Raw genomic sequence first — 56,714 nt, 5'->3', positions numbered from 1 at the left:
GCACCGCTGGTGGTCGAATTCCCCTTCACCCGCTCGCTCGGCCCCGTGCAGAGCGCCTTCCTCACCGGACTGCGCGAGCAGACCGTGCTCGGCGTGCGGACCGGCGAGGGAAAGGTCCTCGTACCGCCCGTCGAGTACGACCCCGCCACCGCCGAGGAGCTCCGCGAGCTCGTCGAGGTCGCCGCGACCGGCACCGTCACCACCTGGGCCTGGAACCCCGACCCGCGCCGCTACCAGCCCCTGGACACCCCGTTCGCCTGGGTCCTGGTCCGGCTCGACGGCGCCGACACCTCGCTGCTCCACGTCCTGGACGCCCCGGGCCCCGAGGCCGTTCGCACCGGGATGCGGGTCCGCGTCCGCTGGGCGGGGGCCCGCACCGGCGCGATCACCGACATCGCCTGCTTCGAACCGTACGAGGGGGACGCGGACACCGGCCGGCCCGTCCGGCACAGCGGCGAGTTCAGCGACCCGGTCACCACCATCGTCACCCCCGCCCGGCTCGACTACACCTACACCCCCGGCCGGGCCCAGAGCGCGTACATCAACGCCCTCGCCGAGCGGCGCACCGTCGGCGAGCGCTGTCCGTCCTGCCGCAAGGTGTACGTGCCGCCCCGCGGTGCCTGCCCCACCTGCGGCGTCGCCACCGCGGAGCCGGTCGAGGTCGGTCCGCGCGGCACCGTGACCACGTACTGCGTCGTCAACATCAAGGCCGCCCACACGGCGAACCTCGGCATCGAGGTGCCGTACGTCTACGCCCATATCGCCCTGGACGGCGCCGACCTCGCGCTGCACGGCCGGATCGCCGGCATCCCCTACGACCAGGTGCGGATGGGGCTGCGCGTCGAACCGGTCTGGACCGAGGGCGGCCGCTACCCCGACCACTACCGGCCCACCGGAGAGCCCGACGCCGACTACGACACGTACAAGGAGCTGCTGTAGATGCGAGACGTGGCGATCGTGGCCTTCGCGCAGAGTGCGCACCGGCGGCGTACCGACGAACTCTCCGAAGTCGACATGCTGATGCCCGTCCTGCACGAGGTCCTCGGGGCGACCGGCCTGAAGGCGAGCGACATCGGCTTCACCTGCTCCGGTTCCAGCGACTACCTGGCGGGCCGGGCCTTCTCCTTCACCATGGCGCTCGACGGTGTCGGCGCGTACCCGCCGATCTCCGAGTCGCACGTGGAGATGGACGGGGCCTGGGCGCTGTACGAGGCCTGGGTGAAACTCCAGACCGGCGAGGCGGACACCGCCCTGGTCTACGCGTACGGCAAGTCCTCGCCGGGCGAGGTCCGCGATGTCCTGACCCGGCAGCTCGACCCGTACTACGTGGCCCCGCTCTGGCCGGATTCCGTGGCGCTCGCCGCCCTCCAGGCGCAGGCGCTCATCGACGCGGGTGCCACCGACGAACAGGGCCTGGCCGCGATCGCCGCCCGCAGCCGCACGGCCGCCTCGGCCAACCCGTACGCCCAGCTCACCGGGGACGTCCCGGCGGGCGGCCAGGTGGTGGCGCCGCTGCGGACCGGCGACTGCCCGCCCGTGGGCGACGGTGCCGCGGCCGTGGTCCTCGCCGTCGGGGACACCGCCCGCGCCCTGTGCGCGCGACCCGCCTGGATCCGGGGCATCGACCACCGGATCGAGGCCCACGGCCTCGGCGTCCGCGACCTGACCGACTCGCCCTCCACCCGGCTGGCCGCCGAACGCGCCGGTGCCTTCGACCGGCCGGTCGACACCGCCGAGCTGCACGCCCCCTTCACCTCCCAGGAAGTCGTGCTCCGTGCGGCGCTGGGGCTGGGGGACGAGGTCAGTGTGAACCCCTCGGGCGGTGCGCTCGCCGCCAACCCGGTGATGGCCGCGGGTCTCGTGCGGCTCGGTGAGGCCGCCGCCCGGATCCACCGCGGCGAGTCCGACCGGGCCCTCGCCCACGCCACCTCCGGACCCTGCCTGCAACAGAATCTGGTCGCCGTCCTGGAAGGGGAGAGCGCTCATGTCTAAGGAGCCCGTGGCCGTCGTCGGCATCGGCCAGACCAAGCACGTCTCCGCCCGGCACGATGTCTCCCTCGCCGGGCTCGTCCGCGAGGCCGCCGTGGCCGCCCTCGCCGACGCCGGGCTGACCTGGGCGGACATCGACGCCGTGGTCATCGGCAAGGCCCCCGACTTCTTCGAGGGGGTGATGATGCCGGAGCTCTATCTCGCGGACGCGCTCGGCGCCGTCGGCAAACCGATGCTCCGCGTCCACACCGCCGGATCGGTCGGCGGATCCACCGCACTGGTCGCCGCCAACCTGGTGGCAGGCCGTGTCCACCGGACCGTACTGACTCTCGCGTTCGAGAAGCAGTCCGAGTCCAACGCCATGTGGGGCCTCTCGCTGCCGATCCCGTTCCAGCAGCCCCTGCTGGCCGGTGCGGGCGGCTTCTTCGCCCCGCACGTGCGCGCGTACATGCGCCGCAGCGGCGCCCCCGACACGGTCGGCTCCCTCGTCGCGTACAAGGACCGGCGCAACGCGCTGAAGAACCCCTACGCGCACATCCACGACCCCGGCATCACCCTGGAGAAGGTCCAGGCCGCGCCGATGCTCTGGGACCCCATCCGCTACTCCGAGACCTGCCCGTCCTCCGACGGCGCCTGCGCCATGGTCCTCACCGACCGCGACGGCGCGGCCCGCTCCCCGCACCCGCCCGCCTGGGTGCACGGCGGTGCCATGCGCAGCGAGCCGACACTCTTCGCGGGCAAGGACTTCGTCTCGCCGCGGGCCGGGAAGGACTGCGCCGCCGATGTGTACCGGCAGGCCGGGATCACCGACCCGCGCCGGGAGATCGACGCCGTCGAGATGTACGTGCCGTTCTCCTGGTACGAACCGATGTGGCTGGAGAACCTCGGCTTCGCCTCCGAGGGCGAGGGCTGGAAGCTCACCGAGTCCGGCGTCACCGAACTCGACGGCGATCTTCCGGTGAACCCGTCGGGCGGAGTTCTCTCCACCAACCCGATCGGGGCATCCGGCATGATCCGGTTCGCCGAGGCGGCCCTCCAGGTACGCGGGCGGGCGGGCGAACACCAGGTGGAGGGGGCCAGGAGGGCGCTGGGCCACGCCTACGGCGGCGGGGCACAGTTCTTCTCGATGTGGCTCGTCGGAGCTCAGCCGCCACCCGGCTGAGACAGCGACGCGTCCCGCGGCCGGCGGGGGCACCCGGTGTCCGCCGCCGCCCGCCGTGCGCGCGGGCCCGGCTCGGCGACGTGAGCCGGGACACGTAACATGTCCGCATGTCCTTCCTCCGTCGCCGTAGCGCCGCCACACCCGCGGGCCCGGACTTCGATGTCCTGGCCATGGATCCGGGGGACTGGCCCGGAAACCTCGGCGCGGGTCTGCTTCCCGCTCCCGACGGGAGCTGCCAGGGCGTCTTCCTCCGCTACGACCTGTACGGCGGACGCGGCCCGGCCATGATCATCGGCAATCTCCCGGCGGGCTCGCCCGCCCGTGAGACGGAGGAGGGCCAGGTCCCCTTCGAGGTGGCGCAGCTGCTGCTCGCCCTGGAGAACGACGAGCCGATCGAGGTGACGAGCACCGAGGACGTCCCGGTGATGCAGGGGGACAACCTGCTGATCGTCCGCCGGATCAAGCTCTCCGAGAGCCGGATCGCCTGTGTCCAGTTCGACCGCAGTGACGGTGTGCTCGTCACGATCGCCAGCTGGGACCGGCCCATCACCGACGATCTGTACGCGCTGCTGAAGCCGCTGCCGGCGGAGCTCTTCCAGCAGGGCTGAAACGTCCCTGCGCACGGCCGCCCGCACCGCGACGGGCGGCTTTCGGCTTTCCGGCCCCGGCCGCCTTCCGCTCCGGTGCTCCCGGCCCATTCCGCCCAAGGGCGGGGAGCTTCCGTCCAAGAGGTCATCTCGTCCGGTGTCTTGTGGGGCCGGTCATCGGACCTTTACGGTGCGGTGCCATGACATCCGGGATGACGCGACGCACCACAGTGAAGGCGGCGGTCGGCGCAACCGGCGCCCTGGCGCTCAGTGTTCCGGCGCTCGCCGGAGCGGCGCAAGCAGTCGTTACCTCCGATGAATCGAGCGATCCGATCGCTGGTCAAGCGCCGTCGGAAGTGCCCGCACCCCAGCTCTGGTACAGCACCCCCGCCGCGGGATGGGAGCGCGAGTCGCTGCCCATCGGCGGGGGCGCCCTCGGTGCGAGCGTCTTCGGGACACTCGCCACCGAACGTCTCACCCCCAACGAGAAGACCCTGTGGACCGGCGGTCCGGGATCGGTCCAGGGATACGACTTCGGCAACTGGACCACCGCCGGACCGGATGCCCTCACCGGAGTCCGGGAAGACCTCGACCGTGCGGGCGTGCTCGGCCCGGACGAGGTCGCGGCCGCGCTCGGCCAGGCCCGCCGCGGCTACGGCGCCTATCAGGTCCTCGGTGATCTGCTCATCCGTCTGCCGGACGCCCCGGCCGCGCCGGACGGCTCCTGCCGGCGCGCTCTCGACCTCTCCACCGCCCTGGCCACCGTCGCCCACACCCATCGGAAGGCACACCACAATTCTGGCTGGCCAACCTGCGCACCGACCCGCGTGACGGCACGCTCGTCGTCCCCGCGGGCTGGCCCGAGGGGTCGGTGCGGGGGCTGCGGGCCAGGGGCGGCTTCACCGTCGACATCGAATGGGCCGCGGGTGCGTCCCGCCGTGTCGTCATCACGGCGGGACGCACCCGCCGGGTGACGGTCCGCAGCACGCTGTTCGCGAGCGGCCGGAAGACCTTCCGGGCGCGCGCCGGCAGCCGCTACACGCTGCTGCCCGACAGCTGAGCCATCAGCCGCGTCACGCGTGCGGCGGACGTGCCGAGCCCCGTGGGACCGCCCAGGTGCCACGGGGCGCCGGTGCCGTGCCGCAGATCCTCCTCGCGGTAGCGCCGGCAGCCCCGGTGCCAGATCAGGATGCCCGCCATCCAGTTCCGGAGCTCCAGCACATAGCCCGCCAGGATCTCCCGCACCTCGGCGTCCAGGCCGAAGTCGTCGTACAGCACGGGCAGTTCCTCCGAGGCCACGTGCTGGAACTGGCGCAGCCGCGAGTTCATCAGGTCGTGCACGATCGCCACGCCGGTCGGATAGTCGACCCCGAAGAAGTTCTGCACGACCAGGACGCCGTTGTGCACCTCACCCTCGTACTCGATCTCCTTCTGGTACGAGAACAGATCGTTCATCAGCGCGGCGTAGTCCGCGGCGGCGTTCTCCAGGGACCTGAGCGGGCCGCTCCGGTAGATCTCGGCAGGAACCTTTCGTCCGTGGCTTACCCGGCACAGGCTCATCGTCAGGTCCGAGCCGAAGGTCATACGGCGCATCTCGACGTAGTCGACCGGGTCGGGGATACGGTTCTGCGCCTGGTTCGCCAGTTCCCACAGCCAGCTCGCCGTCATCGACTCGACCCCGTCCCGGAAAGCGCGCCGCTGCTCCCCGTCCATCGGGACCACGGTCCGCCGCCACAGATCGGCGAGCCCCCGCTCCAGCGCGTTGGCCGGCTCGGGCGTCCCGGTGCCTTCCAGCGGCATGAAGTGCGAGAGCCGCTCGTTGGCCAGCCGCGCCCCGGCCAGATCGCGGCTCCGCCCGTGCACGACGGGAAACCAGTCGTCGCCGTACGTACCCCAGGCCAGCCACCCCGAGGAGAGGTCCAGCTCCTCCGGCGTCGCGTCCGGATGGATTCCCGCCGCGCACAGCGGCAGGTCGATGTCGAGCAGCCGCTTCTCGTCCCAGATGTGCGAACCCGGCACCCCGGGCTGCGCCTCCAGAATGCCCATCCGCCGTGCCCAGTCGACCATCCGTACCCGCGCGCCCTCCAGATGCGGGCTCAGCGTCGTCCGGAACGGGAGGTCGAAGTCGGGCAGCAGGGAGGGGCCGACATGCCGGTACGGCACATGGCTCCGGCCGCGCAGCCGCGAGGACTCCGAGCGCGGGGTGAACCTGATCGAGGCGGCGGACATCCAGGGGGCGGGGGCCGACTGCCCGGTGGCGCCGTCGTTCATGTAGCGGCTGGAGCGCAGGTGCCACTCATGGCCGCCGGACTGCCAGTCCTGAAGCCCCTTGACGTAGGCGAGGACGGCGGTGGTCTCCGCCGGGTCCAGGCCCTTCTCCGCGCAGAGCGGCCCCAGTTCGGTCAGCGCGGTGTTCTCGAACTGCTGGAGCCGTGAGGTCAGCAGATCGTTGACGGCCTCGGCGGCCTCCTGGGTGGAGCAGCCGAGGAAGGTCTCCAGGACCAGTACCCCGTTGCTGTTCTCGCCCTCGTCCTCGACCTCGCGCTGGTACGAGAACAGGTCGTTGCGCAGGTGCACCCCGTCGGAGAAGGCGTCCCGCAGCACGCGCAGCGGACGCGAGCCGGCCACCGCGTCGGGCACCTCGGCGCCGGTGGCGTACTCCACGAGCCCCGCCGACCAGGGGGCGCCGCCCACCTTGCGGCGCATCTCGATGTACTCCACGGGGTTCGCGATGCGCCCCTCGTTGATATTGGCGAGCTCCCACAGCGACTCGTTCAGCAGATTCTCGGTCGACTCCGCGAACCGGGCCCGCCAGGCGTCCGACATCGCGGGCACCGTCCGCGCCCACAGATCGGCCAGCCCCGCCTCGACGGGGTTGGCGGGCTCGGGCATCGGCGTGCCGGGCTCCATGGGCATGAAGGCCGGAAGCCGGTCCAGATACCGCTTCCCGCCCGGCCGGTCCGGGGTGCGTTTGAACAGCTCGAGGAAGTGGTCGTCGAAGAAGAAGACCCACACGTACCAGTCGGTCACCAGGGACAACGCCTCGGCGGAGCAGTCGGGGTGGGTGTACGCGCACAGCAGCGCGTAGTCATGTGCTTCCAGGTCCTTCTCCTCCCAGATGCCCGAACCCTCCAGCATCCCCATTCCGCGCGCCCACTCACGGGTGTGCCGTCGTGCCTCCTCTACATGAGGATTGAGCCGTGCCGGATACGGAACATAGAAGTCCGGCAGTGAGAAGGGCTGTGCCATCTGCGTCAGGCCTTTCCGGGAGCTGCCGCGCGACATCCGCGCGGACCAGTGGTGTTTCCGCGCAGCACTACCCTTCGGCCGTCCGGGGCACGCACACTGTCAATTAGTCAGATGAACGCCAATGACGTCGTGCGAGCCGCTTCGCAGGTCAGAGCATTCGTCACTGGTCTGGTCCAGTGGCTCAATGACGTATCCGCCCGGCACTCTTGACGTGTCATCACCACACGCCACAGAGTTTCCGCCCAGAACGGAGATCACCCCAGGCACGCATCGGGTACGCCCAGCTCCCAGAAGGGTTGTCATGACGTCCAAGCGGAGGACCAGACTCGCGCTCGCACTGACCGCGGCCGGTGCGCTGAGCGCCGCCCTGCTCGCCCCGGCGGCCCAGGCGGGTGCCGACGGGGTGCGCCCCGAGTGCCCGCGCGCCCTCGGCTGCGACTGGGTCCCGGCGGCGTATCAGCAGACCGGCGACCCGGCCGACAAGGAGACGTACGGCAACTACGACACCGCGGACCGGCCGCACAGCAACAGGATCAAGTTCATCGTCCTGCATGACACCGAAGTGGACTTCGACACCACCCTGAAGATCTTCCAGAACCCGCTGAACCAGACCTCCGCCCACTACGTGGTGCGCTCGTCCGACGGCCATGTCACGCAGATGGTCAAGAACAAGGACGTCGCCTGGCAGGCCGGCAACTGGTATCTCAACACCCACTCCATCGGCATCGAGCAGGAGGGCTTCGCCGCCGAGGGCGCCAAGTGGTACACCCCCGAGATGTACCGCTCGACAGCCGGGCTCGTACGCCATCTGGCGGCCCAGTACGGCATTCCGCTGGACCGGCAGCACATCATCGGCCACGACGGAGTCCCGCCCACCAGTGCCTCCGGGACCAGGAACATGCACTGGGACCCGGGCCCGTACTGGGACTGGAACCGCTTCATGGCGCTGCTCGGCAGGCCCACCGTGCCGACCGCCCCCAGGGGTGCCGAACTCATCACGGTCAGCCCGGACTTCAAGCGGAACAAGCAGGTCTTCCGCGACTGCGAGAAGGGTGTCGATCTGCCCCTCCAGGGGAGCAGCGCCGTCCCCCTGTACACCGAACCGTCCACCGGCTCACCGCTGTTCGCCGACCCGGGCCTGCACCCCGACGGCTCCCCGGGCACCAACTGCGCCGCCGACTGGGGCAGCAAGATCAGTGCCACCCAGCAGGCCGTCGTCGCGGGCAGGGCCCCGGGGTGGACCGCGATCTGGTGGTACGGGAAGAAGGCCTGGCTCCGGACCCCGGACGGGGCCCGGGTCATCACACCGACGGCCGGTCATGTGGTGAAGCCCAGGGCCGGGAAGGCGGAGGTCCCGGTGTACGGGGTGGCGTACCCGGAGAAGTCCGAGTACCCGCAGGACCACACGTCACCGGTCGTCGGCAGCCCGCTGGTCTACACGATCAAGGCGGGCCAGGCGTTCCCGGGCGGCGGCGAGGCGCCCACCGGATACTTCTACGCGCCGACGATCGACTCCTCCAAGCCCTACGACCACACGTACTTCACGGGCGGACAGAAGTACGTGACGGTCCAGATCGGACACCGGATCGGCTTCGTGAGGGCGTCGGACGTGGATGTGGTCCGCGTACGGTGACGCGCGGCGCGGCGGGGAGGGCGTGGCCTTCCCCTGCTGCGCGCCGGGCGGGGCTCAGTAGGCCGAGTCGACGTTGTCGATCGAGCCGTAGCGGTCCGCGGCGTAGTTGGCCGCCGCGGTGATGTTGGCGACGGGGTCGGTGAGCTTCTTCGGCGTACCGCTGACGTGGTACGCGTCGAAGGTGGGCTGGATCACCTGGAGCAGCCCCTTGGAGGGCACGCCGTTGCGGGCGTTGATGTCCCAGTCGTTGACCGCGTGCGGGTTGCCGCTGGACTCGCGCATGATGTTGCGGTGCAGCCCCTCGTAGGAGCCGGGGATGCCCTTGGCCTTCATGATGTCGAGCGACTCGCGGATCCAGCCGTCCAGGTTGTTCGTGTACTGCTTGGGTGCGGCGGCCTTGCGGTCGGTGGAGCGGTTGGCGGCCTGCTCGGACGTGTGCGCCTTGAGGACGGCGGCCTTCTTGGCCTCCGTCTTCGCGGCCGTGGTCTTCTTGGCGGCCGCGTCCTTGATCACCGCGTCCTTGATCACCGCGTCCTTGGCCGCCTGGATGCCGGTCGCCGGTATTCCGGCGGCCGCGATCGGCTTGACGTCGATGGAGGAGTGCGCTGCCGCGGGCCGCTCGTCACCGGACGCGCCGGTGGCGGCGAGAGCGGTGACGGAGCCTGTCGCGACGAGCACGGCGGCGGCGATCTTCTGCGAACGGCTGATGCGGATGGTGCGGATGGTGCTGAGGCGAGGCATGCGGGAGCTCTTCCGGTGGGGGACGGGCGTGGCGGCCTTCGGCGGCGCGGGGGTGCAGGTACCGAATGGCCCGGCCGCGTTCGCCGGGGGGCGTGGGCCGCGGGCTCGTTCTCGGTGCTTGCCGGGATCCATGGTTAGCGGGCAGAACGAGGGGAGGCAATGAGCCCCTTTACTACCCTTCATCGTGAGATCCGGCGGAATAGCCGTTTTGGCCGTTTGATTGCACCGTGAAAGCGGCGCCACGGCTACTACCCGCAGTCGTACGTGACGAAGGTCCTGTGGCGGGCTTCACCTGCCGGGGCAGGGGAGGCGGCACCGGTGCGCCGCTGGGTCACGGCGACTTCACCGAGCGTGGAGGGAGCCGTGGGGGAACCCGTGGGGGAGTGCGCGAGCGGCTGGACGTGCGCGCCCGGAGCGGCGGGACGGATGCCGCGAACAGCGGCGGAAGGGCTGTGGGGCGGGCCCGGCGGACGTCAGCGCTCCGCCCGCCCACCTTCCGGTGGTCGGCGGGCGCGGGCGCTCCGCCCGCCGACCACCCGGGTCCCGCCCGGCGCGCCCGCCCGGCCCCGGACCTCAGCGGACGCCGGCGCCCCGCCCGCTGACCACCCGGTCCACCTGCTCCACCGACAGGGCGTGCTCGATCGCCAGGATCCCCGCCCCCACCGCTGCCGCGTTCTCGCCCGTCCGGCTCGGCTCGATCCGCAGCACGTGCGTCGCCAGCGGGTGCGAGCGCCGGTAGACCGCCTCCCGGACCCCCGCGAGCAGCTGGTCGTGGACGGCGGCCAGCGCGCCGCCCAGCACGACCGTGTCCGGGTTGAAGAAGTTCACCAGACCGGCCAGCACCTCGCCCACCGCCCTGCCCGCCTCACGGACCATCCGTACCGCGTCGCGGTTGCCGGACTTCACCAGCCGCACCACATCGCTGCCCGATGTCGCCTCCAGACCGAGGCCGGACAGCTTCGCCGCCAGTGACGCACCGCCCGCGACCGCTTCCAGACAGCCCGCATTGCCGCACCGGCACGGGTCGTCCAGCTCCGCGACCCGGATATGGCCGATGTCACCGGCGCAGCCCTGCGCCCCCCGGTGCAGCAGCCCGTCGGCGACGATCCCGCAGCCGATTCCCGTACCGGCCTTGATGTACAGCAGATAGCGGCAGTCGGGGAAGGCGCGCCGCTGCTCGGCCAGCGCCATCACGTTCACATCGTTGTCGACCAGCGCCCGCACCCCGAACCGGGCGGCGAAGAACTCCGGGATCGGGTACTGGTGCCACCCGGGCATGATCGGCGGATCGACCGGCCGCCCGGTGGAGAACTCCACCGGCCCCGGCACCCCCACGCCGATCGACCGCAGCGTGTCCGGCTCGCGCCCTGCCGCTTCCAGCAGTGTGCGCAGCGTGCGCTCCACATGGCGCAGGACGGAGTCGGGTCCGTCGCCGATCGACAGCGGATCCTCCTGGGCGGCGAGCATCGTGCCGCCGATGTCCATCAGCGCCACCCGGCAGTGCGAGGCCCCCAGGTCCACTCCGGCCACGGCGTGCTCGGCCGTCCGCAGCGCCAGCCGGCGCGGTGGCCGGCCGCCGGTGGAACCGCCGTCCGCGTCCTCGTCCACGAAGCCGTGCCCGATCAGCGCGTCCACCCGCTGGGAGACCGTCGAGCGGGCCAGTCCGGTGATCCGGGCGATGTCCGCGCGGGTCGCGGCCGCCCCCGAACTGATCAGGGCGAGCACCTCGCCGGGGGAGTTCGGGGCGGTCGAGGAGAGGCGAACCGACGGCGAAGGCATGGCAGTCACCATAGGGACGACTTTCGCTGCTCACAAGGCGTCAGCTGTTCGTTCATCGGCCTAAGTGCGACTCAACTCTCGTACGGATAAAGCTGCTTGAGCCCTTGACAGGTCAAAGGTGCATCACGAATCTGCTCTGCAGACCGCTTACCGAGGAGCCAGTCGATGCTGACGATGCAGGGCGTGTCCAAGAGCTTTCTCGGGGTCCGTGTGCTCCACGATGTGGGGCTCGACCTCGAAGCCGGAGAAGTGCATGCCCTCGTGGGCGAGAACGGCGCGGGCAAGTCCACCCTGATGAAGATCCTCGCGGGTGAGCACACCCCCGACACCGGCACCATCACCCTCGACGGCACCACGCACTCCTTCGGCCACCCCGCGCAGGCGCAGGCCGCCGGGATCGGCATCATCCACCAGGAGTTCGCGCTGCTGCCGCACCGCACGGTCGCCGAGAACGTCTTCCTCGGCCGTGAACCCACCCGCCGCGGTCTCGTCGACCGCCGCGCCATGGAACGCCGTACGGCCGGACTGCTGTCCCGGATCGACGAAACCGGCATCACTCCGCGCACCCCCGTCCAGGAACTCTCCGTCGCCCGCAGGCAGACCGTCGAGATCGTCAAGGCGCTCGCCTCCGACGTGCGGGTCCTCGTCATGGACGAACCCACCGCGCCGCTCGCCGGTCACGAGGTCGCGCGCCTGTCCGCGCTGGTGCGCAGGCTGGCCGCGAGCGGGATCGGCATCCTGTACATCTCCCACCGGCTACCCGAGGTCTTCGACCTCTCCCACCGCGTCACCGTCCTCAAGGACGGCCGCCACGTCACCACCCTCACCACCCGTGACACCGACCCCGGCACCGTCGTACGGGCCATGGTCGGCCGCGAACTCGGCGCGTACTACCCGCCCCGGGCCCGCCCCGAGGAGCTGGGGGAGACCGTCCTCACCGTCAGCGGCGGCGCCAACTCCCGTATATCCGGGATCGATCTGACCCTGCGGGCCGGCGAGGTCGTCGGCATCGCCGGACTCCAGGGCTCCGGGCGCACCGCGCTGGCCCGCGCGCTGTTCGGCGCCGCCCCCTTCACCGCCGGCAGCATGACCGTCGCTGGGGAACCACTGCGCCCGGCCCGCCCCCGCGAGGCCATCAGGGCCGGGATCGCCCTGGTCACCGAGGACCGCAAGGGCGAAGGGCTCGCCCTGCGCCAGTCCGTCCGCGACAACGCCCTGCTCGTCACCCGTGCCGGAGCCACCCGAGCCACCCGTGCCGGAGCCACCCGCGGCGGACCGCCCGCGGGCCGCGCCGTCACCGCACTGCTCGAACGCGTACGGCTGCACGCCCGCGGCGAGGACCAGGAGGTCCAGTACCTCTCCGGAGGCAACCAGCAGAAGGTCGTCATCGCCAAATGGCTCGCCGCCCGCCCACGGGTGCTGCTCTTCGACGAACCGACCCGGGGCGTCGACGTCGGCGCCAAGGCGGCGATCCACACCCTCGTCCGGGAACTGGCGCGCGAGGGACTCGCCGTACTGATCATCTCCTCCGAACTGCCGGAGCTGATCGGGATGAGCGACCGCGTCATCGTCATGGCCGACGGGCGCCCGGCCGGTGAACTGCCCGCCGGGGCGACGGAAGAGGCCATCATGCGTGCCGCCACCGGCGGCGGCCGTCCGAAGGAGGACGCCGCGTGACCGCGGTCCGGACCGGTCCCACACCCCGGAAGACGCGCGGCCGGCCGCGGACACCCGCCGGGCTGCGCCTCACCGGTTCCGTCACCGGGATCTGGCTCGCCGCGCTCGCCGTCACCGTACTGGGCTGGATCGTCGTCGCCGCCCGGGGCGGGGACTTCTTCACCGTCACCAACACGGTGGCCATCCTGCAGAACTGCGTCGCCCTGGGCCTCGTCGCCGTCGGCCAGTCCGTCGTCATCCTCACCGGATCGCTCGACCTCTCGGTCGCCTACCTCATCAGCCTCGGCACCCTGGTCGCCGCCGAGACCATGCGGAGCGGCAGCGTCCTGGTCGCGGTCCTCGCCGTCCTCGCCCTGTCCGCCGCCGTCGGACTCGCCAACGGCCTCATCGTCACCGGTCTGAAGGTCAACGCCTTCATCGCCACCCTCGGCACCGCCTTCATCCTGCGCGGCTGGATCGAGGACACCTACACCGGGCCCGCGGGCGAGGTCCCCGCCTCCTTCCAGCGCCTGGGCTACGACCGCCTGGGACCCGTCCCGGTCTCCGTCTTCCTGCTCCTGGCCGTCGCCGTCGTCATCTGGACCATCACCCGCCGCACCCGGCTCGGTCACCACATGTACGCCACCGGCGGCGACGAGCACGCCGCCCGGCTCTCCGGGGTCCGCACCCGCCGCACCGTCGTCGCCGCCCACATCCTGTGCTCGCTCTGCGTCGGCGCCGCCGCGCTCTTCCTCGCCGCCCGCCTGGGCGCCGGAGCCCCCTGGGCGGGCACCGAGGCGCGCTACGACCTGGAGTCCATCGCCGCCGTCGTCCTCGGCGGCACCGCGCTCGCCGGCGGACGCGGGGGAGTGGCGGGCACCCTCGGCGGCGTCCTCGTCCTCGCCGTCCTCGACAGCGTCTTCAACCAGCTCGCCGTCGACCCGTTCTTCAAGAACGTCGTCCGCGGCGTCGTCATCATCGCGGCGGTCGCCCTGTACGCCGGGCGCCGCCGCGCCCCGCAGGGGAGGACCGCATGACCGCCGCCACCGGGGCCGCGCCCGCCGGACGCCGCCTCCTGCGCGCCCTGGGCACCGGCGCCCCCGTCTGTCTGCTGCTCGCCGTGCTGCTGGCAGCCCTCGCCCTCACCGACCCCGGATTCTACGAACCCGACCGCTTCCTCGCCTTCGTCAAGCGCGCGGCTCCCCTCGTCATCCTCGCGGCGGGCCAGTACATGGTCATCGTGTGCGGCGAGTTCGACCTCTCGGTGGGGGCGATCGTGACCGCCGGGGTGGTGGTCGCGGCCGAACTGTACGGTTCCTTCCCCGGCGCGCCCTGGCCGCTGGTCACCGCCGCCCTGCTGCTCGCCGGGGCGCTGGCCGGACTGGTCAGCGGACTGATCACCACCCTGCTCGGGGTGCCCTCCTTCATCACCACGCTCGGCATGATGCTGATCCTCGAAGGAGCCGTCTTCTTCTGGACGGGCGGCTCCCCGCACGGCGCCCTGCCCGCGGCGTTCCGGCAGCTCGGCCGGGGCACCGCGCTGGGCTTGCTGCCCTGGGCCGTGCTCGTCTGCCTCGCCGCCGGGCTGCTCGCCGCGGTGCTGATGCGCTCCGACTTCGGCCGCACCCTGCTCGCCACCGGAGACAGCGAACGGACCGCCGAACTCTCCGGCGTCCGGGTCGTCCGCGTGCGCACCATCGCCTTCGTCCTCTCCGGCGTCGCGGCCGCCCTCGCCGCCGTACTCGTCGGCGGCTTCTCCGGGGTCTCCGCACAGGCGGGCCGGGGCTACGAGTTCGAGGCGATCACCGCCGTCGTGCTGGGCGGGGTCCTGCTCGGCGGCGGCCGGGGCTCCGTCGTCGGGGCGATGGCGGGGGCCTTCTCCCTCCAGGCCCTGTTCACGCTGCTCAACCTCCAGGGGGTCTCCGGCGCCCTGGAATCGACCGTGCAAGGCGTCATCGTCATCGCCGCCGTCGGACTCGGCGCGGCCGACCGGTCCCGGCCGCGCCGCCGGCGTACCGAACCCTCGGGAGTGAACCCCACATGAGTACGCGACTGACCCGGCACGCCCTCCTCCCCGTGACCGCCGTGCTCGGCGCGGCCCTCCTCGCCGGCTGTACGAGCGACGTGCCGTCGGGCCCCCCGTCGGCCGCGGCCGACGGCTCCGGGACCGGCGCACAGTCCACGTTCTTCGACCGGACCGAGTACGAACGGCAGCTCGCCCTCGCCAAGGAGAGCGCCCAGGGCCCGGCGGACAGGCCATGGGAGCAGATGCTCCGGCCCGAGTTCACCGACACCGCGCAGTACCGGCGCAAGGGATCCGGCGGCCTGCACCTGTGCTTCTCCAACGCCGGGGTGTTCAACCCCTGGCGTCAGGTCGGTCTCAAGAACATGCGGGCCGAGGTCGCGCTCCACAAGGAGATCGACGAGTTCACCGTCCTGGACGCCCAGGGCAAGGACGACAAACAGATCTCCGACATCCAGGAACTGACCGGCAAGGGCTGCGACGCCCTGATCGTCTCCCCGAACACCACCGCCACCCTCACCCCCGCGGTGAAACAGGCCTGCGCGAAACTGCCCGTCATCGTCTTCGACCGGGGAGTGGACAGCGACTGCGCGGTCACCTTCATCAACCCCGTCGGCGGGTACGGGTACGGGGCGGCCGCCGCCGACTTCCTGGTCGGGAAGGTCAAGCCCGGGGGCAAGGTCCTCGCCCTGCGGATCTCGCCGGGCGTCGATGTGCTGGAGACCCGCTGGTCGGCGGCGAAGCTCGCGTTCGACCGGAGCGGACTGGACGTCGTGGACGTGAAGTTCACCGACGGCGACCCCGCCAGGACCAAGTCGATCGTCTCCGACGCGCTCACCCGCCACGGCGGAATCGACGGCGTCTGGATGGACTCCGGCGCGACCGCCGTCGCGGCCGTCGAGGCGTTCGAGGACGCGGGCAGGGACGTACCGCCGATCACCGGCGAGGACCAGCAGGACTTCCTCCAGGCGTGGAAGGACAGGAAACTCACCGCCGTCGCCCCCTCGTACCCGACGTTCCAGTGGCGTACGCCCGTCATCGCCGCGCTGAGGATCCTCCGGGGCGAGCGGGTCCCCAAGGAGTGGAAGCTGCCGCAGCCCACCGTCACCGAGGAGACCCTCGACCAGTACCTGAAGCCCGGCATGCCCCCGCTGCACTACGCGATGTGCGGCTGCGAGGACCTGCCCGGCTTCCCGGAGAAGTGGGGAGGGAAGAAGTGAGCGCCGCACGCCTCCCTCTCGGCGCGAACCCGTGGATCTGGCATTCCCCGGTGACGTACGAAGCACTCGGTGACGTTCTGCCGCGCCTGTCCGTGTGGGGTTTCGACTGTGTCGAGATTCCGCTGGAGAACGAACGCGACTGGTCACCCGCGTCGGTGGGCAGACTCCTCGACGTCTCCGGGCTCGCGCCCGCCGCGGTGATCGCCGTCATGCCGCCCGACCGCGATCTGGTCCACACCGACCCGCGTACCGTCCAGGTCACCCAGGACTATCTGCGCCGCTGTGTCGACGCCGCCCACGGGCTGAATGCCCCCACCGTCGCCGGGCCCCTCTACGCGGCCGTCGGCCGCACCTGGCGGCTGGACCGGCGCGAACGCGAAGCGGCCTACGCGGAGTTGCGGGAGAACCTCGCCCCGGTCGTCGACCATGCCGCGGCCGCGGGCGTACGGATCGGGGTGGAACCCCTCAACCGGTACGAGAGCAGTCTGCTCAACACCGTGGAGCAGACCCTCGACGCCCTCACCGGGCTTCCCGAGGACACCATCGGCCTGGCGTTGGACACGTACCACCAGAACATCGAGGAACGCTCCCTGGCCGGCGCCGTCCACCGCGCCGCGGGCCGCATCGTCCATGTCCAGGTGTGCGCCAACGACCGGGGCACACCCGGCGCCGATTCCCTCGACTGGCCCGGCTTCCTCGCCGCGCTCCTGGCGAGCGGGTACCGGGGGCCGCTGTGCATCGAGTCGTTCACCGCGCACAACGACGCCATCGCGGTAGCCGCCTCGGTGTGGCGGCCGCTCGCCCCCGCCCAGGACACCATCGCCACGGAGGGCCTGGCCTTTCTGCGCACCGCTCTGGCCGCCCTCGAACAGCCTCCGGCCGCCGCCCCCTGACCCCGGGGCCGCCGCCGTCCCCCGACCCTGCTCGTCCACCCGTCGAGAGAGGACCCATGTGAGCCGCCAACGATGGAAATGTCATGCTCGTGACATACGGAGAGCGCTGATCGCCACGGCCGGCGCCCTGCTCCTCACCCTGACCGCGCTGCCGGCCGGCGCGGCGACCACCGGCAAGGCACCCGCCTTCGACGTCCTGCTCTTCACCCGTGCCGCGGGCTACGTCCACGCCTCCATCCCCGCCGGCATCCAGATGTTCAAGGAGGAGGCGGCGGAGAACAACTTCTCCCTCGTCGAGACCGCCGACCCCGCGGTCTTCGACGACGAGAAGCTCAAGAAGTTCGACGCCGTCGTCATGCTGCAGAACTCCGGCATGGTGTGGGACACCGAAGCCCAGCGCGAAGCGATGCGTACCTACGTACAGGGCGGCGGCGGAATCGTCGCCCTCCACAACACCCTCGACATGGGAGTCGAGCAGGAGTTTCCCTGGTGGGACGAGGTCATCAACGGCGGCGCGCACATGCCCGCCCACTCGCCCGGCGTCCTGAAGGGCACCGCCAAGGTGGCCGACCGCGTCCACCCCTCCACCGCCGGTCTCCCCGAACGCTGGGAGCGCCCCGAGGAGTGGTACAACTTCGACGCCAACCCGCGCGGCGACGTCCATGTCCTGGTCACCGCCGACGAGACCACCTATGACCCGGGCGGCTCCGCCATGGGCGCCGACCACCCCATCTCCTGGTGCCGCAACACCGAGGGCGGCCGGGTCTGGGCCACCGCCATGGGCCACGACAGCCCCGCGTACACCGAAGCCGCCTTCCGTGACCACGTCGTCGGCGGACTCAAGTGGGCCGCGGGGAACAAGCCCGGCGACTGTGGCGGCACCGTGTGGAACGGCTACGAGAAGGTCACCCTCGACGACAACACCGCCGATCCGATGGAACTGGACGTCGCCAAGGACGGCCGGGTCTTCTACATCCAGCGCAGCGGTGAGGTGAAGGTCTTCGACCCCGCCACCCACGCCACCACCACCGCCGGAAAGCTCGACGTCTACGGCGGCGGCGAGGACGGCCTCGTCGGGATGGAACTCGACCCGGACTTCACGAAGAACCACTGGATCTACCTCTACTACGCCCCCGCGGGCGCCGCACAGGACGTCAACCGGCTCTCCCGCTTCACGGTCAAGGGCAACACCCTCGACCTCACCAGCGAGAAGAAACTCATCGACGTCCCCGCCTACCGCGACCGCACCTTCCCCGAACCGGGCCACACCGGCGGCGCCGTCGAGTTCGGCCCCGGCCGCACCCTCTACCTGGGCGTCGGCGACGACACCCCGCCCAACCTCGATCCGGACTGGCAGGGTTACGCCCCGCTCGACTGGCGCGAGGGCAAGGAGATGCTCGACGCCGCCCGTACCGCCGGCAACACCGACGACCTGCGCGGCAAGATCCTGCGCATCCGGCCTACCGACGCGGGCGGCTACACCATCCCCAAGGGCAACCTCTTCGCCGAGGGAACCGCGGACACCCGCCCCGAGATCTACGCCATGGGCTTCCGCAACCCGTTCCGCTTCACCGTCGACCCGAAGACCGGGTACGTCCACGCCTCCGACTACGGCCCCGACCGCGGACTGCCCACCACCGACCGCGGACCCGAGGGCCTCGTCGAGTACAACGTCATCAAGAAGGCCGGGAACTTCGGCTGGCCGTTCTGCCACGGCAACAACCAGGCGTACGCCCCCTACAATCCGGACACGGAGGAGGTCGGCCCCAAGTTCGACTGCGTCAAGCCCGTCAACGCCTCACCGAACAACACCGGGCTGCGCGAACTCCCCGCGGTCCAGCAGCCGGAGATCTGGTATGGATACGGCGCCTCCCCGGAGTTTCCCGAGGTCGGCAGCGGCGGCTCGGCCCCGATGAGCGGACCGGTCTACCACTACGACAGCAAGAACCCCTCCACCACCAAGTTCCCCGCCTACTTCGAGGGCGCGAGCTTCTTCTACGAGTGGGCGCGCGACTACGTCAAGGAAGTCCGCTTCGACAAGAACCACAAGGTCCTGAAGATCAACGACTTCCTGTCCTCGCAGAAGTTCAACAAGCCGATGGACATGACGTTCGGCCCCGACGGCTCGCTGTACGTCCTCGAATGGGGCTCCTCCTTCGGCGGCGGCAACAACGACTCGGGGCTCTACCGCGTCGACTACGCCCAGGGGCAGCGCGTCCCGGTCGCCAAGGCCACCGCCTCCGCGACCGACGGCCCCGTGCCGCTGAAGGTCGACTTCTCCGCCGAGGGCAGCAGCGACCCCGACGGCGACGCGCTCGGCTACGCCTGGGACTTCGACGGCGACGGCACCTACGACTCCACCGAGCCCGCGCCCAGCCACACCTACACCGTCAAGGGCGACTACACGGCCCAGCTGAAGGTCACCGACTCCAGCGGCAAGTCCGGCTACGCCAACATCCCTGTCACGGCGGGCAACACCGCCCCCGAGGTCACCATCGACTTCCCCGTCAGCGGCAGACTCATCGAGTTCGGCGACAGGATCCCGTACAGGATCACCGTCACCGACCCCGAGGACGGCCCGGTCGACTGCGCCAAGGTCACCGTCAACCCGGCCCTCGGCCACGACGACCACGAGCACCCCACCACCGACATCCCCGGCTGCGAGGGCACCGTGGACACCGGTGACCTGGGCGGCCACCCCGAGGGCGCCGACCTCACCTACGTACTCAACGCCAAGTACACCGACAAGGGCGGCGACGGTGTCCCGGCCCTGACCGGCTACGGGCGATCGGTGCTCCAGCCCCGGCACAAGCAGGCCGAGTACTACGACGCCCAGTCCGGCACCCGGATCGTCACCCAGGAAGGCGCCGAGAACGGCAAACGGATCGGGGACATCTCCGACGGTGACTGGGTCGCCTTCGACCCGATGAGCGTCGAGGGCATCGCCACCGTCAGCTACACCCTCTCCTCGCCCAACGGCGTGGGCGCGGTCGAACTCCGCGCGGACGCCCCGGACGGCACCCTGCTCGCCACCACCCCTGTTCCCGACACCGGAGGCTGGGACACCTACCGGGCCACGCCACCCGTTCCCGTCCAGGCACTGACCGGAACCCACAAGCTCTATCTGGTCTTCACCTCGCCGCAGGACAATTCCTTCGACGTGGACGCGGTGGACTTCGCGACCGGCTGACACCTGACACGAGCTGCCAGGAAGCTGCCAACTTCCGGGCGACATCAGGGCCTGGCTGTCAGGTCCGGGCTTTTTCGCCAGGCCTGATGCAGGGTACTGACAGCGGCTCTGACATCGGCCTGGCAGCCGGCGCCGGGCAACGAACAGCGCGCTGCGGGACCGGTGTGTCGGCACCGGCCCCGCAGCGCGCTTCCCCGCCGCTCCGGTCCTGCTCCCGCGGTCCTGTTTCCCGCTCCGCGTCCCCCCGCGGGAAACAGGACCGCGCAACTGCCGCGGTCCGCTCAGCGGGTGCCGACCGCCGCCCGCACGGCCCGCCGCGCCATGGCGCAGTCGTCGTGCAGCCTGCGCAGCAGCAGCCGCTGCTCCTCGCCCGAGAAGTGCGGACCCGGCCGGTCCTGGGCGGCACCCGCCGGCGCCGCCTCGCGCATGGTGCGCTGCACGGCCGTCTCGTACTGCCGGATCTCCCGGGTCAGCACGAGCATCAGGTTCACCAGGAACGCGTCGCGCGCCGCCGGTCCCGCGGCCTGCGCCAGCTGACTGATCTGCCGCCGCGCCACCGGTGCGTCACCGAGCACTGCCCACAGCGTCGCCAGGTCGTAGCCCGGCAGATACCAGCCCGCGTGTTCCCAGTCCACCAGCACCGGGCCGGTGGGCGACAGCAGGATGTTGGAGAGCAGCGCGTCGCCGTGGCAGAACTGCCCCATGCCCTGCCGTCCGCCCGCGTGCGCCAGACCGTGCAGCAGCTTCTGCAGATCCCCCAGATCGCGGTCGGTGAACAGACCGAGCTCGTGATAGCGGGCGATCCGCGAGGCGTAGTCCAGCGGTGCCTCGAACAGACCGGGCGGCGGACGCCAGGCGTTGACCCGGCTGATCGCGCCGAGCGCGGCCCGCACATCCGCCCGGGGCGGGGCCTCGGAGGGGTGCCTCGTCAGGGCGGCGACCCGGCCGGGCATCCGCTCGATGACCAGGGTGCAGTTCTCCGGGTCCGCCGCGATCAGCCTGGGCACCCGAACCGGTGGGCGGTGCCGGACGAACGCGCGGTACGCAGCTATTTCGTGCCGGAACCGTTCCGTCCATGCCGGGGAGTGGTCCAGTAAGCACTTGGCCACGGCCGTGGCCCGGCCGGTGGTGCCGACGATCAGGACCGAACGGCCGCTGCGGCGCAGCACCTGGACCGGGTTGAACTCGGGGCAGATGCGCTGCACCGAGACGATGGCCATGCGCACCTGCGCGCCCTGTGGCCCGGACAGGTCGATCCTTCCGCTGAGCGGCCCGGCGCCCGGTCCCCCCGCCCGCCGCGGCCGGCCCAGCACCGGCGTCGGCGCACCGGAGTGGGGAGCGAGATACGGACCGCCCCCCGCTCCCATGGGTCGGATCGGCCGGGGCGGGGCGGACACGGAGGACGATGCTGTGTACATGGGCGAAACAGATCCCTTCGCGCGCCGACAGATTGCGTGCGCCGCCCCGGCCGGCGGCCGTTCGGCACCCTGGGGAGTACCGAGGGCTGCCGGGCGGGGTGGCGCGTTCCTACCTGACACCGGGCTGCGGGTGGCAGACCATCTGGCGTGCCCTGGCGAACCCTGGCGAATAGTCGACCCGCATCTGACAGGGGGTTAGTGTCAAGTCAGCCGAGAACCTGGGGGCTTGATGTGACCGGAGTACCCAACACCCGTCTTTCCGACCTGTTCGGCCTGGCCGGCTGGTCCAAGGGCGAACTCGCGAGAATGGTGAACCGGCAGGCGGCGGCCATGGGCCACCCCCAGCTGGCGACCGACACCTCGCGGGTCAGGCGCTGGATCGACATGGGGGAATCCCCGCGTGATCCCGTGCCCGAAGTGCTGGCGGCCCTGTTCACCGAGCGGCTCGGCCGTGTCGTGACCATCGAGGACCTCGGGTTCGGCCGACGCGGGCGTGTGGGGAAACGGCGCGACTCCGGGACGGACAAGAATCCCGACGGATTGCCGTGGGCGCCCGAACGGACGGCAGCGGTCCTCACCGAATTCACGGGAATGGACCTCATGCTCAACCGACGCGGCTTGGTGGGGGCGGGCGCCGCGCTCGCCGCCGGATCAGCCATCACCGGCGCCATGCACGACTGGCTGCACAGCGACCCCGCTCCGGCGGCCGATGTGCCACGCACCGACGACCCCCCGCACGCGGAGCCGGCCGGTTTCGACCGGTACGAGGCGGCACCCGTCGGGTCCCAGGAGATCGAGGCCCTGGAGCACTCGGTCCAGGTGTTCCGCGCCTGGGACGCCGCCCGGGGCGGCGGACTGCAGCGCAAGGCGGTCGTGGGCCAGCTCAACGAGGTGGGGGGCATGCTCTCCTACCGCCACCCCGACCATCTCCAGCGGCGGCTGTGGGGTGTCGCCGCCGATCTCGCCGTGCTCGCGGGCTGGATGTCCCACGACGTCGGTCTCGAACCCACGGCCCAGAAGTACTTCGTCATCGCCGCCCACGCGGCCCGTGAGGGCGGCGACCGGCCGCGCGCCGGGGAAGCACTCTCCCGGGCAGCCCGTCAGATGGTGCACCTGGGCCGGCCCGACGAGGCACTCAACCTGATGAAGCTCGCGAAGTCGGGATCCGGCGATGAGGTGCTGCCCCGCACCCAGGCGATGCTGCACACCATCGAGGCCTGGGCACAGGCCGCCCTGGGGCGTGGCCAGGCCATGCGGCGGACACTGGGCGAGGCCGAGGAGTTCTTCGTCTCGGACAAGGGTGATGTGCCGCCCCCCAGTTGGATGCAGATGTTCGACGAGGCCGATATGCACGGCATGCAGGCGCTCGCCTTCCGCACGCTGGCCGAGCACGATCCGGCGGTCGCCGCCCTGGCCCAGCGCCATGCGAAGGAAGCCCTGGAGCTGCGGATCGACGGACGCCAGCGGTCCAAGATCTTCGACTACATCTCGCTCGCCTCGGCCTGCTTCATCGCCGACGATCCGGAGCAGGCCGACCGGTACGCCCGGCACGCCCTGCAGTCGATGGGGGAGACCTCCTCGCACCGCACCTGGGACCGGCTCCACGAGATGTACCGGCTCACCGACCGGTTCACGGGTGACGCGCGCATTCAGCACCTGCGTGAGGAGATCGAACAACTGATGCCGCAGACCGCCACCAGGAAGGTCAGGAGTTCCCGGATCTGATCCGGCGCGTCCGATCCCGGGACGCCGTCCGAACCCGTTGCGCCGTCACCGGCCGCGCACCCTGCTGCCCGTACTCGCTCCGACCTCCCGTTTCCCTCCACTCATCGCTCGTACACCCACCGGCGTCCGGCACCGGACTCCGGCATCGGCGGGCCTCACACCGATCCTCGCTCCGTCATGCCCCGATGCGGGCAATCAGCACACACGCGTCGTCCAGGCGCTCGGTCCCGCCGAACTCCTCGACGACGGTCCGTACGCACTCCTGTGCCGTGCGGGTCCGTGCGAACCGGGGCGCGAGGCCGAGCAGGGCTTCCGGACCCGCACTCCGGTCGCTGCGCCGGGTCAGTCCGTCGGTGTGCAGAACGAGCACGTCACCGGGCAGCAGGCGCACGTCCTCCTGCTCGTAGGTGACCCCGGACGCCGCTCCGAGCAGCACCCCGTCCGGCGGGGGCAGCGGGCGCCCCGTTCCGCCGCGGAACAGCAGCGGTGCGGGGTGGCCCGCCTGTGCCCAGCTGAGGATGCCGGTCGCGCGGTCGAACCGGCAGCACAACGCGCTGCCCAGCGCGGGCTGTATCGACGATTCGAGCAGCTGGTTGAGGTGGCCCATCAGGGCTCCCGGATCAATACCGGCCACCGCCATGCCCCGCAGTGCGCCGAGCATCATCGCCATGGCGGAGGTGGCGGGGATGCCGTGGCCGGTCAGATCGCCGACGGTGAGCAGGGTCCTGCCGTCGGGCAGCTCCATCGCGTCGTACCAGTCGCCGCCGATGAGGCTGCTCGATTCCGACGGCAGATAGTGGGCCGCGACGTCCAGTGCGCCCGGTCCCTGCTGGGGGAGGCGTAAGGATCCGGGCCACGGGGGCAGCACCGCCTCCTGCAGTTCGACCGCCATCCGGTGTTCGGTGCGGACGATGTGCTCGCGGCGGCGGACCGAGTCTCGGGTCCGGCCGACCGTCCGCTCACCGCGGCGCAGCTCGCTCACGTCGCGCAGTACGGCCCACATGGAGGCCGTGCAGCCCTCGGAGTCGAGGACGGGTTCGCCCATCATGTGCAGCGTCCGTGTCCGGCCGTCCGGCCGCAGTACGTGGAACTCTCCGTCTATCGGCTTTCCGTCGACGAGGCAGTCCGTCACCATCGCGGTCAGCAGCGGCTGGTCCTCGGGGGGGAGCACGGAGGGCAGCTCGTCGAGCGAGAGCGGCCCCGCTCCGGGCTCCCTGCCGAAGATGCGGTACAGCTCCTCGGACCAGCTGACCTCGTCGGTGAGGAGGTTCCACTCGGCGCTGCCCACCCTGCCCACGAGCGACCCCGGCCGTGGTGCGGCAGGCGCCCCGGGTCCGGGGAGGTCCGGCTCGGGCGCGGCGCCGTCGGCGCTTCTCGCCGGCGGGCCCGCTCTCAGCTGCCCCAGATGCTCGTCGAGATCGTCGAGGTGGATGACCGCCAGATCGCACAGGGCGCGCTGCCAGCGCAGCTGGGGATCGTCCTCGCCGATCACCGCGGAGCCCCGCCGCACGGCGTCCACGTCTCCGCGCAGCCGCCGGGTCCGGTCGATCAGCGCGTCGACGGCATCGTGTTCGGGAAACCGCGGGGCGGGGCGGTCCGCGAAGAGAGGGGACGGCATCTCGAACTCCGATACAGGCGCGGCGCGGCCAGTTCTGAAGGGTGGACCGAAGACGACTGTTGCACAGGCGACGGGAGGCCGTAAGGGATTTGGCAACACTCGATACGTTGTTGCGCCTGGCATATGCCATGGGCTCTGTGGAGCGGTGGCTCGCCGAACACCCTTGCCTCCGTAGGGAGGTTGACGCAAGTCGCCCGGCGTGCACCACCTCGTCGCACGCCCGCGCAGGCGGTCCCCACGCGGTGTGCGACCGGGAGCCCGGGGCATATGCGATTGGTGGGGCCCGCCGTACGGGTGGGCGGCCGGGGTGTCGGGTGCCGTGCGCGGGAATGCGGACGTGGGTGCTCGCGTTACCTCACCAGAACGAAAACGACACCCATTCCTGATACGGGGTGGGGTCGCCGTACATGTCGGGAGGTGCCCATGGCACGCAGTGAAGCCAGGCCCGTAGTCACTCTCCGCTCGACCGCCGGAACCGGTCACAGCTATGTGACGCGCAAGAGCCGCCGCAATGACCCGGACCGCCTGGAGCTGCGCAAGTTCGACCCGGTCGCGGGGCGGCATGTCCTGTTCCGTGAGGCTCGCTGAGCGTCCGCGAGGCCGCACGCCCCTATGTACGCCACCGCCTCCCGCAGTGAGGAAGGAATCCCATGAAGTCCCGTATTCACCCCGTCTCCCGTCCCGTGGTCTTCCGCGACCGCGCTGCCGGAGTGGCCTTCCTGACCCGTTCGACCGCCGACGCCGAGCGGCGGGTGGAGTGGGAGGACGGCAACGTCTACCCGGTCATCGATGTGGAGACCTCGTCCGCGAGCCATCCGTTCTACACCGGCGCACGTCAGGTGCTGGACACGGCCGGCCGGATCGAGCAGTTCCACCGTCGCTACGGCACGGCCGCGCGGACCGGTGGCTGACGGCTCCGGGACGTCCGTGCTCCGGATCACACCGGGGGTGCGGGTTCCCGGGAACGCCGCCAGATGGTTTATCGTTCATCTATAAGTGGGAGTGAGGGGCACAGCGCCCCCAGGCCGCATCCGTGGCCCTCGGGGAAGACCGTCCGTGAAGCCCCGGGGAGCCCTCCGCCGAGAGGCGGCCGGCCGTCACCCCCGCGCACAAGCCGCCCCGGCTGGATTCCCCCGATCCGGCCGGGGCTTCCCCATGCCGTCGGACGTGCGCGGTCTCGCGGTCACACGGTCTCGTGGAGATCCTTCGCGTATGCCCCGATGGCCCGCCGGTAGCGGCGTACGGACTCGTCGTCGCTGGTCGCGGCGACCAGCTCCAGCAGGATCCGCATCGCCTCGTGGTGCTCATCGGTGTTGAACAGGGCCATCGAGAGGAACGTCCTGAGCGCGCCGTCGTCCGGAAACTCCGACACGCCCCGGCGCAGCGTCTCCACCGCCTGCCCGTATCTGCCCAGCACCCGGTAGGTGCTGCCGAGACCGAGCAGTGCGCCGCGACGGTCCTCCGCGGAGAGGTCCGTGCCGCGCAGGCACCGCTCGTAGTACGGCACCGCCTCGGCCTCCAGACCGAGCGTGTCGTGGACCCACGCGGTCTGGTAGGCCACCTCGGCGTCGTCCGGGAATTCGGCCGTGAGGGAGAGGAGGCGTGTCCGGGCCTCCTCGGGCCGCCCCTCCGTGCGCAGCCGCACGGCTTCGGCCAGGAGGTCTTCCTTGTTCTGTGAGTTCATCCGGCAATCGTCGCAGGCGTGATCCGGCCAACCGGGCGCAGGCTGTGTCACCGGATGAGAAGGGGGCGCGAGCCGGGTGGAGCCGGGCGGCGCTCGCCCGGCGGCCGGGGTCCGACAGCTCCGGCCCCTCCGGCGGTATCCGCCCCGTGCGCCTCGCTTCGGGGCGGACACCGCCGGTCGACGGCGCTGTGTTCGGACGGCTCCTAGAGCGCCGGGTGGGCGTTCTTCATGAGCTCCTGGAACTGGGCGGAGAACCACCGCCCGGAGATCGGGGCGTCCGGCAGCGCGCCGGACATGTTGTTGCCGTTGCGGACGTTGCCCGGATATGTGGGGTCGCACATCCGGTCGAAGCCCTTGCCCTCCTCGTTCGGGATCTCCTTGCTGGAGCCGTCGGACTCGCCCGGCGGCTTCATCCAGACGTAGGCGTCGATTCCCGCTTCGGGTGCCGCCTGGGGCCGCTCACCGAGGCCCGCCCCGGACTGGTTGCACCAGTTGCCCATGTGGATGCGCCGGTCGTAGCGGCCGCCGTCGACGTATGTGTCCACGCTGGTGGTCGCGCCCGGTCCGGTGGGGCGTGCCGTGCCGCCCCAGCCGTTGCGGGAGGTGTCGATCAGCATCCCGATGCCCGGGGCGAAGCCGACCGAGACGAGCTTGGTGCGGAAGGCCTGGGCGAAGGACAGTTCGTCGGTGTAGCGGTTCCAGTCGACCCACTTCGACTGGCGTACGGAGGTTCCGTTGACGGAGTCGCCGATGGTGAAGTTCTCCTCCTTGAGTGCGCTGTAGTTGGCCGTGTTGGTGATGAAGCCGTGCACGTCGCCGACCGTGGCACCCTCGGCGGTCGCCGCCTGCTTGAAGGTGTCGGCCGACGGGGAGAAGTTGTCGTCCCAGCCGATCCAGCCGTGGTGCCCGGCGTCGATGTAGTTGTAGACGTTGGGCGCGTCACCGAGCTTGTTCAGGGCGTAGCCGACGCCCTTCACGTAGTTCCCGTTGGCCTTCATCGTGTCGCAGGCGGGGGTGGCGGTCGGGCGGCTGCCGGTGTTGGTGACCAGGTTCGGCAGGGAATCGATCTCGACCGTGGTGACGATGCGCAGCCCCGCGTACTTCGCGTCGCCGAGGATCGCCGCTATCGGATCGATGTACTCCGTCTTGTACCGGCCCAGATCGTTCGGTCCGAGCTCGCCGTTGGAGGCCGGCGCCGCGCAGTCCCGGCCGGGCAGGTTGTAGATGACGAGCTGGACGACGAGTTCGCCGTCACCCTTCTGCGCCAGGGCCTCGTCCAGGTGGTCGCGCAGTCCCATCCCGCCGTTGACGCCCTCGATGGCGGCGGTCCGGTCGAGCCAGACCCCGGTGGGCTCGTCGGCGATACGGCCGCCGCCGGGCTCTGCGGCAGCCTTCGCCGCCCACTCCGGGTTCACATAGACCCGGGCGCCCGCGTACGGGTTGTCGGCGCGGGAGGTGGGATCGGTGGGATCGACCGGGCCCGTGGGGTCGGCGTTACACGTCACACCGTTCAGCTTGAACGCCGCGGGGACGGCGCTGGTGCGGCCGGCCGTCGCGTTGAACCCGAAGGTGGCGGAGGCGCCGGAGGCGAGGGCGCCGTTGTACGAGACGTTCTTCGCGGTGACGGCCGTGCCGCTCTGCGAGACGGCGGCGTTCCAGCCCTGGGTGACCTGCTCGCCACCGGCGAACGTCCACTCCAACTGCCAGCCGGAGAGCGCCTCGCCGGTGTTGGTGACGCTGACGGCGCTGGTGAACCCGCCGTTCCACTGGTTCTGGATCGTGTAGTCGACGGTGCATCCGGACGCCGCGGCGGAGGCCCCGTAGGGAGTGGCGGCGGCGGTGCCCGCTGCCGCGGCGACGAGCGCCGCCGCGGCGACGAGGGACGTACGTGATCGGCGCAGTGTGGTGCGGCTCGTGCGGCTCATACGCATTCCGTTTCCTCAGCTGTCGAGGGCGCGCAGATGATCACGCGGCCCGATTCCGTACGGGATGGGGGTTCCTTCGCGGTAACTGATCAAGGACGGGCCCGAGGCGTGGTCCCAGGTGTTCCGCGGCCGTCCGGGCGGGGGAGGGCCCGCAGTCGCCGAACCACCGCATGACCCGTTCGGCGAAGCCGTGGGAGCGGGTGCTCCCGCCGGACCCGCCCGCGACGGCAGGGCCGTCGAGGAGGGCGCGGCCTGTGCGCACATGAAGCCGGCGGAGGTGCGGTCCACCGTGCGGGCAGGGAGCGAACCGGAGGCGGAGACCGTGGGCGCGGCGGTGGGACCGGCCGTGCTGAGCACTGCCCTCGGGGCAGCGCGAAGAGGCGCCGTACATGCGGTTGGGTGCGGGGGATGTCGCATGAGCGACTCCTCGCAGTTCGGACGTGTCCCCTACGACACATCGACTGATGGAACCGCTCCCACTGGTGGGGCATGACGTTAGGGCGTCATGAGGTGTCGGTCAATACACACGTTCTGATCTGTCGCTATCGAATTTATTCGACTCTTCAACTCTCTTGACGCCCTTTCCCCCTGTCCCCATGATGGGAGCGCTCCCACTGGTTCAAGGCTTGTGCTCAGCCCCGCACGCCCCTCATGTTGCCGAGCCGCGAGGAGACATCCGCGCATGCCTTCGGAAAACGCACGAAGACCATGGTTGCCGAGGAGATCCGGCACAACCGGAACGAGAACCCGCCGGCCGGGGCCCTCCCGGTGCACGCGCCCCTCAGCCGTGAGCCACGTCCCCGTGTCCGCGGCCGGGCCGACCGGGTGGAGCGGGGGCACCCGTTCGGCCCGTGGCCGATTGCGCGCCCGTCCCCCCGGCCGGAGCGTGGGGTGATGTCGTACGCGTGGATGCCGTACGGATCACCTGCCGAGGAGACGCGACATGGCCGAAGGCCAGTGGAGCCCGGGGCGTGCCTCGGGGGACGCGGGCGAGTTCCAGCCCGTCCTGGACATCATCGAACCGACGCGCCAGCGCCGGCTGACCGTGCTCCTGCGACTGCTGCTGCTCATCCCGCACTTCATCGTGCTGGTCTTCCTGTACATCGCGGCCATGGTCACCGTCGTCGTGGGCTGGTTCGCCGCCCTGGTGCTGGGGCGGCTGCCGCAGCCCGTGTTCCGCTTCCTCTCCGGATACCTCGGCTACCACGTACGCGTCTTTGCGAGCGAGATGCTGCTCATCGACCGCTACCCGCCGTTCGCGCTGACACCGCCGCCGGACTATCCGGCGCGGATCGAGGTGCGGCCCACCGACCTCAACCGGCTCGCTGTCCTGTTCCGGGTGTTCCTGATGATCCCGGCGGCGGTCGTGCAGGGTCTGGCCGTGGCCGGCTGGTTCGCGGTGTCCTTCGTGTGGTGGCTGGTCACGCTGATCCTCGGCCGGATGCCCCGGCCGCTGTTCGAGGCGACGGCGGCCGTGCTGCGCTACCAGACGAGGTTCCACGCCTACGCGATGATGCTCACCCCGGCCTACCCGAAGGGCTTCTTCGGCGACGACGACCTCTCCGTGCTGACCGGGCACACGCGCTCCGCCACCCGGCCGCTGGTCATGAGCGGGGCGGGCAAGGCGCTGCTGGTGTTTTTCCTGGTGGTCGGACTCGCCGGCAGCATCAGCTCGTCCGTGAGCGGGACCTGGTCCGACGGGAGCGACGACTACCGCATGAGCCGCCCGTGAGGCTCGCGCGAGCGGCCGCCCGCAGGGCATGATCACGTGATGACATGGACCGCACCCGAAACATTCAGTACGCCCGGCACCCGCGCGGCGGGTGAGCGCAAGGCACTCGCCGATCTGCTCACCGACGGCTCCCTCGTGGCGGGGGAGCGCGAGACGCTGGCCGGCTTCCTCGACAACTTCCGCGGATCGCTGCTGAAGAAGTGCGCGGGTCTCACGGGGGAGCAGCTCGCCGAACGGACCGTGGAGCCGTCCAACCTCACCCTGCTCGGCCTGGTCCGGCACATGGCGAAGGTCGAACGCACCTGGTTCCGCGAGCGGTTCGCCGGGCAGACGCTCCCTCCGATGTACGACGCGGCCAAGGGCAAGGACGCGGACTTCGAGGACCTGGACCCCGGCCGGGCCGGTGAGGACTACGACCGCCTGCTGGAGGAGATACACCTGGCCGACGAGGCGATCGCCGACGCGTCCCTGGACGACACCTTCGTCCACCTCGGCACCGAATACTCGCTGCGCCTGGTCCACGTCCATATGATCTCGGAGTACGCCCGTCACGTCGGCCACGCCGATCTGATCAGGGAGAGCCTGGACGGTGTCACGGGCAGCTGACCCGTCCGGACCCGGCCCGGACCGGCATGCGGCCGTCGCCGCCATCGCGAGCGCGTCGCACCGGTCCACCCCGAACCACCGGCCCCGGCCGCCACGGGCGAGCCCCCGACGCGTGGCCGGAATTCCACCGCCCCGCCCCACGGCGCCCTTGACGCGCAGACGGCCGTCAGTATGGTCTAGTCCAAGTGCAAGGCCTTTTCGGACAGTTGAGATCCGGAACCGTCCTTAGTGGTTCTTGCCGTGCCCTTCGCGCCCTCTTGGCCCCACACTCGCGAGGCCGCACCGCCGAAGCCGGGTCACCCCACGGCCCACCACCGCTCGGCGCGGTCTCATGTGAAGGAGAAGCATGCACGCGAAAAGGAAGACCGCCCTCGCCGTCGGTGCCGTACTCGCGCCGGTACTCGCCCTGAGCCTCCCGACGAGTTCCGCCAGTGCCCACGGCTACATCTCCTCGCCCCCCAGCAGGCAGGCGCAGTGCGCGGCCGGAACCATCAGCTGCGGTGAGATCAAGTACGAGCCGCAGAGCGTGGAGGGCCCCAAGGGGCTCACCAGCTGCAGCGGCGGCAACGGCAGGTTCGCCGAACTCAACGACGACTCCAAGGGCTGGAAGGTCAGCCCGGTGAGCCGTAGCCAGTCCTTCCAGTGGACGCTCACCGCCCGGCACTCCACGAGCACCTGGCAGTACTACGCGAACGGTCAGAAGATCGCCGAGTTCAACGACAACGGTGCCCAGCCGGGCGCGACCGTCACGCATCAGGTCAACTTCGGCAGCCACACCGGCAGGCAGAAGGTCCTCGCGGTCTGGAACATCGCCGACACCGCGAACGCCTTCTACGCGTGCATCGACGTGAACGTCAGCTGAGGCCGGTCCGGACCGCTGCCCGGCCGGAAGTCCCGGCCGGGCAGCGGTGCTGTGCGGCATGGCCGAAAAGCGGCATGGCGCCACTGCGTCAAGTGATTGAACGGTTACCCTTCGTCAGCTGTCTGATTGATCATCAGTGCCCGAGGGGACTTCTGAATGAACCGCATGCGTACCGTACTTGCCGCGCTCGGCATCACCGCCGGCATGATCACGGCACCTGCCGCCGGCGCCGCGCCGCAGCCCGAGAACAGGGCACCGGCAGTCTCGGCCCGGCACGAACCCTGCACCGGAGAGTTCCAGGGTGACGCCCGGCTCGGCCCCAAGTGGCTGCCCAACAAGAACCTGGCCCCTGTCGGACCGCTCCTGAAGGGGTACAAGCGCACCGGCACGCTGTCATCCCAGGCCTTCCTGAAGAAGTACTGGGAAGGGCCCGCGGACACCGGAAGCTGGAAGTACCCGCCCAACGACGGCTTCGGCGAGGTCAACGGCGCGATCGACAAGGAGCCCGCCAAGCTGCGCCCCGGCCAGCGTCTGGACCGCTTCGGATCCGAGTACGGCGGCTACCTGGCGCCGGCCGGGGACGCCTACGCCGAGCGGGCACTGCCGCCGCAGAACCTCAACACCCGTGACGCGGCGGTGCCCTGCGACTACCGCGTCTACAAGGTCGCCAAGCCGTTCTGGGTGTGGCAGGGCAGCATCGCGCCCTGGTTCGAGCAGCCCGGTGGCGGCCAGCAGATCAAGCTCGACGCCGTCTTCCTGGACCCGGGGGAGGGGCAGCGGCTGAATGTGAAGTGGCTGCTGGACCACGACTACCTCAAGCCCGCGGGCGTCTGACGCCCCGTGGACCGAAGGGAACTGGGGGCGGTGCTCGCCGCGGCAGGTGTGCCCGACGGTTACTACCGCATCGAGGGTGTGCACGAGCCGGTGCCCACACCCCCGGACTTCCTGTTCCTCCGGCGGACGGACGGCGGGGCGTGGGAGACCGGGGCGTACGAACGCGGTGTGTACGACGTCATCGCCCGCCACCCTGACGAAGCGGCGGCCTGCGCGCATCTGCACCTCCTGCTCGTCTGAACCCGCTGCTCGTCTGAACCCGCTGCCCGCTGCCCGCTGCCAGGTCGCTGGCCGGGTGCGGGTGGTGGTCCGGCATCGGATTTGCCGGACCGGCAAGAATCCTTGCTCCGGCCGTCCCCGCCCCGAATGATCGGGGCGGCGCGGCGCGGCGCGGCACACCGGGCCGGGCGCCCCGTTCACCGCCACCGTCCCGGGGCCGGGACACCCGAGGAGGACGTATGCCGAACCCCACCCCCTCGACCCCGCTGCCGAAGATGGACCGGGTGTGGCCCTCCACGGCGGTCCCCGGGGCCGTCCATCGCCTGCTGGAGGGCCCCGGAGGCCGCGTCCACCTGGTCGAGCAGGGCACCGGTCCGCTCGTTCTGCTCGTCCACGGCTTCCCCGAATCCTGGTACTCCTGGCGCCACCAGCTCCCCGCGGTCGCCGCCGCGGGGTTCCGGGCGGTGGCCATCGACGTACGCGGCTACGGCCGCTCGTCCAAGCCCGCGGCCGTGGAGGCCTACCGGATGCTCGATCTGGTGGCCGACAACGCCGGGACCGTACGTGCCCTGGGCGAGGAGACCGCCGTCGTCATCGGCCACGACTGGGGCTCCGCCGTCGCGGCCAACAGCGCACTGCTGAGGCCGGACATCTTCACAGCCGTGGGAATGCTCAGCGTCCCGTACGCACCCCGCGACGGCCACCGCCCCACCGACGGCTTCGCGCGGATCGGCGGCGACGAGGAGTTCTACGTCAGCTACTTCCAGACACCCGGCCGGGCCGAGGCCGAGATCGAGGCGGACGTACGCGGCTGGCTCACCGGCTTCTACACCGGGCTCTCCGGCGAGGCCCATGTGCCGCAGGACCACACCGGCCTCTTCTTCGTCCCCCCGGGCGGTAAGCTCTCCGACCGGTTCCCCGGCGGGCCGCCGCCCTCCTGGCTCACCGAGGCCGACCTCGACGTCTACAGCGGCGAGTTCGAACGCACCGGCCTGAGCGGTGCACTCAACCGCTACCGCAACGTCGACCGGGACTGGTCGGATCTCGCCCCCTGGGACGGGGCGCCCATCACCCGGCCCGCGCTCTTCATCGGGGGCGGGCTCGACGCTTCCACCACCTGGATGGCCGACGCGATCAGCGCCTTCCCCACCACCGTGCCCGCCCTGAGCGCCGCGCACATCCTCGAAGGCTGCGGACACTGGATCCAGCAGGAACGGGCCGACGACGTCAACCGCCTGCTGACCGACTGGCTGCGCGGCCTGTAGCCCCGGGGTCCCGGGCCCCGGCCCCACCGTCCGTCCGCGCCGCCCGGTGTCCATGGCCGGCCATGCCCAGGGCTGCGCCCGCCGTGCCCACGGGGCATGGTGAGCGTATGAACATCGCAGGCTTGCTGGACGACGCCTTCGACCGCATCCGGGAAGCGGTGCATGGGGCGGTCGAAGGGCTCTCGCCCGACGACCTCAACGCGCGGCTCGACGACGGCGCGAACTCGATCGCGTGGCTGATCTGGCACCTCGCGCGGGTCCAGGACGACCACATCGCCGAGGCGGCCGGGACCGAGCAGGTCTGGCTCGCCCAGGAGTGGTCCGCCCGGTTCGCCCTGCCCTTCGAGGAAAGGGCGACCGGATACGGCCACAGCGACGGAGAGGTCGCAGCCGTGCGTGTGCCGTCGGCGGAACTGCTCCTCGGGTACTACGACGCCGTGCACGAACAGACCCTCGCCTTCATCCGCGGGCTGAACGGCCATGCGCTCGACCGGGTCGTCGACGAGGGCTGGTCACCCCCGGTGACCCTGGGTGTGCGGCTGGTCAGCGTGCTCGCCGAGGGGCTCCAGCACGCCGGTCAGGCCGCGTTCGTGCGGGGTTCGCTGCAACGCTCGTAGCCCTGCGTACAAAGGCGCATCGGATCGCACAGAAGCCCCGGTCCGCACATCCATGCGAGTTCGGTGGTCCGGTGTCATACTGGGAAACCAGTCTGCTGGAACGACTGTCCTTGGCCGAAAGGCGACACGTCATGAGCTGGGCATCGTGGACGACCAGCGGTGTCTTCGCGGGAACCGGCGGAGTCCGCACCGAAGAGGTAGGCATTCTGAGCGGCGATCTGACCGTCCACACCACATGGTCCGACGGACAGGCGGCGGTGGCGGTGCAGTACAGCGGCTCCTCGGACTGGTTCACCCTGGCGGGCAGCCCCGTGCCGTGCTCCTCCGAGGAGGAGAGCCGTACGTTCCACCAGAGCGTGGTGGAGGCGGTACGCGCCGGAGCGGGCGCCACCGTCCCGGGGACCGGGACCACGGCCGAGCCGCCCCCGCCGCCGGCCGACTGATCACTGTCCCCTCCGATTCGCCCGTCCCCGGCCGGTTCGCCCGTTCCCGGGCCTCTGTCCCGGCCGTCCCCGGCGTGCGCTGCCGCGGCGATCACGCCATAGAGTGACCCCCGGGCCGCTTCCGGTACGGGGCAGGCGGTGGACACGGGGCGGGGAGCGGCGACATGGTGCTGGCGGGGGCACGGCGGACGGGGACGAAGAAGCAGCGGCCGTTCTGGGTGGAGCTCCCGCTGCTCATCGGGATCGCGCTGGTACTCGCCCTGCTCATCAAGACGTTTCTGCTGCAGGCGTTCTCGATCCCTTCGGAATCCATGCAGAACACCCTGCAGAAGGGCGACCGAGTACTGGTCGACAAGCTGACGCCGTGGTTCGGATCGGAACCCGGGCGTGGCGAGGTCGTCGTCTTCCGGGACCCGGCCAACTGGCTCGACGGTGTGCCCGTCGACAAGCCCAACACGGTGCAGAAGGTGCTGGGTTTCGTCGGTGTGATGCCGTCGGCCGAGGAGAAGAACCTCATCAAGCGCGTGATCGGTGTCGGCGGGGACACCGTGGAATGCGCGGGCGACGGTCCTGTGAAGGTCAATGGCAGGCCGCTGGACGAACCGTATGTGTTCCCGGGCAACTCCGCGTGCAGCAACGACGACGGCGGCCGGTTCAAGGTCACCGTGCCGGCCGGCCGGCTCTGGGTCATGGGGGACCACCGGCAGGCTTCGGAGGACTCCCGCTATCACCAGGACGACCCCCACGGCGGAATGGTCCCGGTCGACGACGTGGTGGGCCGCGCCGTCCTGGTCGCCTGGCCGGTCGACCGCTGGAGCACGCTTCCGGTGCCCGGCACGTTCGAGCAGGCGGGTGCGGCGGCCGCCGCGTACCCGGGCGGGCCGGCCCTCGCCGGCGCTCTGTCGCTCGTACTGATCCGCAGGCGCCGCGTGAACCGCTGACCGCACCACTGACTGCCGGGGCCAGGTTTCGGCTACTGGTCGACGGTGAAGATCGCCGCCCGCCGCGCCCGTGCCGCCTCCTGGTAGAAGTCCCGCAGATCGGGCAGGAAGGCGAGTGCGTACTCGATGTCGTCCTCGCCGCCGCTTCCCTGGTAATCGGGGAACGTGAGGGCGGCGAAACGCTCTCGGAGCCACTCCTCGTCGAGGGGCGCCAGAGCTCGGGCGATGTCATGGACCTGATCGGCGTCGACGTACGAGATGATGTAGTCGTCGCCTTGGTGGAGCAGGATGCCTCCGAGGACGGCGTGCGAGAGCGGGTACTCGCCCCCCTCGAAGGTCAGGCTGCCGTCCGTCAGACAGCGGTGCAGGACGTCCCAGGACTTGTCCAGTTCCATCAGCCACGCCACGTCCCAGCCCTCTTCGACCGTTTCGACGCATTCCCTCGCCGCCGCATCGCCCCCGGCCGCCAACAGCCTTTCGGCGTCCGAGGTTTCCAGTGCGAAGAGGACTCCACGACAAGCCATGTGTTTGCTCCCGGCAGACGGTATTCGGTTCCCGCTGCGGATCCAACCACACGGTGGCGGGTGCTACTCCGCCTGCCCGAAGCGCCGTACGTATCGGCGCTGCCACGGGGTCTCCACCGCGCGCGGGTGGTAGTGGTCACGGACGAAGGCCACGGCCCGGTCCGAGGGAACACCGTCCAGGACCGCCAGACAGGCCAGTGCGGTTCCCGTGCGCCCCATGCCGCCTTCGCACGCGACCTCGACCCGCTCGTGGTCCGCCCGGCGCCACACCTCTTCGAGGAGCTCCCGCGCCTGCCGGCGGTCGGCGGGGAGCCGGAAGTCCGGCCAGCGGAGCCAGCGGGACTCCCAGGGAACGGGCGGCGGCAGGCGGCCCAGGAGATAGACGCCGAACTCCGGTTCCGGCCCGTCAGGACGGGGGCGGCGCAGGCCGCGTCCCCGTACGAGCCGTCCGGAGGGAAGGCGGACAACGGCACGGTCGGTTGTGCTCCAGGTCTCGGTCACGCGGCCAATCTAGAGGCTGTCAGCCGGCGAAAGCACCGCGGGCGGCGCGGCCGGTCCGTCCCCGTACGGCTTCCAGCGGGGACCCCGCTTCGGCCGTTGTGCTCTCGGGACCGGCCGCGTCGGCCATGGTGAGGTGCCGCCGAGACCGCGCGGGAGACATGGACGCCCCCTGCCGCGGGCACCGGCACACTCTGCGTTGGCCCGCCCCCACGCGCGCACCACCTCCATGCCCCGGCTCTCGACGGGGCGGGCGTCCTGGGCCCGAGACCCGTATCGGCGGTGATGAGCAGGTCGACTTCGCCCGGTTCTCCGAAGCGGGCGAAGTGCTCCCGCCGGCGTTCGCCGTCAGTGTGCGGGAGGGCTCCCCTGACTCAGCGGCCGGGCCAGCAACGGAACACCGGGAACCTGATGCCCGCCGCTCGCCAGCATGCGCACCTCACCGCGGTCACTGATCTCCGCGCGGACGATTCCGGTCTCGTCCTCGTAGACCGGGTACCCGCCGGCCCCGTCCCGGGCGGTCAGCCGCACGATGACCACATCGTCCTCGGCACCGAACGACTGGAAGATCAGTTCGTAACTCTCCGGATATTCCATGACCGCCTCCCGACCGGGCCGCGGCGACAGGAGCCGGCGCCCGTCCCGTCCATTGTTTCCCACCTGCGCGCGCCCCGCCCGGGGAAGGCCGTCCCGGTACGGGGTGCCGCACCGCTCAGGGCGTGTACGGGCGCCGGGAGGACGGCCAACGGGCGGAGAGGGCCGGTCGATCGGGTGACTCCGGCAGGTCGGTCAACATGACTGATCGCCGGGAGGGCTAGGCATGCGCGTATGAGACTTGAGCCCCGACGAATGAACCGTGTTTCCCCACGTGCCCGAAACCTCCGCGTCGCAGGAGTCCTCTGCGTGGTCGCCGCCGCCGTGCTGGTGACCGGATGCGGGGCCGACGGCGACGAGACGACGGCCACGGCCACGTCCGAGGCCGCGAAGGTCGTTCCGCAGCGGACGGCCACACCGTCGAGCAGCCCGTCGAGCACGGCACAGCTGACCGAGGTCCAGAAAGAGCGGAAGCGGGTGATCGAGGCGACCAAGGTCACCTACAACAAGGCGGCCACCACAGCGGTCGGCGAGGTGGCCGGCAGCACTCTGGTCGATCTCGAACTGGACGGCCTGAACGACGACAACGATGCCAGCGCGAGCCCCAGCGGGACGGCGAGCCCGAGCGGCATGACCAGCGCCAGTCCCAGCGGCACCGCGAGCCCGAGCGGCATGACCAGCGCGAGCCCCGGCTCCGAGAAGCTGGAATGGGTCGCGGAGGTCGCCGAGAAGGACGGCACCGCGCACACCGTCCGCATCGACGCGGTCTCCGGCGAGGTGATCGAGGCCAAGGCGGACACGGATCAGGACGCCGAGGACAAGCAGCAACTGGCCACGTGGATCGCCGAGGCGACGCAGACGCCTCAGCAGGCAGCCAAGGTGGCCACGGACAAGAAGAAGGGAACGGTCACCTCGGTCGATCTGGACGACAACGACGGCAAGGGTGTCATCTGGTCGGTCGACGTGGTCGACACCGACTGGAAGATGACCACCTTCGCCGTGGACGCGAAGAACGACACCATCCTCCGTGAGGAGACCGACAAGAACTGACCCGTCGACGAGGCGACATCACGTCGGTGGTGTGCCGCGACGCCACGCCACCGACGTCCGCGGGAGCGGGCGGCATGCCGTCGCGGCACGGACGGATCAGTGGGACGGGGCGCTCAGGCCCAGCGTGTACAGGCGTCCGGGGCGGCCGTCGAACGTGGCCTCTCCCGTGGGTTCGAAGCCCGTACGGATCAGCACGGCGTGCGAGGCCGGATTGTCCAGGGTCGTGGCCGCCCGCAGGCTGGTCAGTCCGTACTCGGAGGCGGCCAGCGCGCAGACCTGCCGGACGGCGTACGTCGCCAGCCCCCGGCCGGCCGCCTCCTCGGCGATCCGGTATCCGAGCTCCGCGGACCCCTCCGCGACATCGAGCAGGTTGACCCGGCCCAGCACCGCGCCGTCGCCGTCCTCCACGAGGTGGAAGTGATGCAGCCCGGCACTCTGATCGGCGAGCAGTTCATCGTGCCGTATCCCGAAGCGCGCGAAGTAGTCGTCGCCCCGGTCCGGGATCGAAGCGGCGAAGTACGCCCGGTTGCGCTCTTCGAAGGCGAGCAGGGCGGGGCCGTGGTCGCGGCGGAGCCGGCTGATGACGATCACGCGGTGACCATACCGGCCCGGAGTGGCCGCGGGACCGGGCGGGAGCACGGCACAGCCCTCACGGGCTGTGCCGTTCCAGTGCGTGGGCCAGGCCGCGCTCGGCGTCGTCCGCCGAGGCGCGGTGGTAGGCACGCTCGTAGGCCGTGTCACCCGCGGCCTCCCGTGCCTGGCGCTCCCACCGTGCGCGGATCGCGCCGAGCTCGGGGGTGCCGCGGTGGGGGTGGCCGATCATGCGCCAGTACGTGTGTCCCGTGCCGGAGGTGCGGGCCGCCTCGACCCCGTCCCCCTGGGCGGCGATGGCCCCGGCGAGCAGATCGAGCCCGAGGGCGATGCCGAGGCTGTCGTGGAGGTCGTTCTTGCTCGCGAGCATGGAGCGCGCGTGGGCCTCGGCATGCCGGGGGCGTCCTTGGAGCATGTGTATCAGGGCGAGCTGATGGTCCGCGTACGCGCGCGCCCAGCGTTCGCCGTGGTGCAGGCTGATCCGCTGGAGCCGGGTGGCCTCCTCGTACGCCTCGTCCAGCCGGCCGAGCGCGGAGAGCGCGAACAGCCTTATCACCCGGCAGCGCAGTTGTGAGGGAGCGTTGTCCGCACCGTCCGGCAGATGGCGCAGAGCGTGGTCGCTGACGGAGTGGGCCGTCTGCGGGCGGCCCATCATCAGGTACGTGAAGCTGATGCTGTGGGCGGCGGAGAGTATCGACTCGGCGTCCTGATCGCGGCGCGCGGCGCGATTGCACTCCTCGCCGACCCGGCGGGCGGCCTTGTGGTCGCCCCGGAGCGTGAGCGTGATGCCGAGGGCCCAGAGGGCGCGGGTGTGGTGCGGTCCGGGTGAGGGGGGCAGGGCGAGGGCCCGTTCGAGATAGGCGCGGGCCTGGTGCAGATGGCCGCAGCAACTCCAGAACAGCCCGGTGCAACCGGCCATCTCGACGGCCTTCTCCGGGTCCTCGGTGAGCAGGTGCTCCAGGGCGGCACACAGATCCGCGTGAGTGTCGGCGATCCTGCGGTACCAGGCGACCTGGGACGGGCCGAGCCAGCCCGCGTGGGCCTGCGCGGCGACGGTGGCGAAGTGCCGGGCGTGGCGGTCGGCGAGCGGACGGTCCTCCGCCAGTTCCGCGAGCCACATGGCACCGTACTCGCGCAGGGTGTCGAGCATCCGGTAGCCGTCCCCGACCCGCTGGAGAACGGACTGGGAGGCGAGCCGTTCCATCGTGGGAGCGATGGCGTCGGCGGTGAGCGGCCCGCCGGAGCACACCGCCTCGGCGTCGGCCGTCTCCACGACCCCCCGGAAGACGGAGAGCCTGGCCCACAGCAGGCGTTCGAGCGGTGCGCAGAGCTCATGGCTCCAGCCGATGGTGGTGCGCAGCGCGCGGTGGCGCCGGGGCCACAGTGCTTCGTCGGTGAGGGCGTCGAGCCGGGAGGCGAGACGGCCGGTGATCTCCCGCGCGCTGCTCTCACGGAGCCGGGCACAGGCCAGCTCGATGGCCAGCGGGACTCCTTCGAGGCGGCGGCAGATCTCCACCGCCGCCGATGCCGTGTCCGGGTCGTCGAGCATCAGATGGGGAGCCGCGGTGGCGGCGCGGTCGAGGAACAGCCGCACCGCTTCGTCCCGCGGCCGGTCCCCTTCCTCCGCCCCGCCCGTCGACAGCGGTGGCACTTCGACGCGGTGCTCCCACTCGACGCCGAGGGGCTCCCTGCTCGTGATGAGCACGGTCAGTCCCGGTGCCGTGCCGAGCAGTTCCTCCACGAGCCGCCGGCAGGCGGCGACGACGCGCTCGCAGCAGTCGAGGACGAGCAGCAGCTGCCTGTCGGCCAGCCATTCGCTCAGCGCCTCCTCGGGGAGACGCGAGCTGTGATCGAGCAGTCCGACACCGTCGCACACCGTCGTGAGGAGCAACTGGTCGTCGTAGAGCGGAGACAGATCGGTCCACCACACACCGTCGGGGAAGCGGTCCCCGACGAGGTCCGCTGCGCGGAGCGCCAGCCGGCTCTTGCCGACGCCACCGCTGCCCGTGAGCGTGACCAGCCGGTGTTCTTCGAGTGCCTGTTCAATGCGGGCCAGTTCGCTGCTGCGGCCGACGAAACTGGTCCTCACGACAGGAAGGTTGCCCATCACGGAGGACATCCTGCCTCGCACGCATCCAGGCTCTGCGTTCATGACGGACAACAGTCAGAAACGGCCGACAATGAAGCCTGAACGGTCGTCATTTGGCGCGATCTGACGCCGAGTGAGCAACCGGGGTGCGTATGCGTGGCGGGGAGCCGTAGTCGTCCTGGTAGCGCGTCTACTCCCCGGTCTCGCCGTCGACGGCCTCACGCAGAAGGTCGGCGTGGCCGTTGTGGCGCGCGTACTCCTCGATCATGTGGGTGAGGACATGGCGGAGGCTGAAGACTTCCTCGCGCCACCGCACGGTGCTGTCCAGGGAATCGGCGGACGCGACGATCGCGCGGGAGCGTTCGCAGGCGGCGTGCCAGAACGCGAACGCCTCGTCGGGATCGGCCGACTCGACATCGAACTCGGCGAAGGTGCCATCGGTGTTCCTCGGCCAGTGGGGGCCCGTTTCCTCCCCGTTCCAGACGTACTGGAACCAGCTCCGTTCGACCTCGGCCGCGTGGCGGACCAGTCCGAGCAGGGACAGTCCGGACGGCGGGCACGCCTTCCGCCTCAGCCCGTCGGCGGTCACCCCGGCGCACTTCATCGCGAGCGTGTCCCGCTGGTACTGGAGGAATCCGGTCAATGACGTGCGTTCGTCGGCCGTCCGTGACGGCGCTGTCCGCTGGTGATCGTTCATCGGGGAATCATCCCGGAGGACGGTGGCCGCCGATGGCGGCGCGGGACGTTCACCCGTCGATGCCCAGGCGCTCGGCGGTGGCCGCGGGCGCCGGGCATACGCGCTCCGCGGGGAGCAGCCGCCGGGCCTGCGAGGCGTGCCCGCTCTGTACGAGCCCGGCGATCCTGCGGGCCTGCGCGGTGACGTCGGTGAGGTCGACGGTCCAGTCCTCGGCGAACGTCCGGATCAGTCCGCGCCCCACACCCACTTGGATGCTGTAGTGGTTGAGCGCCGCTCCCCGCAGCGAGCGTTCCGGGTCCCACTGGACGTGAACGGGGGCTCGGGCGACACGCGCCGGGTCGGCTGTCGTCAGTACGGCCCGCGAGAGCGCCTCCTCCCACCCCTCCCGGGTGATCCGTACCGCGAGGATGCGCTCCTGGCCGGACTTCTGCGCCCAGTTGCTGCGATGCATGAGCCACAGGAACGAGGGTTTGATCCATGTCATGCGGTTGAACGAGAACGGCGCCACGAAACGGTTGGCCCGCAGGGCGGGGACCGCGACCGCGAGCGAGTACGCCTGATACACGACGATCGTCCGGGCGTCGTACTGGGCGCGTATCTGGCGCAGAGGAGGCATGCGGTCACAGTGGCAGGGCGTGAATTCCCCGGGCAAACGTTTTTCCGGGCGCGCTCCGGGTGCTCTCCGCGCGCTTTCCGGGTGGAGCACGGGCTCCCGGACGGGATCTCGGCGGATGACTGAAAGTGATCTCCCGTCCACGCGCTGTCAGTGGCTGCTGCTTTGATGGGGTTGCCGCGCGGGGAGCCGCGGCGGACCGGGAGGGGAAACGTCGTGCCCTGGGTGCATCCGTACAGACGCCGGGACGGCCGGGACGGGACGAAGACGCGGGAACGCCCCTGGAGCGGCCGGTGAACGCCCGCCGCCCTTCCCGCCGTCCTGTACGGCGTTCCGTACGCCGCCCCGCCCGCTGCACGTCCAGGCGGCCCGGACCGGCCCGCTCGCGGAAGCGTCAGCAGGTACGGGCGGGAGAGGTGCTGGTGGTGGCCGCCGTGGGCCTGTGGGCTCTCGGCGGAATCCTGAACTGGCTCGCGGACCACTTCTGGGCCGTTCCGTCGGTCCTGGCCGTTCTGGTGGCCGGTGGTGCCCTGTGGCAGCGGCATCGGATCCGGCGGAACCGGCGGCGGCGGACGAGGGAGAGCGCCCTGCGCTACCCGCTGGCCCGGCTCGACCAACTGCACCACCGGGACTTCGAGTACGCGATACGGGACCTGATGATCCGTGACGGCTGCCGGGACGCGGTCCAGGTCGGGGGCGCGGGGACAACGGAGCCGATGTGAAGGCCACCGATCCCTACGGCCGGCGTTGGGTGATGCAGTGCAAACACCGCCGGGACGGTCTGGCCGGGGCAGCCGTGGGCACCCCGGACCTACAGGTTCTCAACGGCACGGGGCGGCCCGTGCACCAGGGGGACGTCATCGTCCTGGTGACGAACGGGCGGTTCACCGCACCGGCCGTGGAGTTCGCGAAGACGCAGCGACTGCATCTGGTGGACCGCGGGACTCTCGGCGCATGGGCCGGCGGTTCGCGTCCTCTGTGGGAACTGCTGGGTGCGGTGCCGCCGCCGCGCCGGCCGAGTTCGCTGTCCTGAGGCAGCCGCGCCCCGGCCGGCCGGCGGGACGGCCCTCAGCCTTGCCGGCGCGCGAGTCCGGCGAAGGCGCGAGCGGCCCGGGGAGCGACGACCGCGGCCAGGAGCAGGGCCGCGGGGACGACCGCTTCGGCCCATGGGGGCCGGATCGGCCGGTAGACCGCGGCACCCTTCCTGATCTCGATGAACCCGAGCGGGCGTGCTGTCGCGGCGCCGCCCCCTCCACCGCCCTCGCTGTTCTTCCTGTCACCGCTCTCCTGTGCGGCGCCGCCGCCGAATCCGATTCTGGCCGACGCCACAGGGATGACGGTGATGTCCTCGCGGACGACCGGCTCCCCGAAGACGGCCGACACCGATGCCCTGCCGCCGAGGCGTTCGGCCACCCGGTCCAGCAGCCGGCCCGCGGCCTCCGCGCTCGCGCCCTGCGTCGTACCGGCTTCCTGTGGCGTCCTGGGTGGCGTTGCCATGGTGGTGCCTCCGGGGCTCGTGTGCTGATGGGCGGGCGGTACCGAGTATTGCCGCCGGGGACCGGCCGGGGAATGCCGGAGTACGAGGCGGAGGGCCCGTCGGCGGGGCGGCCCCGCGGCCTCCGTGCCGCGTACCGCGCGTGTGCCGGGCGTCGCGGAGCGGGCGGCGGACGGGGAGCGGCATCCGATGGAGGAGTTCGTGGCGCGTGCGGAGCGCTGTCAGGTCCTCATGGCCGAGGCCGCTCGTCGGAGCGCGGCAGGCGGTGCGGCGGCCGTCGGCCCGGTGCCGGACGGGCAGGTGCCGGGTCGCGTACGGATGCGGCCGGTGTCGCGGGCGGCATCGTCCGTGCAGGGCGATGCCGCCCGCGGCACCGGCCGGGAACGGGTGGGTCAGGGGGTGGGTCAGTCCTTCAGCGTCTGCTTGAGCCAGTCGACGATGACGGGCAGCACCTCGGGCAGCTTGGAGATGGCGCAGTGGCCGGTGTCGGGAACGAGTTCGACCCGGGTGTCCCGGCGGTTGTTGAAGACGAGCGTGTCCTGCTGGGGGATGTGCACGTCGTCGGCCCCGTTGATCACGAGCATGGGCACCTGGCTGTCCTGGTCGAGCAGCGGGCGCAGGTCGAACCGGGAGAACGCGTCGCTCAGCTCGTCGGGGGTCGGAGGACGGCTGAAGCCGAGCGCGTTGCCGACGATTCCCTCCATGCCGTAGGCGAATCCGCGTCCGGGTGCGAACGCCGCTTCCACCGGCCCGCCCAGGACGACGGAAGCGTCCACCGCACCGGTGAGTCCGGTACGGGCGGAGTAGTAGCCGCCCATGGAGATCCCGAAGTGCGCCACCTTTCCGGCGCTGATCCTGCGGGCCTCGGCGATCACTCCCTCGATGATCTCGGTGCCACCGTCGGGAGTCATGGGGATGTGGCTGGTCTCGCCCGTTCCCGCGAGGTCGAACGTGATGACCCGGGTCCGTGAGAGCTGGGCGAGCTGGACCCACAGCGGGTGGAGGTCCATCTTCCAGGAATCCACCCCGCCGCTGGCGAGGGTGACGGGGGCGTCGGCGGGCAGGCCGGGCACCGCCAGGATGTGGATCGCCACCCGCGCCGTGCCGCCCTGGTACGGGACGGTGAGGATACGCCGCTCGAAGTCCACCGGGAAGCCGGGCGCGGAGAGCTCGTACTGCTCGGCCTGCCGGGCCAGCGCGGCACGCTTGGGCTCGTCGGCCAGGGTGGGGAACTTCGCCCAGCCGTGGGCGAGCACCGCCAGGTCGTGGCGGCCGGCGGCGGCGTAGCGGTCGGCGAGCCGCGTCCACTCGTGAACCCAGCCGCCCGGCGCGTCCGGCCACATGTCCACGATCGCGGCACGGGTCGCGTCGACATCCTCGGCGGGCAGTCCGAATCCGAGCATCTGCGGGTACCGCTCGACGAACAGGTCCTGGGGGTCCAGAGGCCATACGTACGACATGTCGACTCCTTACGCGTCACCCTCGGCGACGCTAAAAGCGGGAAAATTTGCTTTAAGTACCATGGATCACTTCAGCGATAAAAGCAAGAAGTCCGGCGTTAGGATGGGCGCGAGGAGTGATGCACATGACCGAGGGTGAAATCCGGCGCCGTCCGGGCGGCCGGGGGGCGCGCGTGCGCCAGGCCGTGCTGGACGCGGCTGTCGACGCGTTGGTGGAGAACGGGGTGACCGGGTTCAGCTTCGCGGACGTCGCCGCGAGGGCCGAAGTGAACGAGACGTCCGTCTACCGTCGCTGGCGCACCCGCGAGAACCTGATCACCGACGCGCTGCTCGCCGTCAGTGACCGCCGCATCCCGGTGCCGGACACGGGTTCGGTGCGTGAGGACCTGCGCGCCTTCGCCACCCTGGTGGTGGACTACCTCAACAGCCCGTTGGGCGGAGCGCTCGCCCGCGCCGCCGTGATCACCGTGGACGATCCCGAACTGGCCGCGGCCCGCGAGGAGTTCTGGCGGTCGAGGCTGGAGCTGGCCGGGGCGATGGTCGAACGCGGCATCGCGCGGGGCGAACTCCGCGCCGGGACGAATCCACGTGTGGCCCTCGAAGCGCTGATCGCCCCCCTCCACAGCAGGGCGCTGCTGACCCGTGAGCCGTTGGACGAGGATCTGCCGCGTGCGCTGGCCGATCTGGTCCTGGACGGGCTGGGCGCACGCGGGGGCGGCCCGGACTCCCCGGCCTGACCGTGCGGCGTCAGCTGTCGAATCTCATCGAGACGGCCTGTTCCAGTGTGAGACCGCTCGCGTCCTCGTCCGGTTCGAGGAACGCGTGGATCACGGCGAGCGCGATCGTACCCATGAGCGAGCGGCGGTTCGCGTGGTCGACGACACCGGAAGCGGGGTCGCCGATGGCGCGCAAGGTCATTCCGTCCGTCGTCGCGGAGAGCGCGTTGGCCAGGTCGTCGAGGGTGAGCCCCGGACGCAGCCGCAGACCGCGCTCCCGCATCACGGCGCTGTACAGCTCCTTCCATGAACCGAGATAGTCCTCGTACATGGCGGAGACCGCCTGCGCGATCTCCTCGTCGCCCTCGGCGGAGGTCATGAGAGCCAGGCCGAGCCGTACGGACGGCATGGCGGCACCATCGGCGGTGTGCCGGTAGGCCGTCTCGTGCACCGCGCGCACGAAGTCCGGCCCGTTCACCAGCTTCCTGGTGTCCGCGGCGCGCTGCTCCCGGTATTCGGGCCGGTAATTCTCCCGCCACACCGCGAAGTTGATCAGATCGGCGACGTACGCCGACTGCGCGCTCCAGCGGTCCCGCAGCATCGCGACCGTGCCCTGCCGGGGAAACGGGCGAGGGTTGTTGGCGACCTCGGCCGCGATCGCGCGCTGTGAGAGAAAGCTGAGGAACGGACGCTCCCCCTGCGCCCGCCCGGGGGATCCGGGGCCGAGGTGCTGCCCCAGCAGACGCATGCCCGCCGCCAGATACGCGGCCGTGACCGGGTCGTTCGCCAGTCGGGAACGGAAAGCACGGGTACGCCGGTTGAGATGCCGCAGCACCCCGGACAGGTCCCGGTCGTAGGGGAAGGGAAGTTCGCGCTTGGGTCCCTTGACCCAGGGAGTGCGCGGCTCGTTCGCAGGTGCCATGCCCGCATACTTCCCCGGGTCGCGTTCCGCCGGAAGACGCGCAGCCGCGCGGAGGTTCACCGTACCGGCCGCTACCGCGCGCCTGCGGGGCTGCGAACCGCAGGACGATCGCGCTAGACCGGTCCTCCCGAAATGGTGGAGGTGTGATCGACAGTGCTTTCGACAGGCATGAGCGGTGCGGCATGGCTGCTGGTGGCCGCCGCGGTCAGCGGCCCGGCTGTCCGGCTGATCCTCGGTGTGCTGACCATCCACGCGACCCGCAAGGCTCTACGGCCGACAGCCGGCTCGAAGGCGGCCGACCGGCTCCGCGCCCACCGCCTCGCGGTGCTCCGGGCCCTTCTCCACAGCCTGAAGCCTCCCGGAAGGTGAGAAGCCCGGAGCCCGGAGCCACGGACTGCGCGGACGCCGCGCCGCGCGGGCCCGTCCGGCGCCGGGCTGCCCGGTTCCGGCCAAGGCACTGGCGTTTGGCCATTGTCAGTTGTTCAGGAGTGCCCTTGAGACCAGTGGGATAGAAAGCACCGGACGCTCGGCGGTATTTCTATCGGCAGCTCGGTGAATACTGGGGGGTTCCTCGCGTGATCGGCTTCATGGACCTGGATGCGCAACTGGAGAACTTCGACAAGAGCGGCTACCTGGTACTGCCCGGGTTCCTTCCTCCCGGTCTGGTCGGGCGGCTCGCGCCCGAGGTCGACCGGTGGGTCGACACGGGCCTGCGGCAGATATCCATCGACGCATGTCTGAGGCCGGGGGAATGCGCCCCGCCGTCGACGGTGGAGCTGGAGATGGAGGCGCACGCGGAACTCGCCTCCCACACCCCGCTGCTGGAACTGCTCAGTGACGACCGCCTGCTGGGGGCCGACTTCGTCTTCCATCACCTGCACAGCGACCGCCGCCCGCCCGGCGGCAGCGGCAAGAACTGGCACCACGACTACGAACAGCGCCCACAGCGGGACCGTGAACTCCCCATGATCCACGCGCTGCACTACATCGGCGGGCTCACGCCCGCCATGGGCTCCCTCGCCGTCATGCCCGGGTCGCACGGGCAGGTGGCCGAGAAGGATGCCTGGAACCACCTCGGCACCGCCTGGCAGCCGGGCGAAGCACTCATAGACGAGCTTCCGCCGGGATCCACCGTGCTGCTGCACTCCGCGCTGTTCCACACCCGGCGCGCCGCACCCCGTCCGGCGACGGGCGGGGGTCCCCGGTACATGATCGACGCGTCGTACTGCCGGACGGGCACGCTGTGGCCCCCGGTCAAGCCGTACTGGCGCACGGTGCTGTCCGCGGGCCGGGACCGGGGGCCGGACCAGGGACGCTGGCCGGAGCTGTTCTCCGACCGGCATTTCAGCGAATACGTCCGCACAGGCAGGGGAACACCGGCATGAAGGTGCTGGAAGCCGTCACGTTCGACGCACTCATGAGGCGCTTCGGCCAGGAACACCCGTACGACCGGAACGACGAGGCCAACTCCAACGACGAGGCCGAAACCCATATCCGTCACGCGCAGTCGGCCCTCGGCGGGCGCTGGCACGAGGTGCTGCTGGAGGGTACCGAAGTGCTCGGCATCGTCCTGCCGTGGCACCTGGGGGAGGACGGTGATGTCGAGCTGATCCCGCGGACCGGACTCACCGTGGCCGCGACAGCGGCCCGGCTCGCCGCGCTGGGGCCGTCGTACGCCCGTACCAACCCGCTGTGCGGGCTCAAACTGGCACGCCAGATCCATGCCCCGCCCCGGGCACTCTTCCTCAGCACCAGAGCGGTGCCCGGGGAGGACTACGAAGCGCTGACGGTTCGCGAGGGGCTGATCCATCTGGACGGCCTGCACCGGATGCTGGCCTGGCAGCAGGCCGGGCAGCTGGTCCCTGGCCGATGGGTGAAGGCGTATGTCGCGGGGCTATCCCCGGCCGACGTACGGCATGGAGCTCGGCATGACCAGGACGGACTGAACGTTCACCCCGGCGGGTAGTGCGGCCATGGCACGGACCATGTCGACGACATGGCGCATGTCCATGGTCGGCTCGGCCCGGAGCGAGCCGTCCGCCTGGCGTACGGCGGGCTGCGGCCGGTCGTACGGGGTCACGTTGCCGATGTCGATCTGGCCGCAGGAGATGTCGTGCCGGCGGCCGTCGAGGGAGAGGGAACGGGTCAGTCCGGCCACCGCGTGCTTGGCGGCGGTGAACGCGATCGAATCGGGCCGGGGGGCCTGGGCGGAAGGGGCACCGTTGTTGATGATCCGGCCACCGCGCGGGGACTGCGCCTTCATCATCCGGAACGCGGCCCGGGAACAGAGGAAGGTACCGGTGGCGATGGAGTCCATGACACGGTGCCAGTCCTCGGCGCTCACGTCCTCGGTGGCGGTGTACGGCATGATGTCGGCGGCGTTGTTGAACAGCAGGTCGAGCCGGCCGAACCGGTCCGCCACCGCGGCGAACAGGTCGTCGACGGCTGCCGGGTCGGTGATGTCGGCGCGGACCGGAACGGCGCGCTCCCGGTCCCGCCCGGACGCGAGGGCGGCCGTCTCCGCCAGGGCGGCGGCCCGGCGCCCGGTGAGGACGACCGTCCAGCCGTCGGCCAGCAGCCCCAGCGCGCAGGCCCGCCCGACGCCGCTGCCGGCCCCCGTGACGATCGCAGTTCTCTCCGTCATGTCGCACACACCCTCTTTCCGTGGGCCACCTTCTCGTCGCATGGCTCCCGGAGCGTGTCCCACGGCCTTCTCATCCAAACAGGAGCATCGATGAATGACGCTTTTCCGGCGCTGGGCGGAACCGACGGCAGCCGATCCTGGTTCGAGCGGGCGCAGGCGTCCCTGGCCGGCGGGATCAGTTCGTCCGCCCGGCTGACCTCGACCGGCCCGCACCCCTATCCGCTCTACATGCACAGCGGGTCGGGCTCCCGCATCCGGGACGTCGACGGCAACGAGTACATCGACTACCTCATCTCCTACGGCAGCGCCATCCTGGGGCACGCTTCTCCGCTGCTCACCGACGCCCTCACCGACGTACTGCACAGCGGCACGATGTTCGGCACCTGCAACGTTCCCGAGGTCGAACTGGCCGAGCTGATCTGCCGGATGGTGCCCTGCGCGGATCTGGTCCGCTTCGCGAACTCGGGCAGCGAAGCGGTACAGGGCGCGGTGCGCGCGGCCCGCGGATACACCGGACGGTCCAGGATCCTGAAGTTCGAGGGCCACTACCACGGCTGGTCCGACACCCTCGCCATCTCCAACCGTCCCACCATCGCCGAAGCCGGGCCCTACGGCACTCCGCACCCCGTGCCCCACTCGCCCGGCATTCCGGCCGGAGTCGTGGACGATGTGGTGGTCTGCCCCTGGAACGACCCCGCCGCACTGCGGGACGTCCTCGACGCCCACCCCGAACTCGCCGCCGTCATCTGCGAACCCATCGTGGCCAACAACGCGTGCACCATGCCCGACCCGGGATTCCTGGACCTGCTGCGCGAGGAGTGCACGGCCCGCCGGATCGTGCTGATCTTCGACGAGGTGTGCACCGGATTCCGGACGGGCCCCGGGGGAGCACAGACGCTCTTCGGGGTGGTCCCCGATCTCGCGGTGTTCTCCAAGGCGCTGGGCGGCGGGCTCCCGATCGCCGCCTTCGCCGGACGCCGCGAGGTGATGGAGCCGCTGGCGCGGGCGCACGTGAAGCACGGCGGTACCTACAACGCGTCACCGCTGTGCGCCACGGCCGCCCTGGTGACGCTGCGCGCCCTCAACGACCCGGCCGTCACCAAACGGATCGACGAGACCGGCCGCCGGGTGATGGAGACCGTGCGCCGCGCGGCCCATGACGAAGGCGTCCCCTGCGTGGTGCAGGGGGTCGGAGCCATGTTCCAGGTCGTCTTCTCCCCCGACGGCACGCCCACCCGTCAGTACCGGGACCTGCTGCGGGCCGACCAGCCCCGCTACGACGCCTTCCGCCACGAACTGCTCAAACGCGGTGTGCACACCAACGCCTACGGCATGGCCTGCTGGTTCGTGTCCGCCACCGTGTCGGACGACGACCTCGACGCCACCTGCAGGGCGGTCGGGGAGGCCTTCAAGGTGCTGTGAGGCCTCCGCGGCATCAGGCGACGCCCACCCACGCCTCGGCGCCGAACGTGCCCTTCACATCGGAGGCGACGGTGGCGGCGTTCACCGTGGCGCGCAGGGCGTAGACGGTCGTCTTCCGCGCGCCGCGCACGCTGAGGTGGACCGGGCTGTCTCCCGGGTGGTCCGCGAGGATCCTCTTCAGGTCGCTCACGGACCGCTCGGTGATGCGGTGGGCGGGCAGCGCGAGCCGTACGGGTGGCCGCCCGCCGTGCTCGGCCGCGGACACGTCCAGCACTCGCAGTTCCCTGCCGAAGATGTTCACCGTGCCGTCGCGGTCCTCGATCCTGCCCCTGACGGAGACGACGTTGTCCTCGGCCAGCGCGTGCCGCACGAGCTGGTAGGACGCCGGGAAGAAGAGGACCTCGATCCCGGCGTCCCGGTCCTCAAGATTCACGATGGCCCAGGCGTTGCCCTGTTTGGTCACCTTCAGCTGGATGCCGGTGATCAGGCCGGAGAGCTGTACGTCCCCGGTGGTGCGGCCGGAGGCGAGGAGTTCGGCGACGGAGCAGTCGCGGGCGCCGGAAAGAATGTGCTCGGTTCCGTCCAGCGGATGGGCGGAGACGTACAGGCCGAGCATCTCGCGTTCGGTCGCCAGCAGCCGGTGGCGGGGCCATTCGGCGTCGTCGACGGGGAAGTCCAGGCCGAACGCCGCCTCGCCGTCGGTTTTCCCGCCCAGTCCGGCGAAGAGGTCGTCCTGCCCGAAGCCGGCCGCTCTCTTCACAGGGATGACCGCGTCGATGGCCTCCTCGTGGATGGCGGTGAGCCCCTTGCGTGAATGCCCCAGCGAATCGAACGTGCCGGCCTTGACCAGGGACTCGACGGCCCTCTTGTTCAGGGCGGGCAGCGCGGCCTTGTCCAGGAAGTCGGCGAAGGAGGTGAACTTCCCCTTGGCGCGGCGGGCGCCGACGACGGCGTCGATGACGTTGTCGCCGACGTTGCGCACGGACCGCAGCCCGAACCGTACGTCGTCGCCCACGGCGGTGAACTCCGCGACGGATTCGTTCACATCGGGCTGCAGGACCCGCACGCCGTTCTTGCGGGCGTCGGCGAGGTAGACCGCGGCCTTGTCCTTGTCGTCGCCGACGGAGGTGAGCAGGGCCGCCATGTACTCGGCCGGGTAGTTGGCCTTGAGGTAGGCGGTCCAGTACGAGACGAGGCCGTATCCGGCGGTGTGGGACTTGTTGAACGCATAGCCGGAGAACGGCAGCATGACGTCCCAGAGCGCCTTGACGGCCTCCTCGCCGTAGCCGTTGCCCCGCATGCCGTGGTGGAACTTGTCCCACTCCGCGGCCAGCACCTCCGGCTTCTTCTTGCCCATCGCCCGGCGCAGCAGGTCGGCGCCGCCCAGCGTGTACCCGGCCAGTTCCCGGGCGATGGCCATGATCTGCTCCTGGTAGACGAGCAGATGGAAGGTGTTGCCGAGGATCGGCTCCAGGGCGTCGCGCAGTTCGGGGTGGATGGGGGTGATCTCCTGGCGACCGGTCTTGCGGTGCGCGTAGTTGGTGTGCGCGTTCGCCGCCATCGGCCCCGGGCGGTAGAGGGCGTTGACCGCCGCGATGTCCTCGAACCGGCTGGGTTCCATCTGCCGCAGCAGGACCCGCATGCCGCCGCCGTCGAGCTGGAACACGCCGAACGTGTTCCCCTCGGCCAGCAGCCGGTACGTCCTCGCGTCGTCGAGCGGGATCACGGTGTCGCGGGAGCCGCTGTCCAGGGGGTCCACGGTGGCGAGGCCGACCCCCCGGTTCCCGCGGATGTTCTCGATGGCCTGATCGATGACTCCCAGGTTCCGCAGCCCCAGGAAGTCCATCTTGACCAGGCCCATCGCCTCGCACGACGGATAGTCGAACCCGGTGATCCGTACGCCGTCCGAGGCACGCATGTGCAGGGGGATACGGTCGGTCAGTCTCGTCCTGGACAGGATCACCGCGGCGGCGTGCACCCCCGTACCGCGCGTCAGGCCCTCCACCCCGAGGGCGGTGTCGATCACCCGCTTCACATCGGGTTCGCTCTCGTACATCTGCCGGATCTCCCCGGCCTCGCCGTACCGCTCGTGCGAGGGGTCGAAGACCGCCGCCAGCGGGGCGGACCTGCCGTTCTGGTCCGGCGGGAGCGCCTTGGTGATCCGCTCCCCGTGCGAGAAGGGGTAGCCGAGGATCCGTGAGGAGTCCTTGGTCGCGTTCTTGGCCTTGATCCTGCCGAACGTGTTCACCATGGCGGTGTACTCGTCGCCGTACTTCTCGGTGACGTAGCGGACCATTCTGTCGCGCTGGCGGTCGTCGAAGTCGAGGTCGACATCCGGCGGGTTGATGCGTTCGGGGTTGAGGAACCGCTCGAAAAGGAGGCCGTGTTCCAGCGGGCACAGTTCGGTGATCCGGGTGGCGTACGCGACGATGGAGCCCGTGGCCGAGCCGCGGCCCGGACCGAGGGGAATCCTGTTCTCCCGGGCGTGACGGCAGATGTCCGCGACGACGAGGAAGTACGAGCTGAAGCCCATGGGGCCGATGACCGCCATCTCCGTCTCGAAGCGGTCCAGGACGTGCTGGGGGACCGGGCTTCCGTAGCGCAGGGCCAGGCCCCTGAGGACTTCCCCGCGCAGCCATGACTCCTGGGTCTCGCCTTCGGGTACGCCGGGGAAGCACGGCATCTCGTCGACGTGGTCGAAGACCTCGTCGTAGGACTCGATACGCTCGGCGATCAGGAGTGTGTTGTCGCAGGCCTGCGGAAGCTCCGAGAAGAGGGCACGCATCTCGCCGGCTGTCCTGAGGTAGTAGCCGGAGCCGTTGAAGCGGAAGCGGTCCGGGTCGTCCTTGTTCCTGCCGACGCCGATGCACAGCAGACTGTCGTGGGCGTCTGCCTGGTCCTCGGTGACGTAATGCGCGTCATTGGTGGCCAGCAGCGGGATGCCGAGCTCCCCGGCCAGGCGCAGCAGCCCGCCGCGGACCTCCCGCTCGATGTCCAGGCCGTGGTCCATCAGTTCGAGGAAGTAGTTCTCACGGCCGAAGATCTCCTGGTACGCCGCCGCCGCGGCCTTCGCCTCGTCGTACTGGTTCAGCCGCAGACGGGTCTGGATCTCGCCGGACGGACAGCCGGTGGTGGCGATGATCCCCTCCGGCCGCTCGGCGATCAGCTCCCGGTCCATGCGCGGCTTCCCGGCGGGGAACTGGCCCTCGTAGCTGGCCTGTGTGCTGAGCCGGAACAGGTTCCGCAGCCCTTGGACATTCCGCGCCCACATCGTCATATGGGTGAAGCGGCCACCGCCGGAGACATCCTTCGAACCCTCACCGCCGGCGCCGGTGGCACGGCGTCCTCCCGGCCCCCAGAACTCCTGCTTCCGGGCGAACCGCGAGGAAGGAGCCACGTACGCCTCGATGCCGATGATCGGTGTGATGCCCTCGAAACCCTTCGCGACCTGGGCGAACTCATGGGCGCCGAACATGTTGCCGTGGTCGCTCATGGCGATCGCGGGCATGCGCTGCCGGGCGACCTCGCCGAACATCGGTTTCAGCTTCTGCGCGCCGTCCAGCATCGAGTATTCGGTGTGGTTGTGCAGATGGACGAAAGAATCCGGCACGGGTGGGACACCTCCGGGGCGAGTGCATCGGCGGATGCGGCGGCCGGGTGCCCCGCTGTCGTGCCGCTGCGAAACCAGACGTTGACCAGAGACATCAAAGCGAGCCGGGAGAGTGGGAATCAAACAACCAAGTAGCCTCTGTCACGCAACGTTTGGTTGAGTCCCTATGATGTCGGCGTGGATCTCACCGCTGTGCGCACCTTCGTCACCGCCGTCGACGCGGAGCAGTTCCAGGAAGCCGCCGTCACCTTGTCGATCACTCCGCAGGCCGTCTCCAAACGCATCGCCGGGCTGGAGGCCGACCTCGGGGTGCGGCTGTTCCACCGAACCGCGCGCGGAGCCCGGCTCACCATCGACGGGCAGGCGTTCCTGCCCCATGCCCGCACTCTGCTCCGGGCCGAGGAGCGGGCCGCCGCCTCCGTTCGGCCGGGCAGCCGTGCACTGCGTGTCGATGTGATCGGCCGCCGTCTCTCGGTGGCGGGGCTGCTGCGCGGATTCCACCGTGCGCACCCCGACGTCGAGCTCGATGTCGTGACCCTGCTCGACTCGGACGCGGCTGTCGCCGCCATCCTGTCCGGCACGATCGACGCGACCTTCCGTGCCGTCACCATGCCCGGACGGCAGCTGCCCGAAGGCATCGAGTCCACCCCGGTCTTCGACGAGCCCCTCCGCCTGTTCACCGGTCCGGCCCACGAGTTCGCCCCGGCTCCCTCCGTCGCCCTCGGCCGGCTCGCCGGGCGCCGGATCTGGATGCCCGGCAACCGTCCCGGAACCGAGTGGGCCGCCTACTACGACGAACTCGCCACAGAATTCGGGTTCACCATCGACCCCATCGGCCCCGACTTCGGTATCGAGCACCTCCTCGACACGATCGCGGACTCGGCCACACTGGCGACCTTCGTCAGCGAGCAGACCCCGCTCGTCTGGCCCGCCGGCCACGACCTGAGGCTCATCCCGTTGCGCGACCCGACCCCCGTCTACCCGCACTCACTGCTCTGGCGCGCCGACAACCAGCACCCCGCCCTCACCGCCCTCCGCGCCCACCTCGTCGCTACCCGCCTCGCCCGCCCCGACGGCGAGATCTGGACACCGGCATGGGCCCGGCCGGAGTGAGCGGTTGACGGCGGGCCCCCCGATCTGATGGGACAAAGTGTGATATAGCGTCGAATCGATGCGGCTGGCACGGCCGAGAGGCACAGTGCTGCCATGACTACTCACGAGAGCAGGTCCGATCTGCTGGCACCCGCCGTGCTGCTGGAGTTCTCCGACGACCTGCGATACGAGGACACCGAGCCCCTGCGTGCGTTCCTGGAAGACCGGCTGGCCGAGCTGGTCGCCGGTCAGGAAGAGGGCGGGGAGGGCTTTTTCGCCGCCGTCAGGCTGCTGGACATCACCGTGTCCGACTGCGTGCACCTGGCGGATCTGCTCACCGAATGGGAGCCGGTGGTCCTCGCGCGCATGCAGGAACAGTGCGGGCATGTCCAGACCCTGCGTCAGAACATCGCCGAGTGGTGGAACCGTCTCACTCTCACCGCGCAGCGCTTCTCCGGTCACCCCGGGTACCGGCCCCGCTGGCGCCCCCTGTGCCACATGTGTGTGGCCCACGCGGAGTTCCTCGAGTCGTCCGGCGGCGGCATGAGCAGCAATGGCTACGAAGGCACGAGCGCGCACCCGTGACCGAGGACGCCGGCGCGGGTGCGCACAGGGGCCGGCGCGGGCCGACTCCGGCCGGGCGCCCGGCGCCCGGCCCTCCGGGCCGTCATCCCGCCGTCACCACG

Annotated in this window: 51 protein-coding genes and 2 pseudogenes (1 of these 53 only partly in view); 34 read left to right on the top strand and 19 right to left on the bottom strand. The window is 70.7% G+C overall.

Annotated features, from left to right (window positions below):
* From ACIGJO_RS12815 to ACIGJO_RS12790, 6 genes and pseudogenes are all read left to right on the top strand, one after another.
* Positions 1-939, top strand: the 3' portion of a protein-coding gene (locus ACIGJO_RS12815) for a Zn-ribbon domain-containing OB-fold protein (RefSeq protein ID WP_399956308.1). It extends 18 nt beyond the left edge of the window; only the last 939 of its 957 coding nucleotides appear in the window; its start codon lies beyond the left edge, outside the window; the stop codon is at positions 937-939.
* Positions 940-1,992 (top strand): thiolase domain-containing protein, encoded by a 1,053-nt coding sequence (locus ACIGJO_RS12810; RefSeq protein WP_399956305.1) that lies wholly within the window; start codon positions 940-942, stop codon positions 1,990-1,992. It abuts the gene before it with no gap.
* Positions 1,985-3,151: a thiolase domain-containing protein gene (locus ACIGJO_RS12805; protein WP_399956302.1), complete on the top strand. Its 1,167-nt coding sequence runs from the start codon at positions 1,985-1,987 to the stop codon at positions 3,149-3,151. The genes ACIGJO_RS12810 and ACIGJO_RS12805 overlap by 8 nt, the downstream gene beginning before the upstream one ends.
* A 107-nt stretch (positions 3,152-3,258) precedes the next feature.
* The gene (locus ACIGJO_RS12800) at positions 3,259-3,759 is read left to right on the top strand and encodes a hypothetical protein (RefSeq protein WP_399956299.1); all 501 of its coding nucleotides are present in this window, start codon (positions 3,259-3,261) and stop codon (positions 3,757-3,759) included.
* 179 nt (positions 3,760-3,938) lie between these two features.
* Positions 3,939-4,472 (top strand): annotated as a pseudogene (locus tag ACIGJO_RS12795) (glycoside hydrolase N-terminal domain-containing protein); the annotation flags it as partial.
* A gap of 137 nt (positions 4,473-4,609) precedes the next feature.
* A complete protein-coding gene (locus ACIGJO_RS12790; protein ID WP_399956296.1) occupies positions 4,610-4,798 on the top strand; it encodes a glycoside hydrolase family 95-like protein in 189 nt (62 codons plus the stop codon).
* Here ACIGJO_RS12790 and ACIGJO_RS12785 read toward each other — a convergent pair.
* Positions 4,774-6,987 carry a germacradienol/geosmin synthase gene (locus tag ACIGJO_RS12785; RefSeq protein ID WP_399956292.1) on the bottom strand — a complete coding sequence of 738 codons (2,214 nt, stop codon included), beginning with the start codon at positions 6,985-6,987 and terminating at the stop codon, positions 4,774-4,776. The two genes, ACIGJO_RS12790 and ACIGJO_RS12785, sit on opposite strands and share 25 nt — an antisense overlap.
* Positions 6,988-7,288: 301 nt before the next feature.
* Here ACIGJO_RS12785 and ACIGJO_RS12780 point away from each other — a divergent pair, with 301 nt between their 5' ends.
* Positions 7,289-8,620 carry an N-acetylmuramoyl-L-alanine amidase gene (locus ACIGJO_RS12780; RefSeq protein ID WP_399956289.1) on the top strand — a complete coding sequence of 444 codons (1,332 nt, stop codon included), beginning with the start codon at positions 7,289-7,291 and terminating at the stop codon, positions 8,618-8,620.
* Between the two features lie 54 nt (positions 8,621-8,674).
* On the opposite strand, the gene ACIGJO_RS12775 is transcribed toward ACIGJO_RS12780, so the two are convergent.
* Positions 8,675-9,361: a transglycosylase SLT domain-containing protein gene (locus ACIGJO_RS12775; RefSeq protein ID WP_399956286.1), complete on the bottom strand. Its 687-nt coding sequence runs from the start codon at positions 9,359-9,361 to the stop codon at positions 8,675-8,677.
* 573 nt (positions 9,362-9,934) lie between these two features.
* Positions 9,935-11,140, bottom strand: a complete 1,206-nt coding sequence (locus ACIGJO_RS12770; RefSeq protein ID WP_399956283.1) for an ROK family protein — start codon at positions 11,138-11,140, stop codon at positions 9,935-9,937.
* 165 nt (positions 11,141-11,305) lie between these two features.
* Here ACIGJO_RS12770 and ACIGJO_RS12765 point away from each other — a divergent pair, with 165 nt between their 5' ends.
* From ACIGJO_RS12765 to ACIGJO_RS12740, 6 genes are all read left to right on the top strand, one after another.
* Positions 11,306-12,817 carry a sugar ABC transporter ATP-binding protein gene (locus ACIGJO_RS12765; protein ID WP_399956279.1) on the top strand — a complete coding sequence of 504 codons (1,512 nt, stop codon included), beginning with the start codon at positions 11,306-11,308 and terminating at the stop codon, positions 12,815-12,817.
* Positions 12,814-13,833, top strand: a complete 1,020-nt coding sequence (locus ACIGJO_RS12760; protein ID WP_399956276.1) for an ABC transporter permease — start codon at positions 12,814-12,816, stop codon at positions 13,831-13,833. The genes ACIGJO_RS12765 and ACIGJO_RS12760 overlap by 4 nt, the downstream gene beginning before the upstream one ends.
* Positions 13,830-14,840, top strand: coding sequence for an ABC transporter permease (locus tag ACIGJO_RS12755; RefSeq protein ID WP_399956273.1), 1,011 nt, complete (start codon positions 13,830-13,832; stop codon positions 14,838-14,840). The genes ACIGJO_RS12760 and ACIGJO_RS12755 overlap by 4 nt, the downstream gene beginning before the upstream one ends.
* On the top strand, positions 14,837-16,039 hold the full coding sequence (locus ACIGJO_RS12750) for a substrate-binding domain-containing protein (RefSeq protein ID WP_399956270.1): 1,203 nt from the start codon (positions 14,837-14,839) through the stop codon (positions 16,037-16,039). The genes ACIGJO_RS12755 and ACIGJO_RS12750 overlap by 4 nt, the downstream gene beginning before the upstream one ends.
* Complete coding sequence (locus ACIGJO_RS12745; protein ID WP_399956267.1) at positions 16,036-16,932, top strand: sugar phosphate isomerase/epimerase family protein; 897 nt, start codon at positions 16,036-16,038, stop codon at positions 16,930-16,932. The genes ACIGJO_RS12750 and ACIGJO_RS12745 overlap by 4 nt, the downstream gene beginning before the upstream one ends.
* A gap of 94 nt (positions 16,933-17,026) precedes the next feature.
* On the top strand, positions 17,027-20,122 hold the full coding sequence (locus ACIGJO_RS12740) for a ThuA domain-containing protein (protein ID WP_399956935.1): 3,096 nt from the start codon (positions 17,027-17,029) through the stop codon (positions 20,120-20,122).
* A 281-nt stretch (positions 20,123-20,403) separates the two neighbouring features.
* Here ACIGJO_RS12740 and ACIGJO_RS12735 read toward each other — a convergent pair whose 3' ends face one another.
* The gene (locus ACIGJO_RS12735) at positions 20,404-21,540 is read right to left on the bottom strand and encodes an aminoglycoside phosphotransferase family protein (protein WP_399956264.1); all 1,137 of its coding nucleotides are present in this window, start codon (positions 21,538-21,540) and stop codon (positions 20,404-20,406) included.
* Positions 21,541-21,771: 231 nt separating this feature from the next.
* On the opposite strand from ACIGJO_RS12735, the gene ACIGJO_RS12730 reads away from it, so the two are divergent.
* Positions 21,772-23,265: a hypothetical protein gene (locus tag ACIGJO_RS12730; protein WP_399956261.1), complete on the top strand. Its 1,494-nt coding sequence runs from the start codon at positions 21,772-21,774 to the stop codon at positions 23,263-23,265.
* Positions 23,266-23,440: 175 nt separating this feature from the next.
* Here the strand turns inward: ACIGJO_RS12730 and ACIGJO_RS12725 are convergent, their stop codons facing one another.
* Positions 23,441-24,883, bottom strand: coding sequence for a PP2C family protein-serine/threonine phosphatase (locus tag ACIGJO_RS12725; protein WP_399956258.1), 1,443 nt, complete (start codon positions 24,881-24,883; stop codon positions 23,441-23,443).
* 423 nt (positions 24,884-25,306) lie between these two features.
* Here ACIGJO_RS12725 and rpmG point away from each other — a divergent pair, with 423 nt between their 5' ends.
* Together rpmG and ACIGJO_RS12715 are read left to right on the top strand one after the other, a co-directional pair.
* Entirely contained in the window at positions 25,307-25,471 is a 165-nt protein-coding gene (gene rpmG / locus ACIGJO_RS12720; protein WP_399956255.1) for a 50S ribosomal protein L33, read from the top strand.
* A gap of 62 nt (positions 25,472-25,533) precedes the next feature.
* On the top strand, positions 25,534-25,794 hold the full coding sequence (locus tag ACIGJO_RS12715; RefSeq protein ID WP_399956252.1) for a type B 50S ribosomal protein L31: 261 nt from the start codon (positions 25,534-25,536) through the stop codon (positions 25,792-25,794).
* A 272-nt stretch (positions 25,795-26,066) separates the two neighbouring features.
* On the opposite strand, the gene ACIGJO_RS12710 is transcribed toward ACIGJO_RS12715, so the two are convergent.
* On the bottom strand, positions 26,067-26,567 hold the full coding sequence (locus tag ACIGJO_RS12710) for a tetratricopeptide repeat protein (protein ID WP_399956249.1): 501 nt from the start codon (positions 26,565-26,567) through the stop codon (positions 26,067-26,069).
* Between the two features lie 203 nt (positions 26,568-26,770).
* Positions 26,771-28,492 carry a glycoside hydrolase family 6 protein gene (locus ACIGJO_RS12705; RefSeq protein WP_399956246.1) on the bottom strand — a complete coding sequence of 574 codons (1,722 nt, stop codon included), beginning with the start codon at positions 28,490-28,492 and terminating at the stop codon, positions 26,771-26,773.
* 943 nt (positions 28,493-29,435) lie between these two features.
* Here ACIGJO_RS12705 and ACIGJO_RS12700 point away from each other — a divergent pair.
* From ACIGJO_RS12700 to lepB, 9 genes are all read left to right on the top strand, one after another.
* The gene (locus tag ACIGJO_RS12700) at positions 29,436-30,224 is read left to right on the top strand and encodes a DUF4389 domain-containing protein (RefSeq protein ID WP_399956244.1); all 789 of its coding nucleotides are present in this window, start codon (positions 29,436-29,438) and stop codon (positions 30,222-30,224) included.
* Positions 30,225-30,263: 39 nt separating this feature from the next.
* Positions 30,264-30,830, top strand: a complete 567-nt coding sequence (locus ACIGJO_RS12695; RefSeq protein ID WP_399956241.1) for a DinB family protein — start codon at positions 30,264-30,266, stop codon at positions 30,828-30,830.
* Between the two features lie 346 nt (positions 30,831-31,176).
* Positions 31,177-31,692, top strand: a complete 516-nt coding sequence (locus ACIGJO_RS12690; protein WP_399956238.1) for a lytic polysaccharide monooxygenase auxiliary activity family 9 protein — start codon at positions 31,177-31,179, stop codon at positions 31,690-31,692.
* Positions 31,693-31,848: 156 nt separating this feature from the next.
* On the top strand, positions 31,849-32,526 hold the full coding sequence (locus tag ACIGJO_RS12685) for a TNT domain-containing protein (RefSeq protein ID WP_399956236.1): 678 nt from the start codon (positions 31,849-31,851) through the stop codon (positions 32,524-32,526).
* 6 nt (positions 32,527-32,532) lie between these two features.
* Positions 32,533-32,766, top strand: a complete 234-nt coding sequence (locus ACIGJO_RS12680) for a hypothetical protein (RefSeq protein ID WP_399956234.1) — start codon at positions 32,533-32,535, stop codon at positions 32,764-32,766.
* 218 nt (positions 32,767-32,984) lie between these two features.
* Entirely contained in the window at positions 32,985-34,010 is a 1,026-nt protein-coding gene (locus tag ACIGJO_RS12675; RefSeq protein ID WP_399956232.1) for an alpha/beta fold hydrolase, read from the top strand.
* Between the two features lie 107 nt (positions 34,011-34,117).
* Positions 34,118-34,627 carry a DUF664 domain-containing protein gene (locus ACIGJO_RS12670; RefSeq protein WP_399956230.1) on the top strand — a complete coding sequence of 170 codons (510 nt, stop codon included), beginning with the start codon at positions 34,118-34,120 and terminating at the stop codon, positions 34,625-34,627.
* A gap of 131 nt (positions 34,628-34,758) precedes the next feature.
* Positions 34,759-35,070, top strand: coding sequence for a hypothetical protein (locus ACIGJO_RS12665; RefSeq protein ID WP_399956228.1), 312 nt, complete (start codon positions 34,759-34,761; stop codon positions 35,068-35,070).
* 164 nt (positions 35,071-35,234) lie between these two features.
* Positions 35,235-36,011, top strand: coding sequence for a signal peptidase I (lepB, locus tag ACIGJO_RS12660; RefSeq protein ID WP_399956226.1), 777 nt, complete (start codon positions 35,235-35,237; stop codon positions 36,009-36,011).
* A 32-nt stretch (positions 36,012-36,043) separates the two neighbouring features.
* Here lepB and ACIGJO_RS12655 read toward each other — a convergent pair whose 3' ends face one another.
* The 3 genes from ACIGJO_RS12655 to ACIGJO_RS12645 form a co-directional block, all read right to left on the bottom strand.
* Complete coding sequence (locus tag ACIGJO_RS12655) at positions 36,044-36,535, bottom strand: DUF1877 family protein (RefSeq protein WP_399956223.1); 492 nt, start codon at positions 36,533-36,535, stop codon at positions 36,044-36,046.
* 63 nt (positions 36,536-36,598) lie between these two features.
* Positions 36,599-37,036 carry a protein-tyrosine phosphatase family protein gene (locus tag ACIGJO_RS12650; protein ID WP_399956220.1) on the bottom strand — a complete coding sequence of 146 codons (438 nt, stop codon included), beginning with the start codon at positions 37,034-37,036 and terminating at the stop codon, positions 36,599-36,601.
* 345 nt (positions 37,037-37,381) lie between these two features.
* Positions 37,382-37,630, bottom strand: coding sequence for a DUF6296 family protein (locus tag ACIGJO_RS12645; RefSeq protein WP_399956217.1), 249 nt, complete (start codon positions 37,628-37,630; stop codon positions 37,382-37,384).
* Positions 37,631-37,882: 252 nt separating this feature from the next.
* Between ACIGJO_RS12645 and ACIGJO_RS12640 the strand changes: the two genes are divergently transcribed.
* On the top strand, positions 37,883-38,677 hold the full coding sequence (locus ACIGJO_RS12640) for a PepSY domain-containing protein (RefSeq protein ID WP_399956214.1): 795 nt from the start codon (positions 37,883-37,885) through the stop codon (positions 38,675-38,677).
* A gap of 96 nt (positions 38,678-38,773) precedes the next feature.
* Here ACIGJO_RS12640 and ACIGJO_RS12635 read toward each other — a convergent pair whose 3' ends face one another.
* The 4 genes from ACIGJO_RS12635 to ACIGJO_RS12620 all read right to left on the bottom strand — a co-directional run bounded on the left by ACIGJO_RS12635 (position 38,774) and on the right by ACIGJO_RS12620 (position 42,670).
* Positions 38,774-39,268 (bottom strand): GNAT family N-acetyltransferase, encoded by a 495-nt coding sequence (locus ACIGJO_RS12635; RefSeq protein ID WP_399956211.1) that lies wholly within the window; start codon positions 39,266-39,268, stop codon positions 38,774-38,776.
* 58 nt (positions 39,269-39,326) lie between these two features.
* Positions 39,327-41,375, bottom strand: a complete 2,049-nt coding sequence (locus ACIGJO_RS12630; RefSeq protein WP_399956208.1) for an ATP-binding protein — start codon at positions 41,373-41,375, stop codon at positions 39,327-39,329.
* A 172-nt stretch (positions 41,376-41,547) separates the two neighbouring features.
* A complete protein-coding gene (locus ACIGJO_RS12625) occupies positions 41,548-42,054 on the bottom strand; it encodes a DinB family protein (protein WP_399956205.1) in 507 nt (168 codons plus the stop codon).
* 49 nt (positions 42,055-42,103) lie between these two features.
* Positions 42,104-42,670 carry a DUF4291 domain-containing protein gene (locus tag ACIGJO_RS12620; protein ID WP_399956203.1) on the bottom strand — a complete coding sequence of 189 codons (567 nt, stop codon included), beginning with the start codon at positions 42,668-42,670 and terminating at the stop codon, positions 42,104-42,106.
* 290 nt (positions 42,671-42,960) lie between these two features.
* Between ACIGJO_RS12620 and ACIGJO_RS12615 the strand changes: the two are divergent.
* A pseudogene (locus ACIGJO_RS12615) lies at positions 42,961-43,700 on the top strand (restriction endonuclease).
* Between the two features lie 35 nt (positions 43,701-43,735).
* On the opposite strand, the gene ACIGJO_RS12610 reads toward ACIGJO_RS12615, so the two are convergent.
* Positions 43,736-44,164, bottom strand: a complete 429-nt coding sequence (locus ACIGJO_RS12610; RefSeq protein ID WP_399956200.1) for a GerW family sporulation protein — start codon at positions 44,162-44,164, stop codon at positions 43,736-43,738.
* A gap of 402 nt (positions 44,165-44,566) precedes the next feature.
* Complete coding sequence (locus tag ACIGJO_RS12605; protein WP_399956197.1) at positions 44,567-45,622, bottom strand: alpha/beta hydrolase; 1,056 nt, start codon at positions 45,620-45,622, stop codon at positions 44,567-44,569.
* Between the two features lie 125 nt (positions 45,623-45,747).
* Between ACIGJO_RS12605 and ACIGJO_RS12600 the strand changes: the two genes are divergently transcribed.
* Positions 45,748-46,359, top strand: a complete 612-nt coding sequence (locus tag ACIGJO_RS12600) for a TetR/AcrR family transcriptional regulator (protein ID WP_399956194.1) — start codon at positions 45,748-45,750, stop codon at positions 46,357-46,359.
* A 10-nt stretch (positions 46,360-46,369) separates the two neighbouring features.
* On the opposite strand, the gene ACIGJO_RS12595 is transcribed toward ACIGJO_RS12600, so the two are convergent.
* Positions 46,370-47,260 (bottom strand): hypothetical protein, encoded by an 891-nt coding sequence (locus ACIGJO_RS12595; RefSeq protein ID WP_399956191.1) that lies wholly within the window; start codon positions 47,258-47,260, stop codon positions 46,370-46,372.
* Between the two features lie 168 nt (positions 47,261-47,428).
* On the opposite strand from ACIGJO_RS12595, the gene ACIGJO_RS12590 reads away from it, so the two are divergent.
* From ACIGJO_RS12590 to ACIGJO_RS12580, 3 genes are all read left to right on the top strand, one after another.
* Complete coding sequence (locus tag ACIGJO_RS12590) at positions 47,429-47,629, top strand: hypothetical protein (protein ID WP_399956188.1); 201 nt, start codon at positions 47,429-47,431, stop codon at positions 47,627-47,629.
* 206 nt (positions 47,630-47,835) lie between these two features.
* A complete protein-coding gene (locus tag ACIGJO_RS12585) occupies positions 47,836-48,645 on the top strand; it encodes a phytanoyl-CoA dioxygenase family protein (RefSeq protein ID WP_399956185.1) in 810 nt (269 codons plus the stop codon).
* Positions 48,642-49,226 (top strand): DUF6309 family protein, encoded by a 585-nt coding sequence (locus ACIGJO_RS12580; RefSeq protein WP_399956182.1) that lies wholly within the window; start codon positions 48,642-48,644, stop codon positions 49,224-49,226. Before ACIGJO_RS12585 ends, ACIGJO_RS12580 begins: the two co-directional genes overlap by 4 nt.
* On the opposite strand, the gene ACIGJO_RS12575 is transcribed toward ACIGJO_RS12580, so the two are convergent.
* Complete coding sequence (locus ACIGJO_RS12575; protein ID WP_399956179.1) at positions 49,155-49,904, bottom strand: SDR family oxidoreductase; 750 nt, start codon at positions 49,902-49,904, stop codon at positions 49,155-49,157. The genes ACIGJO_RS12580 and ACIGJO_RS12575 overlap by 72 nt on opposite strands.
* A 90-nt stretch (positions 49,905-49,994) precedes the next feature.
* Between ACIGJO_RS12575 and ACIGJO_RS12570 the strand changes: the two genes are divergently transcribed.
* Positions 49,995-51,326 carry an aspartate aminotransferase family protein gene (locus ACIGJO_RS12570; protein WP_399956176.1) on the top strand — a complete coding sequence of 444 codons (1,332 nt, stop codon included), beginning with the start codon at positions 49,995-49,997 and terminating at the stop codon, positions 51,324-51,326.
* Between the two features lie 13 nt (positions 51,327-51,339).
* On the opposite strand, the gene dnaE is transcribed toward ACIGJO_RS12570, so the two are convergent.
* On the bottom strand, positions 51,340-54,936 hold the full coding sequence (dnaE, locus tag ACIGJO_RS12565) for a DNA polymerase III subunit alpha (RefSeq protein WP_399956173.1): 3,597 nt from the start codon (positions 54,934-54,936) through the stop codon (positions 51,340-51,342).
* 177 nt (positions 54,937-55,113) lie between these two features.
* Between dnaE and ACIGJO_RS12560 the strand changes: the two genes are divergently transcribed.
* Both ACIGJO_RS12560 and ACIGJO_RS12555 read left to right on the top strand, forming a co-directional pair.
* Positions 55,114-56,049, top strand: a complete 936-nt coding sequence (locus ACIGJO_RS12560; RefSeq protein WP_399956170.1) for a LysR family transcriptional regulator — start codon at positions 55,114-55,116, stop codon at positions 56,047-56,049.
* A gap of 93 nt (positions 56,050-56,142) precedes the next feature.
* Positions 56,143-56,613, top strand: coding sequence for a hypothetical protein (locus ACIGJO_RS12555; RefSeq protein WP_399956167.1), 471 nt, complete (start codon positions 56,143-56,145; stop codon positions 56,611-56,613).
* Positions 56,614-56,714: the final 101 nt, after the last annotated feature.

This window comes from Streptomyces sp. NPDC079020 (genome assembly GCF_044542225.1).
Lineage (GTDB): Bacteria > Actinomycetota > Actinomycetes > Streptomycetales > Streptomycetaceae > Streptomyces.
Note: the sequence above shows the minus strand (reverse complement) of the source record. Positions and strands in the feature narration are given on the sequence as shown.

Coding starts and splice junctions, on each gene's coding strand:
- ACIGJO_RS12670 (WP_399956230.1), top strand. CDS start 34,118: ATGAACATCGCAGGCTTGCTGGACGACGCCTTCGACCGCATCCGGGAA.
- ACIGJO_RS12725 (WP_399956258.1), bottom strand. CDS start 24,883: ATGCCGTCCCCTCTCTTCGCGGACCGCCCCGCCCCGCGGTTTCCCGAA.
- ACIGJO_RS12685 (WP_399956236.1), top strand. CDS start 31,849: ATGAACCGCATGCGTACCGTACTTGCCGCGCTCGGCATCACCGCCGGC.
- ACIGJO_RS12580 (WP_399956182.1), top strand. CDS start 48,642: ATGAAGGTGCTGGAAGCCGTCACGTTCGACGCACTCATGAGGCGCTTC.
- ACIGJO_RS12750 (WP_399956270.1), top strand. CDS start 14,837: ATGAGTACGCGACTGACCCGGCACGCCCTCCTCCCCGTGACCGCCGTG.
- rpmG (WP_399956255.1), top strand. CDS start 25,307: ATGGCACGCAGTGAAGCCAGGCCCGTAGTCACTCTCCGCTCGACCGCC.
- ACIGJO_RS12570 (WP_399956176.1), top strand. CDS start 49,995: ATGAATGACGCTTTTCCGGCGCTGGGCGGAACCGACGGCAGCCGATCC.
- ACIGJO_RS12775 (WP_399956286.1), bottom strand. CDS start 9,361: ATGCCTCGCCTCAGCACCATCCGCACCATCCGCATCAGCCGTTCGCAG.
- ACIGJO_RS12700 (WP_399956244.1), top strand. CDS start 29,436: ATGGCCGAAGGCCAGTGGAGCCCGGGGCGTGCCTCGGGGGACGCGGGC.
- ACIGJO_RS12675 (WP_399956232.1), top strand. CDS start 32,985: ATGCCGAACCCCACCCCCTCGACCCCGCTGCCGAAGATGGACCGGGTG.
- ACIGJO_RS12645 (WP_399956217.1), bottom strand. CDS start 37,630: ATGGAATATCCGGAGAGTTACGAACTGATCTTCCAGTCGTTCGGTGCC.
- ACIGJO_RS12805 (WP_399956302.1), top strand. CDS start 1,985: ATGTCTAAGGAGCCCGTGGCCGTCGTCGGCATCGGCCAGACCAAGCAC.
- ACIGJO_RS12595 (WP_399956191.1), bottom strand. CDS start 47,260: ATGGCACCTGCGAACGAGCCGCGCACTCCCTGGGTCAAGGGACCCAAG.
- ACIGJO_RS12755 (WP_399956273.1), top strand. CDS start 13,830: ATGACCGCCGCCACCGGGGCCGCGCCCGCCGGACGCCGCCTCCTGCGC.
- ACIGJO_RS12665 (WP_399956228.1), top strand. CDS start 34,759: ATGAGCTGGGCATCGTGGACGACCAGCGGTGTCTTCGCGGGAACCGGC.
- ACIGJO_RS12780 (WP_399956289.1), top strand. CDS start 7,289: ATGACGTCCAAGCGGAGGACCAGACTCGCGCTCGCACTGACCGCGGCC.
- ACIGJO_RS12765 (WP_399956279.1), top strand. CDS start 11,306: ATGCTGACGATGCAGGGCGTGTCCAAGAGCTTTCTCGGGGTCCGTGTG.
- ACIGJO_RS12590 (WP_399956188.1), top strand. CDS start 47,429: ATGAGCGGTGCGGCATGGCTGCTGGTGGCCGCCGCGGTCAGCGGCCCG.
- ACIGJO_RS12690 (WP_399956238.1), top strand. CDS start 31,177: ATGCACGCGAAAAGGAAGACCGCCCTCGCCGTCGGTGCCGTACTCGCG.
- ACIGJO_RS12610 (WP_399956200.1), bottom strand. CDS start 44,164: ATGGCAACGCCACCCAGGACGCCACAGGAAGCCGGTACGACGCAGGGC.
- ACIGJO_RS12630 (WP_399956208.1), bottom strand. CDS start 41,375: ATGGGCAACCTTCCTGTCGTGAGGACCAGTTTCGTCGGCCGCAGCAGC.
- ACIGJO_RS12640 (WP_399956214.1), top strand. CDS start 37,883: ATGAACCGTGTTTCCCCACGTGCCCGAAACCTCCGCGTCGCAGGAGTC.
- ACIGJO_RS12625 (WP_399956205.1), bottom strand. CDS start 42,054: ATGAACGATCACCAGCGGACAGCGCCGTCACGGACGGCCGACGAACGC.
- ACIGJO_RS12575 (WP_399956179.1), bottom strand. CDS start 49,904: ATGACGGAGAGAACTGCGATCGTCACGGGGGCCGGCAGCGGCGTCGGG.
- ACIGJO_RS12695 (WP_399956241.1), top strand. CDS start 30,264: ATGACATGGACCGCACCCGAAACATTCAGTACGCCCGGCACCCGCGCG.
- lepB (WP_399956226.1), top strand. CDS start 35,235: ATGGTGCTGGCGGGGGCACGGCGGACGGGGACGAAGAAGCAGCGGCCG.
- ACIGJO_RS12600 (WP_399956194.1), top strand. CDS start 45,748: ATGACCGAGGGTGAAATCCGGCGCCGTCCGGGCGGCCGGGGGGCGCGC.
- ACIGJO_RS12800 (WP_399956299.1), top strand. CDS start 3,259: ATGTCCTTCCTCCGTCGCCGTAGCGCCGCCACACCCGCGGGCCCGGAC.
- ACIGJO_RS12770 (WP_399956283.1), bottom strand. CDS start 11,140: ATGCCTTCGCCGTCGGTTCGCCTCTCCTCGACCGCCCCGAACTCCCCC.
- ACIGJO_RS12810 (WP_399956305.1), top strand. CDS start 940: ATGCGAGACGTGGCGATCGTGGCCTTCGCGCAGAGTGCGCACCGGCGG.
- ACIGJO_RS12555 (WP_399956167.1), top strand. CDS start 56,143: ATGACTACTCACGAGAGCAGGTCCGATCTGCTGGCACCCGCCGTGCTG.
- ACIGJO_RS12655 (WP_399956223.1), bottom strand. CDS start 36,535: ATGGCTTGTCGTGGAGTCCTCTTCGCACTGGAAACCTCGGACGCCGAA.
- ACIGJO_RS12715 (WP_399956252.1), top strand. CDS start 25,534: ATGAAGTCCCGTATTCACCCCGTCTCCCGTCCCGTGGTCTTCCGCGAC.
- ACIGJO_RS12735 (WP_399956264.1), bottom strand. CDS start 21,540: ATGTACACAGCATCGTCCTCCGTGTCCGCCCCGCCCCGGCCGATCCGA.
- ACIGJO_RS12605 (WP_399956197.1), bottom strand. CDS start 45,622: ATGTCGTACGTATGGCCTCTGGACCCCCAGGACCTGTTCGTCGAGCGG.
- ACIGJO_RS12620 (WP_399956203.1), bottom strand. CDS start 42,670: ATGCCTCCTCTGCGCCAGATACGCGCCCAGTACGACGCCCGGACGATC.
- ACIGJO_RS12710 (WP_399956249.1), bottom strand. CDS start 26,567: ATGAACTCACAGAACAAGGAAGACCTCCTGGCCGAAGCCGTGCGGCTG.
- ACIGJO_RS12785 (WP_399956292.1), bottom strand. CDS start 6,987: ATGGCACAGCCCTTCTCACTGCCGGACTTCTATGTTCCGTATCCGGCA.
- ACIGJO_RS12705 (WP_399956246.1), bottom strand. CDS start 28,492: ATGAGCCGCACGAGCCGCACCACACTGCGCCGATCACGTACGTCCCTC.